The sequence below is a fragment of the Cupriavidus sp. FW305-F7 genome (assembly GCF_058782875.1).
In genome coordinates this window covers 55,413-110,593 of record NZ_JBYSYC010000020.1, presented here as the reverse complement: position 1 = coordinate 110,593, position 55,181 = coordinate 55,413, and the positions used below count along the sequence as shown (strand labels likewise).

At 66.6% G+C, this 55,181-nt stretch carries 52 protein-coding genes and 3 pseudogenes (1 of these 55 only partly in view); 20 read left to right on the top strand and 35 right to left on the bottom strand.

Annotation, left to right across the window (positions count from 1 at the left end):
• The 4 genes from AC3WL8_RS19785 to AC3WL8_RS19770 all read right to left on the bottom strand — a co-directional run.
• A protein-coding gene (locus tag AC3WL8_RS19785) for a CaiB/BaiF CoA transferase family protein (protein ID WP_492378674.1) crosses the window boundary here: on the bottom strand, positions 1–540 show its start. The gene continues 588 nt to the left of window position 1, outside the view; only the first 540 of its 1,128 coding nucleotides appear in the window; its start codon is at positions 538–540; its stop codon lies beyond the left edge, outside the window.
• A 79-nt stretch (positions 541–619) separates the two neighbouring features.
• A complete protein-coding gene (locus AC3WL8_RS19780) occupies positions 620–1,612 on the bottom strand; it encodes a tripartite tricarboxylate transporter substrate binding protein (RefSeq protein ID WP_013952554.1) in 993 nt (330 codons plus the stop codon).
• 63 nt (positions 1,613–1,675) lie between these two features.
• Positions 1,676–2,860 (bottom strand): acyl-CoA dehydrogenase family protein, encoded by a 1,185-nt coding sequence (locus AC3WL8_RS19775; protein ID WP_492378673.1) that lies wholly within the window; start codon positions 2,858–2,860, stop codon positions 1,676–1,678.
• A 23-nt stretch (positions 2,861–2,883) separates the two neighbouring features.
• Positions 2,884–4,437: an AMP-binding protein gene (locus AC3WL8_RS19770; RefSeq protein ID WP_492378672.1), complete on the bottom strand. Its 1,554-nt coding sequence runs from the start codon at positions 4,435–4,437 to the stop codon at positions 2,884–2,886.
• Positions 4,438–4,570: 133 nt separating this feature from the next.
• On the opposite strand from AC3WL8_RS19770, the gene AC3WL8_RS19765 reads away from it, so the two are divergent.
• Complete coding sequence (locus AC3WL8_RS19765; RefSeq protein ID WP_492378671.1) at positions 4,571–5,464, top strand: LysR family transcriptional regulator; 894 nt, start codon at positions 4,571–4,573, stop codon at positions 5,462–5,464.
• Positions 5,465–5,490: 26 nt separating this feature from the next.
• Here the strand turns inward: AC3WL8_RS19765 and AC3WL8_RS19760 are convergent, their stop codons facing one another.
• The 4 genes from AC3WL8_RS19760 to AC3WL8_RS19745 form a co-directional block, all read right to left on the bottom strand.
• Positions 5,491–6,495 (bottom strand): tripartite tricarboxylate transporter substrate binding protein, encoded by a 1,005-nt coding sequence (locus tag AC3WL8_RS19760; protein ID WP_013952558.1) that lies wholly within the window; start codon positions 6,493–6,495, stop codon positions 5,491–5,493.
• Positions 6,496–6,560: 65 nt separating this feature from the next.
• A complete protein-coding gene (locus AC3WL8_RS19755) occupies positions 6,561–7,727 on the bottom strand; it encodes an acyl-CoA dehydrogenase family protein (protein ID WP_013952559.1) in 1,167 nt (388 codons plus the stop codon).
• A gap of 20 nt (positions 7,728–7,747) precedes the next feature.
• On the bottom strand, positions 7,748–8,938 hold the full coding sequence (locus tag AC3WL8_RS19750; RefSeq protein WP_153955689.1) for a CaiB/BaiF CoA transferase family protein: 1,191 nt from the start codon (positions 8,936–8,938) through the stop codon (positions 7,748–7,750).
• Positions 8,939–8,951: 13 nt separating this feature from the next.
• Positions 8,952–9,722, bottom strand: a complete 771-nt coding sequence (locus AC3WL8_RS19745; protein ID WP_153955688.1) for an enoyl-CoA hydratase/isomerase family protein — start codon at positions 9,720–9,722, stop codon at positions 8,952–8,954.
• 108 nt (positions 9,723–9,830) lie between these two features.
• On the opposite strand from AC3WL8_RS19745, the gene AC3WL8_RS19740 reads away from it, so the two are divergent.
• A complete protein-coding gene (locus AC3WL8_RS19740; RefSeq protein ID WP_013952562.1) occupies positions 9,831–10,667 on the top strand; it encodes an IclR family transcriptional regulator in 837 nt (278 codons plus the stop codon).
• 6 nt (positions 10,668–10,673) lie between these two features.
• Here the strand turns inward: AC3WL8_RS19740 and AC3WL8_RS19735 are convergent, their stop codons facing one another.
• From AC3WL8_RS19735 to flhC, 3 genes are all read right to left on the bottom strand, one after another.
• Complete coding sequence (locus tag AC3WL8_RS19735) at positions 10,674–11,552, bottom strand: lipid A biosynthesis lauroyl acyltransferase (protein WP_013952563.1); 879 nt, start codon at positions 11,550–11,552, stop codon at positions 10,674–10,676.
• A 372-nt stretch (positions 11,553–11,924) separates the two neighbouring features.
• Positions 11,925–12,305 (bottom strand): hypothetical protein, encoded by a 381-nt coding sequence (locus tag AC3WL8_RS19730; protein WP_211981080.1) that lies wholly within the window; start codon positions 12,303–12,305, stop codon positions 11,925–11,927.
• A 130-nt stretch (positions 12,306–12,435) separates the two neighbouring features.
• Positions 12,436–13,047, bottom strand: a complete 612-nt coding sequence (gene flhC, locus AC3WL8_RS19725; RefSeq protein ID WP_211981088.1) for a flagellar transcriptional regulator FlhC — start codon at positions 13,045–13,047, stop codon at positions 12,436–12,438.
• Between the two features lie 362 nt (positions 13,048–13,409).
• Here flhC and AC3WL8_RS19720 point away from each other — a divergent pair, with 362 nt between their 5' ends.
• Complete coding sequence (locus AC3WL8_RS19720) at positions 13,410–13,619, top strand: transposase (protein WP_041228585.1); 210 nt, start codon at positions 13,410–13,412, stop codon at positions 13,617–13,619.
• 45 nt (positions 13,620–13,664) lie between these two features.
• Here the strand turns inward: AC3WL8_RS19720 and AC3WL8_RS19715 are convergent, their stop codons facing one another.
• A complete protein-coding gene (locus AC3WL8_RS19715) occupies positions 13,665–14,156 on the bottom strand; it encodes a flavodoxin family protein (protein ID WP_013952567.1) in 492 nt (163 codons plus the stop codon).
• 117 nt (positions 14,157–14,273) lie between these two features.
• Here AC3WL8_RS19715 and AC3WL8_RS19710 point away from each other — a divergent pair, with 117 nt between their 5' ends.
• The 3 genes from AC3WL8_RS19710 (at position 14,274) to AC3WL8_RS19700 (ending at position 17,169) form a co-directional block, all read left to right on the top strand.
• Positions 14,274–14,879, top strand: coding sequence for a TetR/AcrR family transcriptional regulator (locus AC3WL8_RS19710; RefSeq protein WP_492378670.1), 606 nt, complete (start codon positions 14,274–14,276; stop codon positions 14,877–14,879).
• 119 nt (positions 14,880–14,998) lie between these two features.
• Entirely contained in the window at positions 14,999–15,967 is a 969-nt protein-coding gene (locus AC3WL8_RS19705; RefSeq protein ID WP_013952569.1) for a Bug family tripartite tricarboxylate transporter substrate binding protein, read from the top strand.
• A gap of 11 nt (positions 15,968–15,978) precedes the next feature.
• The gene (locus AC3WL8_RS19700; RefSeq protein WP_013952570.1) at positions 15,979–17,169 is read left to right on the top strand and encodes a M24 family metallopeptidase; all 1,191 of its coding nucleotides are present in this window, start codon (positions 15,979–15,981) and stop codon (positions 17,167–17,169) included.
• 16 nt (positions 17,170–17,185) lie between these two features.
• Here the strand turns inward: AC3WL8_RS19700 and AC3WL8_RS19695 are convergent, their stop codons facing one another.
• Genes AC3WL8_RS19695 through AC3WL8_RS19680 form a run of 4 tightly spaced genes read right to left on the bottom strand, consistent with a single transcriptional unit; the run spans position 17,186 to position 21,877 of the window.
• Positions 17,186–18,199, bottom strand: a complete 1,014-nt coding sequence (locus tag AC3WL8_RS19695; protein ID WP_492378669.1) for a Bug family tripartite tricarboxylate transporter substrate binding protein — start codon at positions 18,197–18,199, stop codon at positions 17,186–17,188.
• Positions 18,200–18,258: 59 nt separating this feature from the next.
• A complete protein-coding gene (locus AC3WL8_RS19690) occupies positions 18,259–19,239 on the bottom strand; it encodes a Bug family tripartite tricarboxylate transporter substrate binding protein (protein ID WP_013952572.1) in 981 nt (326 codons plus the stop codon).
• Positions 19,236–20,552 carry a DUF1254 domain-containing protein gene (locus AC3WL8_RS19685; protein ID WP_492378668.1) on the bottom strand — a complete coding sequence of 439 codons (1,317 nt, stop codon included), beginning with the start codon at positions 20,550–20,552 and terminating at the stop codon, positions 19,236–19,238. The genes AC3WL8_RS19690 and AC3WL8_RS19685 overlap by 4 nt, the downstream gene beginning before the upstream one ends.
• An 11-nt stretch (positions 20,553–20,563) precedes the next feature.
• Positions 20,564–21,877 (bottom strand): DUF1254 domain-containing protein, encoded by a 1,314-nt coding sequence (locus AC3WL8_RS19680; RefSeq protein ID WP_492378667.1) that lies wholly within the window; start codon positions 21,875–21,877, stop codon positions 20,564–20,566.
• A 141-nt stretch (positions 21,878–22,018) separates the two neighbouring features.
• Here AC3WL8_RS19680 and AC3WL8_RS19675 point away from each other — a divergent pair, with 141 nt between their 5' ends.
• Positions 22,019–22,756, top strand: coding sequence for a GntR family transcriptional regulator (locus AC3WL8_RS19675; RefSeq protein ID WP_041228832.1), 738 nt, complete (start codon positions 22,019–22,021; stop codon positions 22,754–22,756).
• Positions 22,757–22,869: 113 nt separating this feature from the next.
• Positions 22,870–23,229 (top strand): DUF2880 domain-containing protein, encoded by a 360-nt coding sequence (locus AC3WL8_RS19670; protein WP_013952576.1) that lies wholly within the window; start codon positions 22,870–22,872, stop codon positions 23,227–23,229.
• A gap of 5 nt (positions 23,230–23,234) precedes the next feature.
• On the opposite strand, the gene AC3WL8_RS19665 is transcribed toward AC3WL8_RS19670, so the two are convergent.
• Genes AC3WL8_RS19665 through AC3WL8_RS19655 form a run of 3 tightly spaced genes read right to left on the bottom strand, consistent with a single transcriptional unit; the run spans position 23,235 to position 24,447 of the window.
• Positions 23,235–23,651: a GFA family protein gene (locus AC3WL8_RS19665; protein ID WP_211981094.1), complete on the bottom strand. Its 417-nt coding sequence runs from the start codon at positions 23,649–23,651 to the stop codon at positions 23,235–23,237.
• Positions 23,652–23,665: 14 nt separating this feature from the next.
• A complete protein-coding gene (locus AC3WL8_RS19660) occupies positions 23,666–24,130 on the bottom strand; it encodes an SRPBCC family protein (protein WP_211981096.1) in 465 nt (154 codons plus the stop codon).
• The gene (locus AC3WL8_RS19655; protein ID WP_013952579.1) at positions 24,127–24,447 is read right to left on the bottom strand and encodes an ArsR/SmtB family transcription factor; all 321 of its coding nucleotides are present in this window, start codon (positions 24,445–24,447) and stop codon (positions 24,127–24,129) included. The genes AC3WL8_RS19660 and AC3WL8_RS19655 overlap by 4 nt, the downstream gene beginning before the upstream one ends.
• A gap of 182 nt (positions 24,448–24,629) precedes the next feature.
• Between AC3WL8_RS19655 and AC3WL8_RS19650 the strand changes: the two genes are divergently transcribed.
• Positions 24,630–25,112, top strand: coding sequence for a DUF1579 domain-containing protein (locus tag AC3WL8_RS19650; protein WP_492378666.1), 483 nt, complete (start codon positions 24,630–24,632; stop codon positions 25,110–25,112).
• Here the strand turns inward: AC3WL8_RS19650 and AC3WL8_RS19645 are convergent.
• The 4 genes from AC3WL8_RS19645 to AC3WL8_RS19630 form a co-directional block, all read right to left on the bottom strand.
• Positions 25,109–27,370, bottom strand: a complete 2,262-nt coding sequence (locus AC3WL8_RS19645) for a VTT domain-containing protein (protein WP_492378665.1) — start codon at positions 27,368–27,370, stop codon at positions 25,109–25,111. The two genes, AC3WL8_RS19650 and AC3WL8_RS19645, sit on opposite strands and share 4 nt — an antisense overlap.
• Before the next feature lie 206 nt (positions 27,371–27,576).
• A complete protein-coding gene (locus tag AC3WL8_RS19640) occupies positions 27,577–27,915 on the bottom strand; it encodes a hypothetical protein (protein ID WP_492378664.1) in 339 nt (112 codons plus the stop codon).
• A gap of 149 nt (positions 27,916–28,064) precedes the next feature.
• Entirely contained in the window at positions 28,065–28,262 is a 198-nt protein-coding gene (locus tag AC3WL8_RS19635) for a hypothetical protein (RefSeq protein WP_041228586.1), read from the bottom strand.
• Between the two features lie 194 nt (positions 28,263–28,456).
• Positions 28,457–28,729, bottom strand: a complete 273-nt coding sequence (locus tag AC3WL8_RS19630; protein WP_013952584.1) for a DUF2188 domain-containing protein — start codon at positions 28,727–28,729, stop codon at positions 28,457–28,459.
• Between the two features lie 298 nt (positions 28,730–29,027).
• Between AC3WL8_RS19630 and AC3WL8_RS19625 the strand changes: the two genes are divergently transcribed.
• On the top strand, positions 29,028–29,171 hold the full coding sequence (locus AC3WL8_RS19625) for an entericidin A/B family lipoprotein (protein WP_013952585.1): 144 nt from the start codon (positions 29,028–29,030) through the stop codon (positions 29,169–29,171).
• Between the two features lie 76 nt (positions 29,172–29,247).
• Here the strand turns inward: AC3WL8_RS19625 and AC3WL8_RS19620 are convergent, their stop codons facing one another.
• Entirely contained in the window at positions 29,248–30,252 is a 1,005-nt protein-coding gene (locus tag AC3WL8_RS19620; RefSeq protein ID WP_013952586.1) for an AraC family transcriptional regulator, read from the bottom strand.
• A 146-nt stretch (positions 30,253–30,398) separates the two neighbouring features.
• Here AC3WL8_RS19620 and AC3WL8_RS19615 point away from each other — a divergent pair, with 146 nt between their 5' ends.
• Both AC3WL8_RS19615 and AC3WL8_RS19610 read left to right on the top strand, forming a co-directional pair.
• The gene (locus AC3WL8_RS19615; RefSeq protein ID WP_211981100.1) at positions 30,399–31,577 is read left to right on the top strand and encodes an acyl-CoA dehydrogenase family protein; all 1,179 of its coding nucleotides are present in this window, start codon (positions 30,399–30,401) and stop codon (positions 31,575–31,577) included.
• A complete protein-coding gene (locus AC3WL8_RS19610; protein ID WP_013952588.1) occupies positions 31,574–32,131 on the top strand; it encodes a flavin reductase family protein in 558 nt (185 codons plus the stop codon). The genes AC3WL8_RS19615 and AC3WL8_RS19610 overlap by 4 nt, the downstream gene beginning before the upstream one ends.
• Here AC3WL8_RS19610 and AC3WL8_RS19605 read toward each other — a convergent pair.
• The 5 genes from AC3WL8_RS19605 to AC3WL8_RS19585 form a co-directional block, all read right to left on the bottom strand.
• Entirely contained in the window at positions 32,128–32,994 is an 867-nt protein-coding gene (locus AC3WL8_RS19605) for a DMT family transporter (protein ID WP_013952589.1), read from the bottom strand. The genes AC3WL8_RS19610 and AC3WL8_RS19605 overlap by 4 nt on opposite strands.
• Positions 32,995–33,015: 21 nt before the next feature.
• Positions 33,016–33,924, bottom strand: a complete 909-nt coding sequence (locus AC3WL8_RS19600; protein WP_211981101.1) for a 2-hydroxy-3-oxopropionate reductase — start codon at positions 33,922–33,924, stop codon at positions 33,016–33,018.
• Positions 33,925–33,999: 75 nt separating this feature from the next.
• Positions 34,000–35,103, bottom strand: coding sequence for a malate/lactate/ureidoglycolate dehydrogenase (locus AC3WL8_RS19595; RefSeq protein ID WP_211981102.1), 1,104 nt, complete (start codon positions 35,101–35,103; stop codon positions 34,000–34,002).
• A gap of 113 nt (positions 35,104–35,216) precedes the next feature.
• A complete protein-coding gene (locus tag AC3WL8_RS19590) occupies positions 35,217–35,501 on the bottom strand; it encodes a CppA family protein (protein ID WP_011616901.1) in 285 nt (94 codons plus the stop codon).
• Positions 35,502–35,608: 107 nt separating this feature from the next.
• Positions 35,609–36,361, bottom strand: coding sequence for a DUF1345 domain-containing protein (locus AC3WL8_RS19585; RefSeq protein ID WP_249221266.1), 753 nt, complete (start codon positions 36,359–36,361; stop codon positions 35,609–35,611).
• 56 nt (positions 36,362–36,417) lie between these two features.
• Between AC3WL8_RS19585 and AC3WL8_RS19580 the strand changes: the two genes are divergently transcribed.
• Positions 36,418–37,956 (top strand): FAD-dependent oxidoreductase, encoded by a 1,539-nt coding sequence (locus AC3WL8_RS19580; protein ID WP_211981104.1) that lies wholly within the window; start codon positions 36,418–36,420, stop codon positions 37,954–37,956.
• Positions 37,957–37,964: 8 nt separating this feature from the next.
• Here the strand turns inward: AC3WL8_RS19580 and fdhD are convergent.
• Positions 37,965–38,738: pseudogene (gene fdhD / locus AC3WL8_RS19575) on the bottom strand (formate dehydrogenase accessory sulfurtransferase FdhD).
• A gap of 360 nt (positions 38,739–39,098) precedes the next feature.
• On the opposite strand from fdhD, the pseudogene AC3WL8_RS19570 reads away from it, so the two are divergent.
• Positions 39,099–40,342: pseudogene (locus tag AC3WL8_RS19570) on the top strand (molybdopterin dinucleotide binding domain-containing protein).
• Positions 40,343–40,501: 159 nt separating this feature from the next.
• Complete coding sequence (locus AC3WL8_RS19565; RefSeq protein ID WP_492378663.1) at positions 40,502–41,419, top strand: bestrophin family protein; 918 nt, start codon at positions 40,502–40,504, stop codon at positions 41,417–41,419.
• Between the two features lie 62 nt (positions 41,420–41,481).
• Here the strand turns inward: AC3WL8_RS19565 and AC3WL8_RS19560 are convergent, their stop codons facing one another.
• From AC3WL8_RS19560 to AC3WL8_RS19550, 3 genes and pseudogenes are all read right to left on the bottom strand, one after another.
• Positions 41,482–42,300, bottom strand: a complete 819-nt coding sequence (locus tag AC3WL8_RS19560; RefSeq protein WP_492378662.1) for a family 1 encapsulin nanocompartment shell protein — start codon at positions 42,298–42,300, stop codon at positions 41,482–41,484.
• Positions 42,293–43,342, bottom strand: coding sequence for a Dyp-type peroxidase (locus AC3WL8_RS19555; protein ID WP_013952598.1), 1,050 nt, complete (start codon positions 43,340–43,342; stop codon positions 42,293–42,295). The genes AC3WL8_RS19560 and AC3WL8_RS19555 overlap by 8 nt, the downstream gene beginning before the upstream one ends.
• Before the next feature lie 161 nt (positions 43,343–43,503).
• Positions 43,504–44,661 (bottom strand): annotated as a pseudogene (locus AC3WL8_RS19550) (NAD-dependent formate dehydrogenase).
• A 439-nt stretch (positions 44,662–45,100) separates the two neighbouring features.
• On the opposite strand from AC3WL8_RS19550, the gene selB reads away from it, so the two are divergent.
• The 4 genes from selB to AC3WL8_RS19530 all read left to right on the top strand — a co-directional run bounded on the left by selB (position 45,101) and on the right by AC3WL8_RS19530 (position 50,698).
• Positions 45,101–47,011, top strand: a complete 1,911-nt coding sequence (selB, locus tag AC3WL8_RS19545) for a selenocysteine-specific translation elongation factor (protein ID WP_492378661.1) — start codon at positions 45,101–45,103, stop codon at positions 47,009–47,011.
• A gap of 45 nt (positions 47,012–47,056) precedes the next feature.
• On the top strand, positions 47,057–48,145 hold the full coding sequence (gene apbC / locus AC3WL8_RS19540; protein WP_013952601.1) for an iron-sulfur cluster carrier protein ApbC: 1,089 nt from the start codon (positions 47,057–47,059) through the stop codon (positions 48,143–48,145).
• Positions 48,146–48,200: 55 nt separating this feature from the next.
• Positions 48,201–49,619: a pyruvate kinase gene (gene pyk / locus AC3WL8_RS19535; protein ID WP_492378660.1), complete on the top strand. Its 1,419-nt coding sequence runs from the start codon at positions 48,201–48,203 to the stop codon at positions 49,617–49,619.
• Between the two features lie 491 nt (positions 49,620–50,110).
• Entirely contained in the window at positions 50,111–50,698 is a 588-nt protein-coding gene (locus tag AC3WL8_RS19530; RefSeq protein WP_013952603.1) for a helix-turn-helix transcriptional regulator, read from the top strand.
• A gap of 202 nt (positions 50,699–50,900) precedes the next feature.
• Here AC3WL8_RS19530 and AC3WL8_RS19525 read toward each other — a convergent pair whose 3' ends face one another.
• The gene (locus AC3WL8_RS19525) at positions 50,901–52,142 is read right to left on the bottom strand and encodes an ABC transporter substrate-binding protein (RefSeq protein WP_013952604.1); all 1,242 of its coding nucleotides are present in this window, start codon (positions 52,140–52,142) and stop codon (positions 50,901–50,903) included.
• Between the two features lie 28 nt (positions 52,143–52,170).
• The gene (locus AC3WL8_RS19520; protein ID WP_492378659.1) at positions 52,171–53,226 is read right to left on the bottom strand and encodes a cyclase family protein; all 1,056 of its coding nucleotides are present in this window, start codon (positions 53,224–53,226) and stop codon (positions 52,171–52,173) included.
• A 389-nt stretch (positions 53,227–53,615) separates the two neighbouring features.
• Between AC3WL8_RS19520 and garD the strand changes: the two genes are divergently transcribed.
• Positions 53,616–55,181, top strand: coding sequence for a galactarate dehydratase (gene garD, locus AC3WL8_RS19515; protein ID WP_492378658.1), 1,566 nt, complete (start codon positions 53,616–53,618; stop codon positions 55,179–55,181).

Sequence of the window (55,181 nt, the reverse complement as noted above, 5' to 3'; positions counted from 1 at the left end):
GATCGCCACCGCAAGCGACAGCGCCGCGTAACCGGATGCGGCGTAATCCGACACCCGCACGCGCGGGCGCGAGACCGTATCGTGCACCTGCACCGGCGTCGCCCAATATCCAGCCAGCGCCAGGTAGTTCAGGTCATGCCCGGCGTGGCTGGCATACGGGCCAGTCTGGCCAAAGCCAGAGACCGAACACAGCACGATAGCCGGATTGACCGCCGCCAGCGCTTCATAGCCCAGCCCAAGCCGCGCCATCACGCCGGGGCGGAAGCCTTCCACTACGGCATCGGCATTGCGCACCAGGTCAAGGAAGGCCTCACGGCCTGCATCGGTCTTCAAGTCCAGCGCAATCGAGCGCTTGCCGCGGTTGAACTGCGCAAACACCGTTGGACCAAGCTGCCGCGCGGTGTCGCCGGTGCCGGGCTGCTCCACCTTGATCACATCCGCGCCTAGTTGTCGCAGCAGGCTGCATGCATGCGGACCGGGCAGCAACTGGCTGACGTCGATGATGGTGACGTCCTTGAGGCAGGACCATTCTGGCTTCATACAGGGCCTTGGGGGGAGAAGGGAAGAAGGGGTGCCGCACGCGCGGAAGGTAGCGTGCGGCGCGGGGCGGGCAGGACGCTCAGCCCAGGTCGCCAACCATGCCGATCGACTTCATCAGGTCGCCGTAACGCGCGTTGTCGCTGGCGACCAAGGTGGCGAACTGTGCTGGCGAGGCGCTGCGGCGCAGCTCGCCGGCATTGGCCTTGAGCTGGGCATCGAACACGCCGGCGCTTTGCAGGGCACCGATCGCGGCGTGCAGCTTCTGCGCCAGTTCGGCCGGGAAGTTGGCCGGTGCGAACAGGCCGCTCCAGTTGTCGATGACAAAGCCCGGGGGCAGGGCTTCGGCCATGGTCGGCACGTCCGGGAAAAACGGCGAGCGTGCGGCCGCAGTGACGGCAAGCACCCTGACCTGGTTATTGCGTACGTACTGTGTCGCGGTGCCGAGCACGGGCATGCCGAACTGGGTTTGTCCGGTCAGCATGGCGGTGATGATCTCCGGCGCACCCTTGTAAGGGATGTGCACGGCGTCGCAGCCGGTCTGGTGCAGCATGGTTTCCACCGCAAGATGGGCGATGCTGCCCTTGCCGCCGGAGCCGTAGTTGAACTTGCCCGGCGCCTTCTTCATGGCGGCGATCAGTTCGGCAGCGGTCTTGTAGGGCGACGAAACGGGCACCACCAGCGCGGACGGTCCGCCCGACAGGGCCGTGATCGGCGTGAAATCCTGCGCCGGGTCATACGGCATCTTGCGGTACATGTGCACGTTGATCACGTGCGTATTGGCCAGGATGCCCAGCGTATAGCCATCGGGCGCGGCACGGCGCAGCGCACTGGCGCCGATGATGCCGCCGGCGCCGGGCATGTTCTCGACCACCAGCGGCTGGCCGAGCTTCTTGCCCATCTCCGCCGACAGCGTGCGGGCGACGTTGTCGGGCGTACTGCCGGCGATAAACGGAACGATCAGCCGGATCGGGCGGTTGGGGTAGCTGGATGATGCATTGGCGGCGCGGGCCGGCAGCAGCAGGCTGCCCAGCGCGGCGGCGCCGGCGGTGGCAAGCCAGTTTCGGCGGTTCATGCTTGGTCTCCGTGGTCTTGTCGTATGGTCTTCTCGCCGGCGGCGACCGTGCCGCCGGCACGCTCAGGCCTTCTGCTGCTGCAGCGGTTCCAGGATAGCGCGCGCAATGGTGTTGCGCTGGATCTCGCTGGTGCCGGTGAAGATGCGGAACATGCGCAGTTTGCGGAAGGTCTGCTCCACCGGGTGGCCGCGCGTGACGCCGACATTGCCGTGGATCTGCACGGCCTTGTCCGCCACCTCGAAGCAGCGCTCCGAGACAAAGAGCTTGCACGCCGCGGCCTTCATGCGCAGGTCGGCGCCGGCATCGGCCAGCGCGGCGGTATGCGTGATCATGCTTTCGCAGGCCCACAGCGCGGCGGCCATGTCGGCCAGCATGTGCTGGATCGCCTGGAAGCGCGCGATCGGCCCGCCGAACTGGCGGCGCTGGCCGGCGTATGCCACCGACGACTCATATGCCTTGGTGGCCAGACCCAGCATGCTGGGGCAGTGCAGCAGGCGGTTCACGTTGATGCGCGACATGCCCAGCTTGAAGCCGTTGCCTTCGCCGCCAAAGATATTGGCGCGCGGCACGCGCACGTTCTCGAAGCGGATGTCGCCGTCGATATGCTGGCCCGACATCGGCACGTACTCGTTGCTCACCGTCACGCCCGGCAGGTCCAGGTCGACCAGCACCGCGGTGATGGCCGGCGGCGTGGTGGTGGCGTCGGTCACGCACATGACGATGGCAAAGTCGGCGAATGGCGCACCGCTGATGTAGTGCTTGCCGCCGTTGATGACCAGCTCGTCACCATCGGCCACGGCCGAGGTCCTGATGCTTTGCGCGTCGGAGCCGGAATGCGTTTCCGTCAGTGCGAAGCAGGTCGACTTCTCGCCGCGGATCACGGGCTCGAAGTAGCGCTTGAGCTGGTCGGGCGTGGCGTACTTGAGCATATTGCCCACGCGCGGCGGGCCGCCCAGGTCGCCCAGCACGTGCGCCGCCAGGGTGGAGCCGCTGGCGGCCAGGTCGGCCTTGAGCGCGCATTGCTCCTGGATGTTCAGGCCCTTGCCGCCGAGCGATGTCGGCAGGCAGGCGGCGTAGAAGCCCAGCTCGCTGGAGCGGCGCCAGACCTTGCGCAGGGTCTCGCGCGGCCATGGGTTTTCAGAACCGAGGCCGAGTTCCTGTTCCAGCGGGCGCAGCTCTTCGTCGATAAAGCGGCGGATGCCGGCGCGGGTTTCCAGCAGTACGGGATTGGTCAGGTGATCGAACATGGCGGGCTCCTTCAGCTCAGTTCTCAATTCACGCGGCGCCCGACGCCTTGCCAGTAGCGTTCGCGCACGATCTTGCGGGCCAGCTTGCCGCTGGCGTTCTTGGGCAGCTCGGCGACAAAGTCCACCGAGCGCGGCGACTTGTAGTCGGCTATGCGCTCGCGGCAGTGCGCGATCAGCTGCTGGGCGGTGGCCTCGCGCCCGGGGCGCAGCGTGACCACGGCCTTGACGCTTTCACCCCAGGTGTCGTCCGGCACGCTGATGACGCACGCTTCCAGCACGTCGGGGTGCTGGTACAGCGTGGCTTCCACCTCGGTCGGATAGACGTTGAAGCCGCCGGAGATGATCATGTCTTTCTTGCGGTCGACCAGGTACAGGTAACCGGCCTCGTCCACGCGCGCCATGTCGCCGGTGTGCAGCCAGCCGTCGATGACGGTCTCGCGCGTCAGCGCGGGCTCGTTGAAGTAGCCGTGGAACACGTCTTCGCCGCGGATCACCAGTTCGCCGATCTCGCCCACGGCAACCTCCTTGCCTTGCTCGTCGACCACGCGCACTTCGGTCTCGCCGAGGGCGCGGCCGCAGGAGGCCAGGCGCTCAGGGTGGTTGGCGATGGCGTCAGCATGGTCGGTGGTGGACAGGCGCGTCACGCCGGAGGTCGATTCGCTGGCGCCATAGCCCTGCGACAGGATCGGGCCGATGCGCTCCCAGGCCTCGCGGATGCGTGCCGGCGCCATCGGGGCGGCGCCGTAGGCCAGGGTCTTCAGGCTGGACAGGTCGGCTTGCGCCAGCGTGGGCTCGGCCAGCAGCATGTTGATCATGGCCGGGACCATGAACACGTGGGTGATGCGCAGCCGCGCCACCTCGGCCAGGAAGTGCGCAGGCTCGAATTTCTCGAACAGCACCAGCGTGGCGCCCTGGTACAGGTAGGGCTGCATCAGCATGCCGGAGGCGTGCGTGACCGGCCCGATCAGCGCCAGCCGGTCGCCGGGGCGGGCCGGGCGGTCCATGCCGGACACCATCTTGCGCAGCGCCGCCATGCGGTTGCCGTAGCTCTGCATGGCAGCCTTGATCTTGCCGGTGGAGCCGGACGAGAAATGCAGCACGGCCAGGTCGTCGGGGGCAGGGGTGATGTCCGGCGGCGTGGTGCCGGCGTTGGCCAGCAGCGCTTCATATTCGACATAGCCCGCCGGCGCATCGCCGATGGCGATAAAGGTCTCGATGCTGCCAAAGCCCGCCGTGGTGCGCGCATAGCCGGTGTAGCCGGGGCCGGCGATCAGCACGCGCGGGGTGCAGTTCTCTACCACGTCGCTGGCCTCGGCCGCGGTGAAGCGCGGGTTGAGCGCCGCCTTGACCAGTCCGGCCTTGTACAGCGCGCATTCCAGTTCGACCAGCTCGGGCCGGTTGCGCGACTGCACCGCCACGCGGTCGCCGGGCTGCAGGCACAGTGCCAGCAGCGCATTGGCCAGGCGCGTGGAACGTTCGTCCAGCTGGCGATAGGTCACCTCCCGGTCCTGGTAGAGGATGGCGGGCTGGTCGCCCCAGTAGCGCGCGGCGCGGCGCAGGAAATACGCGAAACCCATGCTGTCTCCGTTGATGCTTGATGATCCTGGCGAGCGCTTTTACGTGTGCTCGTGCGCCGTAGTCTGTAAGATGGCAGGCATCACCACAATGACGCGTTGGCTATAAAGTCATAACCATCAGGAATGTGATGCAATGGAGACGCGAGACATCGAATACATCCTCGCCGTGGCGGCGCACGGCGGCATCGGCCGTGCCGCCGACGCGCTGGGGATCAGCCAGCCGGCGCTGACCAAGGCGGTGCAGCGGGTGGAGACGCAGGCGGGGCTGCCGCTGTTCGAGCGCACCGCCAACGGCATGACCGCCACCTACGCAGGCACGCGCTTCCTGGAGCGGGCGCGGCGCATCCAACTGGAATACGAGGACGGCATCAAGGAGATGCTGGGCATCCGCACCGGCGAGCAGGGCATCCTGCGCGTGGGCTATTCGCCGTCGATCCCGGGCAGCATGATCCTTGGCGCTTGCCGGCAACTGGTGCGCGAGCGTCCCGTGGCACGGCTGCGGCTGCGCCGCAGGCTGGCGCGCGACCTGCTGGACCTGCTGGCGGCGGGGGAACTGGATGTGGCGGTGGCGCCGGCGCCTTCGGCAGCCTCATCGACCGGCCTGGCGGTGCAGCCACTCTTTGACGACCGGCTGGTGGTGGTAGCTGACGAAGGCCATGTCTTGCTGCAGCGGCGCAAGCTGCGGCTGGCGGACCTGGCGGACCAGGAATGGCTGCTGCCCGAAGGGCATATCACACTGCGCCAACAGGTCGACGCGGCGTTCCGCCAGCGCGGCCTGCCGGAGCCGCAGCCGCGCATCGAGATCGACTTTGGCAGCAGTTCGCTGTTTGCGCTGATGCAGGGTACGCAGATGCTGAGCATCGCCAATGAAGGCGGCGATGCCATGCAGCACGGCCTGCGCGTACTGCCGCTGGGCGTGGAGGAGCTGGACCTGCGCCGTAACATCGGCGTGATCTCGCGCGAGGGCGCCTACCTGTCGCCGCTGGCGCAGCGCCTGACGGTGCTGCTGCGCGAGCACAGCCGCTGAGCCGTCAGGCCCCGGGGGGGAAGCGACTACTGCAGCGGGATCTTCGCCACCGCCGCCAGCCGCTTCCAGCGCTGGATCTCGTCCTTCTGGTACTGCAGCATCTCGGCCGGCGACGACAGGATCAGCTTGGTCGACTGGCGCGTGTAGTACTCGCGCACGTCGGGCGCGTTGCCGGCCTGCGCAAACAGGTCCAGCAACCGCTTCACCACCGCCGGCGGGGTCTTTGCCGAGACCGCCGCGGCCACCCAGTTGTAGGCCAGGAAGTCCGGCAGGCCGGCTTCGACGATGGAGGGCACGTCCGGCAGCAGCGGCGAGCGCTGCGGCGCGGTGTAGGCCAGCGCGCGGACCTTACCGCCACGGACCAGTTCGATGGCGCCGGTGGCATCCACCACGGCGAAGTCGACATTGGCCGCCATCACGCCGTTGATGGCATCGCCCGCGCCCTTGTACGGCACGGCAGTGGTCTTGATGCGGGCCAGTTCGTTGAGCCACTCGGAGTAGAGCGTGTAGGAGATCGAGCCCGTGCCGTAGTTGAGCGCGCCGGGGCGCTTGCGGGCATCTTCCAGCAGCTCCGTCAGCGTGCGGTAGGGCGAGCTTGCCGGCACGATGATCACGCATGGCCCGCGCGACAGCAGCGTGATCGGCACGAAATCCGTCAACGGGTCATACGGCAGCTTGCGGAAGGTGGCGGCATTGGTCGACAGCGTGGAATTGCTGCCGATAAAGACGGTGTAGCCGTCGGCCGGCGCGTTCAGCGCGGTCTGCACGCCGATAAAGCCGTTGCCGCCGGGCTTGTTCTCCACCACCACGCCCTGGCCGGTCAGCTCGCCGATCTTCTTGGCGAACATGCGCGCGGTGGTGTCGGTGCCGCTGCCGGAAGGGAAGGGCACGATAAAGCGGATCGGGCGGGCAGGAAAGGCGTCGGCGGACTCTGCGGCGGGCGCCGCCAGCGGCGTAGCGGTGCCGATGGCCGCCAGCGCGGCGGCAGCCAGTCCGAGGAAGCGGCGGCGGGAACGGAAAGCCTGTTGCATGGTGTCTCCTGAGCGTGGAAAGCCCGGCGTGTTCCCGCCGGTGCAAGGGGATAAACGGGGGGGCTTTAGCGGCGCAGCCCGAGCAGGTCGCGGGCGATGACCCAGCGGTGCACCTCGCTGGGCCCTTCGTAGATGCGCATCAAACGGGTCTCGTTGGCCATCTGCTGCAGCGGCAGCTCCTTGGTCATGCCCATCGCACCGAAGGTCTGCATGGCGTGGTCGATCACGTCCCAGGCCATCTCGGTGGCGAATACCTTGATCATCGATACCTGCGTGCGCGCCTCGTCGCCGGCGTCGATGCGGCTGGCGGCTTCGTAGGTCATCAGGCGGCAGGCGTGGATGCGCGTGGCGGCGTCGGCCACCCACCACTGGATCGCCTGGCGCTGCGCCAGCGGCGCGCCGAAGGTCTGGCGCTGCGGCGCGTACTCGCAGATCATGTCCAGTGCCCGCTGCGCCCGGCCGATGCACCACGCGGCCATCTGCACGCGGCGCGTGGACAGCCGCGCCTGCATCGGCGCAAAGCCCTGGCCCTCGGTGCCCAGCAGCTGCGCGGCGGGGATGCGGCAGTCTTCCAACACCACCTCGTAAGTCGATGCGCCGCCGATCATCGGGATGCGGCGCTCCACCTTGAAGCCCGGCGTGCCGCGCTCGACGATAAAGGCCGAGATGCCGCCGCGCGCACCCCTGGCCTTGTCGGTTACGGCCATGACGATGGTCCAGTCGGCGCGTGCTGCGCGGCTGATCCAGATCTTGCGGCCGTTCAGCACCCATTGGTCGCCGTCGCGTTCGGCGCGCGTGGTCATCATGGCGGGGTCGCCGCCGGCGCCGGGTTCGGAAATGGCGATGGCCGACACGGTCTCGCCGCGCGCGTAAGGGGCCAGGTAGCGCTCACGCTGGGCCTCGCTGGCGCTCAGCATCAGCATGCGCAGGTTGGGCGAGTCCGGCGGCAGTTCGTAGGGCGTGATGGTCTTGCCAAGTTCTTCGTTGACGCCCACCATCGCCACCGTGGGCAGGTCGGCGCCGCCCATCTCCGTGGGCGCATCCAGGCCCCACAGGCCCAGTTCGCGCGACATCGCATCAAGCCGCGCGTGCTCTTCCGGCAGCAGCGTCATCTGCCCGCCGGCGGCTTCGCGCGCCAGCACCGCGGGTTCCAGCGGGATCAGCTGGTCGCGCACAAAGCGCGCGACCAGGTCCTTGAGCATCCCGTGTTCTTCGTCCAGTTCAAAGTTCATGCCTGTCTCCTGCTGATTCGTTATCGTTGGCTGACGCCGTGCGCGAGGCCCAGCTCCTGCAGGACTTCGGCGGTGTGTTCGCCCAGCCCCGGCGCATGACGGCGCAGCGACAGCGGCGTGGCCGAGAAGCGCGCGGCGGGGCGCACTTCGCGCAGCGGGCCTTCGGTGGGGTGCTGCGTTTCCTGGAACAGGCCGACGGCGCGCAGGTGCGGATGCTCGACCAGTGCGTCCAGGCCATAGATCGGCGTGGCGGGGATGTCGAGCGACTCGAACAACGCCATCCATTCGTCGGTAGTGCGCGCCGGCGTCAGCTCGGCCAGGTGACCGTACAGCGCGCGGATATTGGCGTTGCGCTGCGCGCGGTCGGCCACTTCGTAGCGCTCGGCCAGGTCGTCGCGGCCCACCGCGCGGAAGAAGGCTTGCCAGTGGCGCTCGGTGTAGGGCAGGGCGCAGATCCAGCCGTCTCGGGTCGGCGCGGGGCGGCGCCCGCCTTGCAGCAGGCGGGCGTAGCCGGCACCGGCCGGCGCGGGCTCGAAGGTCAGGCCGCCCAGGTGCTCGGCCATCACGAACGCGGTCATGGTCTCCAGCATCGGCACCTCCACCGACTGGCCGACGCCATGGCGCTCGCGGTACAGCAGGGCTGCCAGCACGGCGTTGGCCAGGGCCAGCCCGGTGGTCTTGTCGGCGATCAGGCTGGGCACGTACTCGGGGCGATCGCCGGTGGTGGAACCCAGCGCGACCAGCCCGCAGCCGGCCTGGATGATGTCGTCGAAGGCCGGCTTGTCGCAGTGCGGGCCGTCCTGGCCGAAGCCGGTGGCCACGCAGTAGACGATGCGCGGGTTGATGCGCGCCACCTCGGCATAGCCGAAGCCCAGCCGCTCGATCGCGGCTACGCGCATGTTGTGCACCAGCACGTCGGCGCTGGCGATCAGCCCGCGCAGCGCCTCGGCGCCCTCGGGGGTCTTCAGGTCGAGCACGACCGAGCGCTTGTTGCGGTTCAGCGCCAGGTAGATCGAGCTCATGCCGGCATGCTGCGAGACGCCGTTGGCGCGCATCAGGTCGCCTTCAGGCCCTTCGATCTTGATCACGTCGGCGCCAAAGTCGGCCAGCACCTGCGTGGCCAGCGGCCCGAGCACGACCGCAGTGAGGTCCAGCACGCGGATGCCGTCCAGCGGGCCGGCCGGCGTGGCGCGGGTGTCTTGTTCGTTCATCGGGCCCACTCCTTCAACGGCGCTTGAAAGCAGGGGCGCGGCGCGCGGCCATGGCGGCGACACCCTCGCGGAAGTCCTCGCTGCGGAACTGTCCGTGCTGGATTGCCAGTTCGCGCTGGTTGATCTCGGCGATGCGGTCGGCAAGCCCTTCGCGCAGCGTGGCGCGCGTGGTTTCCACGGCCAGCGGGGCGGAGGCGGCGATCTCTTGCGCCAGGGCCATGGCGCGGGCATTGACCTGCGCCTTTTCCACCAGTTCGTCGGCCAGGCCGATCTTGACGGCGTCGGTGCCGGTGATGCGCCGGCCGGTGTAGAAGAGCAGCGCGGCCTGCTGCTCGCCCACCAGGCGCGGCAGCGTCAGGCTCATGCCGAAACCGGGGTGGAAGCCCAGCCGGTTGAAGTTGGCGCTGAAGCGCGCCTCGGCGCAGGTCACGCGGAAGTCCGCCACCAGCGCCAGCCCCATGCCGGCGCCGATGGCGGCGCCTTCCACCGCGGCCACGATCGGCTTGCGGTTGCGGTAGAGCCTCATCGCATGCGCGTAGAAGCCGCCCGGGTCGTTGGCGACCGCGCCCTGGTCGGCGCCGCTGAAGTCGGCGCCGGCGCAGAACGCGCTGACGCCGGACGCCAGCACGATGGCGCGGCAGTTCTCGTCGTCGTCCAGCGCCTGCAGGGTGTCGGCCAGGCGCCGCATGATGTCGGCATCGACAAAATTGTGCGGCGGGCGGGACAGGACGATGCGGGCTACGTGGCCTTCATGGGTGACCTGGATATCGGCGTCGGTTGACATGCGGGGCGCTCCTCTGTGGTGGATCGGCTCGGGGCCGGGATGCACACAGTATTCGCGCCGCGCGGCCGTACCGCTATACTCAAATTTCACTAACTGAAATTACTGACAATGCCGGACGTCGTGCTGCCAGAGCCCTCCACCCGCCGCGTCACGCACCAGACCGGCCGCTTTACCCGCGACACCGCGGGCAGCCAGTCGCTGGAGCGCGGGCTGGTGCTGCTGCGGGCCTTCCGTGTTGGCACCACCAGCCTGACCAATGCTGAGCTGGCGGTACGCACCGGACTGCCGCGCCCCACCGTCAGCCGGCTGACGCGCTCGCTGGTGGATGCCGGCTTCCTGCGCTATGACGTGAACGAACGCGCCTACCGGCTGGCGCCGGTGGTGCTGAGCCTGGCCGATGCCTTCCACCAGTCCAGCCGCGCGCCGGACATTGCATTGCCGCTGATGCGCAAGGTGGCCGAGGCCGGCAAGGTCAACGTGGGGCTGGCCGTGGGCGACCAGCTGGAGATGGTGTACCTGGCGTCGATCCGGCACAGCCGCGACAGCGTGTCGCGCACGCGGCGCGTGGTGCCGGGAACGCGCGTGCCGATGGAGATGACGGCGATCGGGCTGTCATGGCTGGCGGCGCAGCCTGAGGGGGTGAGGGAGGATCTGCTGGCCGGCATCGCCGCGCGCCAGGGCGAGGCCTGGACCGGCATGCGGGCGCAGGTGCTGCGCGGCATTGCGCAGGCGCAGCGGCACGGCTATTGCACGGCGGCCTACCAGCCCGGGCACCTGCTGGCCGTGGGGGCCGCATTCTCCGGGCCGGACCAGCAGCTGTACGGGCTCAATATCAGCTTCCCGTTCAACGAGAGCGAGCGCAGCCGCGACAATGCCCGCTATGCGGCCCAACTGGCGCGGCTGGTGGCGGACATCCAGGAGGCCTGGCGCCGCGCGGCAGGATAATCGGGCTCAGTACACCGACGGCATGCCTGCGGGCCGGTTCTTGAAGCGCCGGTGGATCCAGTAATACTGCTCCGGCATGGTGGCGATCTGGGTTTCGAGGAAGGCGTTCATGCGGCGCGAATCTTCCTCGACGCTGCCCGAGGGGAACCCTTCCAGCGGGTCGAATATGCGCAGCCGGTAGCCGCGGTAGTCGGGCAGCACTTCGGTGGTGAAGGGCACCACGCGCGCGCCGGTCATGCTGGCCAGGCGCGAGGCCGAGGTCAGCGTGCAGGCCGGCACGCCAAAGAACGGCACGAACACCGAATCGTTGATGCCGAAATCCATGTCCGACGCCAGCATCACCGGGCAGCCGGCGCGCAGCGTGCGCACCACCTGCTTGCCGCTGCCGCTGCGCGGGATCATCTCGGCGCCAAAGCGCCCGCGCTGCGTGCGCGAGATTTGTTCCAGCATCGGGCTGGACATCCTGGTGTACAGCGAGGCCACCGGGTGGCGCATCGAATAGAACATGCAGCCGGCCTCGATGCCGACGAAATGGAAGCCCATGAAGATGGTCGGATGCTCCGCGCACGAGGCCAGGTCGATGCGCGAGTCCAGTTCCACCAGCTTGCCCAGGCGTTCGGCGCTGCCGAACCACTGCACGCCGCGCTCCAGGTAGCTGCGCAGGACGTGGCCGAAGTGGTTCCGTGCCAGCTTGTCCCGCGTGTCTGCATCCATGTCTGGGAAGCACAGGGACAGGTTGGTATGGACAATGCGCCGGCGGCGGCTGGGGATGCGATACAGCAGCTTGCCGATCGCATCGCCCAGGCGTGCGGTGACACCGTACGGCAGGGCGGCGACGAGCTTGAAGACTGCGATGGTGAGCGCGGCCTGGAGCCGGTTTTTCATGAAGATCCTAGGGAGCGGCAGCGGCGGCTGGGGCAATGGCCCTGGGCAGGCGGCTGCGCGGCAATAATTCGGGCGGTGTGCCGGCCGGAAAGGGGCGGCGTGAGTGCGCTGTGGGTCGCTGCGCAAGCGGTCTCCGAAGGGCGCACTGTAGCACGATGGCCGCTGCCCGGCGATGACGGTTACTACCAGTAGCAAACAGAGCGAGATTATTGCAGCGCCTGGGAGATTCCGCGGAAATGCCCTGGCAGGGGCAGAACATTTCCGACTGTGCCGGGTGCGATCCGGAGAAAGGAAAATGACACTGAATAATACGCGCAGGCGGCATCGCCACGCCTGCAATAATGGCCGGCGGGATTATCAGCCAGGCATTGCTCAGGGCTTTTTCAACTCGCCCAGATAGTAATTGACCTCGGCAAGCAGGACGCGGTGGAATTCCGCCGGCAGGACATGGTCGTCGGTCAGCGACATCAACTGGTTGATGCGCTGGCGGAAGCGCTGCTCGGCGCTGGCGCGCGCCGCCGGCGGCAGGCCCGTGGTCAGCGAGCACAGCAGCTCGCGCATCACCAGCAGGCGCGCGCCGTACTGGATCATGGCATCGCCTTGTGTCTTGAGGTTTTGCGCCAACTGTTCCGGCATCGTCTTGCCCGGCTCGCCAGGCGCGGCCGGCGCGGGAGCTTCGATGGCGTTGTGTTGGTCATTCTTGTCGGGCGCGGCCGCGCCGGTCTTTTTTCCAAGCATAGTGATCCTGAACATGGGCGAGGCTCCCTGATACAAGCGGGGCCGGCCTGAAACGCCGGCGGCCTGGATGGCAGAAGCACTCATCATGGAAGCCTGCCGTGCACCGGACTGTGCGGCGGCAGACACTGGGACGCCGTGCGCGGCGTCAGCCGGCCAACGCAGCCGGCGCGGTTTTGCGGCACTTGCCTGCGCGCGCCGGCGGCAGGCATAGCCCGCAGACGTACCGGTGGCGCGCATCGTCGGCCTGCACGACATACTCACCCCGGCAGTCCCTGCAACGCGCCAGCCGCAGCATGCCGCGCTCATAGAAGTGCACCAGCGTCCAGGCGCGGGTAAAGCTCAGCTGCGAGGCCTCGCCGGTGGCGCACAGCTGTTCGCGGTACATGCGGTAGCTGGACAAGACCGCGCGGATCCCGTCCAGGCTGCCGCGGCTGGTCATGAAGCGGTAGGCGCCAAGCAGCATCGAGGCATGGGCATTCGGGCGCCAGGAGACAAACCAGTCCGTGGAGAACGGCAGCATGCCCTTGGGCGGCGACACCCCGCACAGCTCCTTGTACAGCCGGATCAGCCGCACGCGTGGCAGCGACACTTCGGATTCCAGCACCTGCAGGCGGGCGCCCAGGCCGATCATCTCGATTGCCAGGCGAATCTGCTCCACATCCTGCAGCGTGCTCTTGCCGGGACGAGGGGGCCTGGCGCGCGGAACCGGGGATGGTGAGCCGGCCACAGCCGTGCCGGCGATATCGTGTGCATCCATGAGTCTCCTCCTGGAGATGTATCGGAATGGGCGCGGGCAAAGTGCCGGTTGCTGATCCGGCTTGCCCGGGCCTGTCACCGATAATCATGACCCGGCGTGTCATCGTGCGCGGCACGGTTTCTCGCGGGTCCGGGGCTCAGGTTTCTCGTAGTCGAGGAGGATTTTTGGATCGATCGGGGAGTTATAACCATAACATGCATCAACAATCATATTTCCGCGATTATTGTGTGTCATGTACGGCGCCTGGATTTGACCGTCCCCACCCTGGTGTAGGAGAAGTGCCCGCACGCTATCGGACTGACGCCGATTTCAATGGCAGGCCGATGGACTACGCTGCAAGAACACCAACGACGGAGCGACCCATGGCTGCGAACTTCCTGATCAGGCAGACGGCGCAAGGCTGGGAACTGACGGTCGAAAGTGCCCGCAAGGGCCTGGTGCACTGCGAGGATCGCGAAATCGCCGTCAACATCGGCATGGCTGCGGCCAGGCGGCGTGGCGTCGCGCTGATCGTGCAGGAGGAAGAGGGCGGCAACGACACCTCGCGCGGCATCTCACCACTGGCTGCCTGAACGGGCCCGCCCCGCCCCATAGCGCGGTACGGCCCCGGCATGCCATCAGAACACCCCAAGCCCCAATCCCGCTGCCAGGCCCTCACCCAACTCCGCGCAACGCGCCAGGTCCCCGGCTTCGATTTGCTTGGGCGCAAGGATGCGCTCAGGCGTCTGCGCATGCGTACAGACGATCAGCCCCGGCGCAATGCAGTTGAGCCGCCAGCCGGTGGCGATGCGGTCGATCTGGCGCAGCGCATTCTCGCCATCGCTGCCGGCGCAGATCATGGTGGCGTAGGGGCGGCCGTTGATGCGGTCCAGCGCGGCGTAATAGCAGCGGTCGAAGAAGTCCTTCATCATCCCTGCCATGGCGGCCAGGTTCTCTGGCGTGGCGAAGAGATAGCCGTCGGCGGCAAGGACATCGTCCGGGCCGGCCTCGGCAGCCGTCTTCAGCACGACCGTGACGCCGGGCTGCTGACGGGCCGCGTCAGCGGCGGCCTCGGCCATCTGCCGGGTGCCTCCGGTCATGGTGTGATAGACGATCAGCAGCGTTTTCATGCTTGCGTGGGGGCGGTGTGCCGTACGCTAAAGACTGTATCACGCAGGCCGGCGACGACAGTTATCGTAGAATCCGGGGCAGCCATCCTGCGCGCCCGGCGCACGTGCCACCCCTCCATGCCGAAAGCCAAAGCCCCCGCCCTTGACCGCTCCGCCAGCGAGCAGGCCATCCAGTTGCTGGATGCCGCCACCGATCATGTTCTTGCCAATGGCCTGGGCGATCTCTCCTTGCGCAGTGTGGCGGACGCGCTCGGCACAAGCCACCGCATGCTGATCTACTACTTCGGCTCCGGGGATGGCTTCTGGCAGGCACTGTTGCATCGCATCCGCCATGCGGAGCAGGCCGCCCGCCAGCGCGTGATGGTGGAAGGCATGGCTCCCGAAGCCGCGATGGAGGCGGTATGGGAGCGCTATTCCGCTCCAGCCTACCTGCCGATCATGCAGCTGATGTTCGAGATCTACGGCAAGGCCATCCGCGACCGCGAGCGCTTCAGCGGCTTTCTGGAAGACGTCGTCGGCAGCTGGACAACCACGCTGGCGGCGCGCCTGCAGCGCGACCTCGGCCTTGGCGCTGCCGAGGCCGGGCTGCGCGCGCGGGTGGAACTTGCCACCATGCGTGGGCTGCTGCTGGACCTGGTCACCACGGGTGACCGCAAGGGCACGACGGCCGCGCTGAAGTACTTCGCCGCCAGGATGGCGGTGCCTCCCCAAACCGGCAAGTAACGGTTTCTTCCGCGGAAATCCGCGTAAACTCCGATTTTTCCCATTCGTGTACCACATGGTACATTGCATCCCACGCCTTCGCGAACGAGGCGAATCGTGACAAACCAACAGGGTGCAATATGGATCGGCGACAACTACTGGCCTGGGTGGCCGGGACTGCGGTGGCGATGGCGCTGCCAGGGATCGGGCAGGCGCAAACCTTCCCTTCGAAGCCCGTGCGGCTGGTGGTGCCGCAGGCCGGCGGCACCGGCAATGATGTGCTGGCGCGCGCGCTCGCGGAAAAGCTCAGCCGTGCCTGGAACCAGCCGGTGGTGGTGGAGAACAAGCCCGGGGCAAACGGGATGCTGGCGATCAGCTATGTGATCGGGCAGCCCGCCGACGGCTACACGCTGTTCTTCGCCGGCGTTTCCAACCTGAGCTTCAATCCCTTCCTGTATCCGAAGCTGCCCTACAACCCGGGCCGGGACCTGACCGGCGTGGCGATGCTCGCCAACTCGCCCTTTGTCTTTGTCGCGGCACCGTCGCTCAAGGCCGATACGTTCCAGGATTTCGTGCGGATGGCCAAGGCTCGCCCCGGCGAGATCAGCTTCGCGTCGGGCGGCATCGGCAACTCCACCCACCTGGCGATGGAACTGGTCGCACAACGCACCGAAGTCCGGCTGCAGCACGTGCCGTTCAACGGCGGCGGTGGCTCGACCAGCCTGATGAACGGGCAGACCCCGGTGATGATGAATGTGCTCGCGGGCGTGCAGCCTTACATCGCCGGCAAGAAGCTGGTACCGCTGGCGGTCACCGGCGACAAGCGGCAGCCGGCCTTGCCCGCGGTGCCCACCTTCAAGGAGCTTGGCTATGACGTGCAGGTACCCGGGTGGTACGCGATCGTGGCCCGCTCAGGCACGCCTGCAGGCGTTATCCGCAAGGTCAATGCCGACATCAACCAGATCCTGGACGACCCGCAATTCCAGGAGAAGCTTGCCTTCCAGTTCCTGGATGCAATCAAGGGGCCGCCGTCCGAGGTGGAGCGCCATATGAAGCGCGACGCCGATACCTGGGGCCCGATCATCCGCAACCTTGACATTTCTCTCTGAGGACCGCTGCCATGGCACATCTCACCAAGGCCGTACACGACTATCGCCTGGCGGCGATGCACAGGCTGATGGACAAGCTGCGCGTCGATGCGCTGGTGTTCGGCACGCCAGACTTCTTCCAGTACGCCACCAACTTCCAGCTCGATGTCTGGCCGTGGGAGCGCCCGGTGTTCGTGGTGGTGCCGCGCAATGGCGACACCTTCGCGGTCATGAACGAGCTGTCGACCAACCATATGCGCTTTGCGACCGAGAAGGGCACGGTCTGGCTTGCCGATATCACCTACTATTCCGAGCATCCCCGTGTCTCGAACCGCCTGCCGCTGCCCGCGCAGCTGCCGGAAGTGGTTGCTGCGCTGCTGGGGGCCAGGGGGCTCGGCATGTCGCGGATTGCGGTCGACGTCCAGCATCCGATCCTGGCGGGTGCGCAGCGCTACCTGCCTGAACTCACGCTGCGGCCCGCCATGGCGGAGATGCGCAGCCTGCGCTGGGTCAAGCATGCGGAGGAGCTGCAGGTCATGCGCGAGCTCGGTGCGCTGACGGACTGGGTGCAGGATCGCTACCGCGAGAACTTCCGGCCAGGGCGGCTGGTGCAGGAGCTCGACCACGCCATGGCGGCGCTGATGTCAGAGGAGGCGGCGCGGCGCTTTCCGGGCGAGGATTTCGATATCCTCAAATGCTGGACGCTGACCGGGCCGGCTTCGGCATCGCCGCATGGCGATGGCGCCGGATGCGGCGCACGGATCTGCGCTGGCGACACCATCGTCAACCTGGTGCTGCCGCGCCTGAACGGGCTTTATGTCGAGAACGAGCGCACCTGGTTTTGCGGGCGCCCTGGCGGCGAGCAGGCGCGGCTCTACCAGGTTGCGGCAAAGGCCACCGACGCTGCCGTTGCGGCGGCGGTGGTGGGCAAGCGCGTCTGCGACATGGATGCGGCCGCGCAGGCTGTGATCGAGCAGGCCGGCTGCGGGGACTACGTGTTCCATCGCACTGGCCACGCGGTCGGGCTGATGCTGCACGAATACCCGGAGGACATGGCGTTCAATACCCGTCCGCTGCTTGCGGGAGAGGTGTATTCGGCGGAGCCGGGTCTCTATGTCTATGGTCTCGGCGGCTTCCGGCTGGACGATACCGTGGTGGTTGGCGACCAGCCGGAAGTCATCATCAAGACGCCGAAGACGCTGGAATTCGCCACCGTGGACTAGGCGCCAGCCGCGTAGCTCAGTCGAGCGTCACTCCCGTATCCGCCGTCAGTTTCAGAACCACTGGCAAGTAGGCCTTGTATGCGGCCTCCGCCTGCGCCGGCGTATTGCCGAGCGGTTCCGCGCCCATGTCCACGATGCGCCGCTGCATGTCGGCGCTGGCGACCAGGCTGGCGGTCTCGCGGCCCAGGCGGTCGATGATGCCCTGCGGCGTCTTCGCGGGCGCCATCAGCGTGATCGGGCCGGTCAGCCGGAACGGGTCGTCGGCGTAGCCGGCCTCGGCGAAGGTCGGCACGTCTGGCAGGCCCTGTGCGCGGCGCGTGCCGGTGACCGCGAGGGGCCGCAGCTTGCCGGTGGCGAAGTGCTGCTTGAGTGCGGTCACGGAGCCCACCGTCACGTTGACCTGGCCGGCCAGCAGGTCGGTCACCATCGGCCCTTCGCCGCGGTAGGGCACGTGCAGCATGTCCGCCTGGTATTGCCTGGCGAGGTAAGTCTGGATGGTATGTGGCTGCGTGCCCGGGCCCCACGACCCCATGCGCAGCTTGCCGGGCGACGCCTTGGCATAGGCCAGCAGTTCGGCAACGGTCTTGGCCGGCACGCTGCTGTTGACCGCCAGCACGGTGCGCGCGGTGGCGATGTCGGAGATCGGGCGCAGTTCAGTGCGCGGATCGTAGGGCAGCTTCTTGTACAGCGCCAGGTTGGACGTGATCGGGCCGGGAATGGTCATCAGCAGCGTATAGCCGTCAGGCGCCGACTTGGCGACATAGTCGGTGCCAATGATGCCGCCGGCGCCGCCCTTGTTCTCCACCACCACCGTCTTGCCGAGCTGGCGCGACAGGCCATCGCCGATGGTGCGCGCCAGCGTGTCGGTCAGCCCGCCCGGCGGGTAGGCAACGATCAGGTGGATGGACTTGGCCGGGTAGGCGCCCTGTGCGCCGGCCGGCGTGGGCGTGGCGGCCAGGGCCAGCAAGGTGAGCAGGGGCAGGGCGGCTTGCAGCAGCGGGCCGCGCAGCAGGGGGGCAGCGGTCATCATGATGGCGTTGTTTCCTTGGGATGGATGGTCACGTGTTGCCCTACGTCGAAGGGGATGTCTCACTCCAGCTTGATGCCGCGCGCCTTGATCAGCTTGCCCCATTTGCCGATTTCCTGGTCGATGAAGGCGGAAAACGCGCTGCCCGGCTCTGGCTGCGGCTCAAGCCCCAGCCCCAGCAGCTTCTTGCGGATCTCGGCATCGGCCAGCACGGCCGATGCCTCGCGGTTCAAGCGCTCGGAGACGGCGGGCGGCGTGCCGGCCGGCGCGACCAGGCCGAACCAGCCGTAGCCGACCATGCCCGGGTAACCCTGCTCGGCAAAGGTGGGCGCATCCGGATAGACCGGCGAACGCTGTTCCGAGGCCACTGCCAGCACACGCAGCTTGCCGGCCTTGATAAAGGGCAGCGCCGAGGTGATGGCGGTCAGGGTGGCGTCCGCGCGGCCGGCCAGCAGTTCGGTATAGGCGGTGGCGTCGCCGCGGTAGTGGACATTCAGCAGCTTGAACTTGCCGACCTGCCCGAACAGTTCGGCGGTCAGGTGCGGGCCCGAGCCTGCGCCCGGGGAGGCCAGCGTCACGCCATCCGGCTTGTCCCGGGCCATGCGCACGAAGTCGGACACGGTGCGAGCCGGCGAGCTGGCATTGACGATCAGGAAGACCGGCCCCAGCACTCGCGGCCCCACTGGCACGAAGTCCTTGTGGACGTCGTAGCGCTGAGCGATGCCTGCCGCGGTATTGATGGCGAAGGGCGCGGCGGCCCACAGCAGCGTGTAGCCGTCCGGCGCGGCATGGGCCACCTGCTCGGTGGCCAGGCGCGTGCCGGCGCCAGGCTTGTTCTCCACCACCACCTGTTGGCCAAGCTTGTGGCCAAGTGCCTCGGCAAGAATGCGGGCAGAGATGTCATTGGAGCCGCCAGCGCCATATGGCGACACCAGCTTGACCGGCCGCGACGGATACGTTTGCGCCTGCGCGGGGCTGGCCAGGCACAGCATCGCCAGGCCGGCCGTCAGCACGGCCCGGGCGAAGATTGAGGTCCGATTCATGATGCTTCCTTCATGCGGCGGATGGGTGGATAGCGGAAGGTGCGTTCCAGGTGCGTGATACCGGGCACGTAGAGACGCAACGCTACATAGAACGGCTCCGCGGGTGCCGGCAGCCAGTTACCGGCCAGGGCGTTCTCCGAAGGGGGCTGCGCGCCCAGCACGATGCGCAGGCTGCCATCGGGCGCCGAGCGCAGGGCCGGCGAGCGGTCGCCCAGCGAGTAGCGCTGCAGGGGGTTCTCGACCAGCATGCAGTCCGATTTGCGGTACATGGTCAGCGACCAGAATGCGCCCGCCTGGGGTAGTCCTTGCGGGGGAAACACCAGTTCATACTGGTGCGTGCCGTCCAGCGGCAAGCCGTCGCCATCGCAATCGGCCATCAGGTACATGGCTTCCTCAACGCCTAGCGCACCAATGTAGTTGCGCGCCACTTCGGCGCGTAGAGCGTAGTGGGTGCCGAACGAGGTGCGGATTTCCACCGGCAGGAACCAGCCGCCGCCCAGCGCGGAGGCCCTGGGCGCGGCCAGTTCCGCGTCGACCTGCGTCAGCGCGGTGGCCAGTGCCGCGCGCTGTGCCACGGTCAGCGGCGCATTGCTGCCGATGCCGGCCGGGGCAAAGGCGCGGACCAGTTCGGCTTCGGCGGCGGGTGGCGGGTTCTCGCGCAGCATGCGGGTGACGACGGCGGCGTAGCGGTCGGGATCGGCTGGCCGCCCGCCGGCTTGCATGCCAGCATCGAATACGGTTGCTGCGCTGGTGCCGTCTGGCCGGCGCAGGCGGATGCCGTCCTGCAGGGCATGTGCACCCGGCAAATCGGCTTCGCCATCGGCCAGGACGCGGCCGATGATCCAGACCGCGTCGGTGGGACAGGGCAGCGGCGTTGCGCCGGCCGGCACCTCGCCGCGCCAGGCTGGCCCATGCAGCAGCCACGTGCCGCCTTGAGTGCCGGTGGTGCGGGTGCCGATATAGCCGAACGGGTTGGTATAGGCGTCTAGCAGGCCGAGCACGTAGTAGCGGCCGTGGCAGTCGGGCACATCGAGCAGCAGCGGACCGCCGGACAGGTCGAGCCACGCATTGGTGTAGAGCGTGTCGTTGTTCGGCGTGACGACCTGCCGGTGCTGCGGGCCGAGCAGCGCGCGCACATGCGTGACGGTGTTGATCCAGCGCAGTGTGGAATCGGGCCCGTCGCCGGCAAAGACCCCGGCGCCATCGCGGCGCGGGCAGGTGGCGGCGCGCATGCGCGCCATCTCGTACAGCGGCAGCGTGTAGCGCACCGCGTCGCACGCCAGTGTGCCGAGCTGGTTGTCGTGGGGCTCCATGGCGTGCTCCATCAGGCAACGCGCCGCAAGGGCGGGATCACGTAGTCGCCGGCCATGAAGCCATCGGTCGGTTGGTAGAGCCGCAGGATCAGGTAGAACGGGCCGTCCGGTGCCGGCAGCCAGTTGTCCTGCGCCTGCGTGGGGCGCTGGTGCGAGATGGTCAGGGTGAGGCCACCGTCGGCATCGTATTGCAGCCCGGGGCTGCGGTCGCCCAGTGCGTAGCGCCCGATGGCGTTGTCGGTGAAGAAGCGGTCGGCGCCGTAGAGCGAGACCGACCAGAACGCCTGCGCCGGCGGCAGGTGTCCCGCGGGGAAGTGCAGGGCGTAGGCGTGGCGGCCGTGCAGCAGTTCGCTGTCGGCGTCGTAGTCGGCAGCGGCATAGACGGCCTCGTCGGCGCGCAGTGCGCCCAGGCCCTTCATCGCGGTAACCGCGCGCTGCATCCAGTCGTCGCCATAGCGGCCCAGCAGCAGGCTGTAGGTCCAGCTCTTGCGCGCATGGCTGCGGGTGTTGGCCTCGATCAGGGCCATGCCTTCGTGCCAGGCGCGGACCAGGCCCTGTTGCACCGCAGGCCGCAGCGCGCCCACATCGACGGCGTCGCCGGCGCGGATGCCGCATTTGCGCAGCAACGACAGCAGGCCCGCGGCAGAAGGCTCGGCAGGATACTCGCGCAGGGCGTTGAAGATGTTGGCGAAGAAGTCCAGCGCAGGCTCGCCGCCATCCTGCCAGTCGCGCACGCAGGCGGGCTGCATCCTGGTGCCGCCGGACAGGCGGAAGCCGTTCTGGAAGGCGCTCGCCGCCGGCAGGTCGTCGGCACCGGTCACCAGCACGCGGCCCAGCAGCCAGACCAGTGAGGTGGGGCAGCGCACCACGTGGTCGCCTTCGGCGTGCTGCCCGGGGCCGGCCAGAACGATGTCGGCGCCGGCCGCGGGCACATTGCGCGGGCCCAGGTTCTCGAAGTTGTTGGTCCAGGCGTCCAGCAGCTCCACCACGTAATAGCGGCTGGCGTCCGCCAGTGCGGGCACGTGCAGCGTGACCGGGCCGTCGGCCAGGTTGACCCAGGCGCAGAAGTAGAGCAGGTCGTTGGCCGGGGTGACGATGTCGCGGTCCTTGTGCGTCCACTGGTGCGTGCTGGCCGACAGCACGTTGACGGGGGCACGGCCGTAGCCCGTGGCCTGGGCTACGTAGGTCTGCAGCCGGCAGGTGCGCAGGCTTTCAAACAGCGGATAGGTGGCAAGCACCAGCGGCAGCGCCGCCGCGGCGGTGAGGGCTTCCTGGGGCGTGTCGATGGGTGCGCCGGCAAGGAAGGGCGCAGCGGGTTGGTTCATGGCGTTGTCTCCGTATGCGTGCGCCATGACTTTTTGGGCGGCGCCGCGAATCTTGTCATTGACGTGTCGGAGCATGTTGTCATGACATGTTATGATGAGTCAATGTTGTTATGATAAGTGGATGCCCGCATCGGACATGACGTGAACACCACCAATCTCGTGACAACAAGCTCCCTGCCTCGCTTCAAGCAGATCGAAGGCGCGCTGCGCCAGCGCATCGTCAACAATGAATGGACTCCGGGCATCAAGCTGCCGTCCGAGGCTGAGCTGATGGCTGAATTCGGCGTCAGCCGCATCACCGTGCGCCAGTCGCTGGCATCGCTGCTTGCCGAAGGGCTGATCGAGACGGTGCACGGCAAGGGCAGCTTTGTCAGCCGTCCGGCGGGGCAGGCGGACCTGGGGCCGTTGACTGGCTTTTTCGATTACATGCGTGCGCGCGGGCACGAAGCGCACGGCAAGCTGCTGTCGACGCGGCTGATTGCGGCGCCGGCCATCGCCACCGATGCGCTGCGCCTGCCACCGGGAACAAAGCTGCTGTGCGTGACCATGCTCAAGTCAGTGGCAGGCACCCCGGTGGCGGTGGGCATGACGATGGCGCCCGAACCCCTGATGCGCGCGATCCTGGAGCACGACCTTGAACGTCACGATGCACTGATGATCGTGGAAGCCCGCCTGGGTTATCGCCTCAAGTACCTGCACACGGAGAGCGCGGCAATCCCTGCCAATGCCGAAACCGCGCGCCGCCTCAAGGTGGCGCCCGGCGAGCCGCTGCTGCGCATCCGGTTCACGCCGCACGACATCGACGACAAGCCGCTGGCTTTCTCCGAGTTCATGTTTCGTGGCGACAAGTTCACCTACAAGGCTTGCGTGCGGCGCTAGCGCTGCCTGGCAGTGGCGCCAGGGGAACTTTTGTGCCGATGCCGTGGCCTGAACGGCATCGGCGCCGGCGTTAGAATGTGGCGTCCAGTTCTGCCACAGCCCAGGAGTTCAAGATGCTTTCGCCGCTTTTTCCGCGTTCCCTGTCCACCGCGCTGGTGATGGCGTTGTCGGTCACGTGCGCGTCGGCGGCGCTGGCTGCGGGGCAGGACGGCGCACCAAAGCCGCGCGGCAAGGACGAGGCCCCGGAGGCCCCGGTTGCCTGCATGAAGGCGGTCAAGGCAGCGCTGCCCAATCCCGCCAGCTTCAAGTGGATCGGCGGCAAGACCCGCAAGGTGGCCGAAGACGCCTACAGCGTGGTGGCCGACGTCGAATACCTGGCGCAGGACGGCGCCGTGCGCAAGGCCAAGGTCCAGTGCGACGTGCTGCGCGCCCCGGGCAACCAGTTCGTGGTGCCCAAGGTCAGGCTGCCGTAATAGGGCTAGCCGGCCGGCATCCGCTCGAATGCCTGCAGTGAAGGATCGATGGCGTCCCACGCCGGCGCGCGGGCGCTGTAGGTGAGGACCTGCGGCACGAAGCGGTCCGGGTCGTCCAGGCTGCCCGCGTGGACCGCGATCAGCTCCGGCATCGCGGCAAAGCGCAGGAAGACCGGCGTGCCGCAGACCGGGCAAAAGGCGTGGACCTTCACGTTGCCGCTGTCGCCCGCGACCTCCCAGTGCGTGGCTTCACCAGCGATGGTCATCTCGGCGCGCGCGGGAAAGGTCAGGTAGGAGCCGTGCCCGGTGCCGCTGCGCCGCTGGCAGTCGCGGCACTGGCAGTGGTTCTGGAAGACGGGCGCGTGCCTGGTTGCGTAGCGGATCGCGCCGCACGCGCATCCGCCGGTGTAGGGCTGGGTCATGAGCAACTCCCGGTTCAGGCTGCCTTCGGCTTGGCGAAGACGTCGATGGCCTGCCCTGTTTCCAGCAGGGACTTCAGGCTGGAAAGAACGATCGGCCAGCCCTGCCTGATGGCCTTGTCCATCCCGCTGTCGGCCTCGAGTTCGTCATGGGTGACGGTCAGCCGCACCATCTCCTCGTACGCCTCGATGTCGAAGCTCACGCGGCTGTAGCTGGCCGGATCGGCGGCCTGCGAGGGGCTCGCCCACGTGATGACCAGGCGCGTCGGCGGCGCGGCCTCGACTACCTTGCCGACCACCTGAACCGTGCGCTGCTCGTTGGCGCGCACGTGCTCCCAGGCCGATCCGGGCTTCCAGTCGGAGACGTTCTCGTGGCCCCAGTAGCGTCGCGCGATCTCCGGTTTCGTGATGGCCTCGAACACTTTATCCGGCGTCGAGCGGATGTAGGTCACATAAACGAAGCTGGTCTTCTCCTGGCTCATTGCTGATCTCCTTCGAGTTCGTTCTTCAGGTCGTGCAGCAGGCTGAGCCGCTGACGTTCGAATTTCCGCACCCAGCGCTCGTAGACCTCGTGCAGCGGCACCGGGTTGATGAAATGCAGCTTCTCCCGGCCACGCCGGACCGTGCTCACCAGGTTGGCCGCCTCGAGGATCCCGAGGTGCTGGGTGGCTGATTGCCGCGCCATGTTCAGGTGCTCGCAGAGTTCGCCCAGCGTCTGCCCGTTCCGCTCGTACAGCAGGTCGAGCAGCTTTCTGCGTGTCGGGTCGCCCAGCGCCTTGAAAACCTTGTCAGCGTCCATCCCATCCGTTGTGTTTGTGCATGAGGGGAGTATATGCAGGTAAATGCCTGCATGTCAATCAGCGCGTCAGGCCAACGCAGCACAGCCAATTGCAGGCAAAAGTGGACACTGTCCATTTCATTTGCTAGGCTATGTGTACGGCATCCACAAGCATCTGTGGCTGCAACCCAAGGGGACCGCGAATGAAGACCGAAGCGCAGAAGGAGCACCGCTGGCTGCAACGGCTGGTGGGCAACTGGATCGCCGAAGGCGACGCATCGATGGGACCGGACCAGCCGGTGCAGAAGTGGGAGATCCCCGAGCGCGTGAGCAGCGTCGGCGACGTCTGGGTCCAGTGCGTGACGCAGGGTGACATGCCCGGCTGCGGCCCGTCCACCACGGTCATGACGCTCGGCTACGACCCCGCCCGCAAGCATTTCGTGGGGACCTTCATCGGCTCGATGATGACCCACCTGTGGTTCTATGAAGGCGAGCTCGACGGCGGCGGCCAGCAACTGACGCTGCGTGCCGAGGGGCCGGATTGTTCCGGCAATGGCCGCATCGCCCAGTACCGCGACGTGATCACCTTCACCGACGACGACCACCGCACGCTGACGTCCTACATGCTGGGCGAGAACGGCGAGTGGGCCCAGTTCATGAACGCCAGCTATCGCCGCCAGCGTTAGGCCTGGCGGCGCAGTGCCGCCAGCCGTGCCAGCCGCCCGCGGGGGCCGGGCGGATCGTCTTGCGGGCGCGCGGCGCCGCCCTCGGCACGGCGCCGGCGCCGGCGGCGCAGCACCAGCAGCAGCGACGCCGGCACCAGCAGCACCAGCGCCAGCAAGGCGAAGGTGAACAGGCCCGGATCGCGCGCCGCGGCGGCGACGCGGTTCACCAGGCAGGCAGCCACCACAATGCTGGGCAGCATGCCCAGCGCGGTGCCGAGCAGGCAGTCGCGCAGGCTGATGCGCGATGCACCGATCACCAGGTTGACCAGCGCGAACGGTGCAATCGGCACCAGCCGCAGCACCACCATCGCCACCACCCCGTGCTTGCCCAGCTGGTGGCTGACCCGGTTCAGCCGCCTGCCGCCAAAGCGGCGCACGGCATTGCGCCCCAGCAAGCGGCCGGCCAGGTAGCCCGCGCCGGTGCTCAGAACGGTGCCGCACAGCGCCAGCGCGGCGCCATAGAGCGGGCCGAATATGACCACGGTCACCAGGATCAGCAGCGTCACCGGCAGCATCGTCACCGCGCCGGCCAGGTAGACGCCAATCATCGCCAGCGGTGCCAGCGGCATCTCGTCCAGTTGCTCGACCACACTGAGCAGCGCGCGGAAGTCCGCCCATTCGCGCAGCGGCGTATGGCGCCACGCAAACGCCAGCCCCGCCAGCAGCAGCGCCAGCGCCACCATCATCCCGACGCGCCCGAGCACGCGCGGGCGTGCCTCATGGCTGACGAACTCGGCCAGGACCTGGTCGCTGTCGATCGGCTCGATCGGGTCCAGCAGGCTGGCCGCCGGCGAGGCGGCATCGACATCGTCCGGCAACGGCGGCTCGTAGGCTTCCAGCGAGCGCCCGTCCGCGCGCTGCAGGTTGCGGATGGCCGCAAGCACGCTGCGGGTGGCGGCGACCTCGGCCTGGAAGGCTTCGGGTGCCACATCCAGGTGCTCGCCCAGCAGCCGTGCGCGCATGGCGGCAATGGCCGCCTGCACGCGCGGGTCGCCGCCCGACATCACCACGATATTGCACTCGGTATCCAGCCCCAGCGAGCGGTTGCTGAGGTTGGATGAGCCGATGGTGATGAGGTCGTCGTCGATCACCGTGACCTTGCTATGCACGTTGACGCATTCGGGCATCAGGCCCGGAATCGACGGGCAGTACAGGCAGAAGCGTTCCTGCGTGTCGGCTGCGCGCAGGCGGCGGTACAGGCGCGCGCGCAGCACGCCCATGCTGTGCGCTTCTAGCCAGCCGCTCTCGTTGCGTCTCGACACCAGCACGATATCAGGGCCGTCCTCGTGCCCCAGCCGTGCCTCCAGCGCCTTGGCGATCTCGTGCGAACTGAAGTACTGGTTCTCCATGTAGATGCTGTGCCGGGCGGAGGCGATAGCATCGCGCAGCAGCATGCGGATCTCGCTGACACCGGGCTCGTCCTCGCACATGGGCATGGTGCGGGCGATGGCGACGCGCACGTCGGTCAGCTCCGGCGCCAGGCCTGGCGGCCACGGGTCTGACGAGGTGGCCGCAACCGGGCGCGGCTGGCTGCCGCTGGCGCGCAGCCAGCGCGCCGCGCACAGGGTGCCCAGCGCCGCCGCGGCGGGGCCGTCGAGCGCGCACTGCACGTCATGGAAGGGCGGGTAGGGCTTGCCTTCGGCCACGCGCAGCGGCGCGCCGGGGGCATGGCAGCTGTCGTCCCAGCGGCGTAGCGTCAGGTCCAGCCCGCCGACAAAGGCGAGCTTGTTGTCGATGACGACCACCTTCTGGTGGTGCGAGGCGCCGGGGGGATGGTTGCCGTCAAGCCGGAACGACAGGTGCCGGTGCGCCTGCCAGTGCGCGCTGGCGGACGGCAGCCACTCGCGCTCCATCGCCATCACCATGGCGTAGTCCCAGCTCAGGATGTAGATGCGCAGTTCGGGGCGCTGGTCCGCCAGCGCGCACAGGAAGTCTCGCAGGCCCGCCGGCAGGCCGTCCTGCGCGCCCTGCGGCACCAATTCCATGCGGCTGTCGATATCCCAGCCCAGGATGAAGATGGTGTGCTCGGCTCGCGGCAGCGCTTCGCGCAGCGCGCGGAAGTAGGCGTCGGCGTCGACCAGCATGGCAAAGCGCTGGCAGGACTCGACGCGCCAGCAATTGCGCCCCGGCTCCGGCGTAAAGCCGAGCGGGGCCTGGCAATCATGCGGAGGGCCAGTGGCGGGGGGCGCGGTGGTGCCGGGCGGGTTGTGTTGCCTCATGTCGCACGCTTCGGGGAGGTTTAGCCAGAAGCGTCGCGCAAGTTCCGTACCGGCGCGGCACGTGGGCTGCCCCAGGCGTGCAGGCGGCGCCCCAGGGGGTAAAGGCAAGCCTTGGCCGGTTCAGGCGCGTGTGCGCTTTACCTGCCTTTGTAAGAACGGCATGCCGACGAGGGCGAGTCGGAAGACCCCGCTATGCGGCGAAGACGCTACGACGGATGGCTGCGCCGCAGCGTGGTAGGGCGGGCAATGCCCCAGACATCCAGCAGCGGCTCGAAATGCGGCTTGCTTTCGCGCGGTGCCGGCGCCACGCGCCGCGGCGGCGGCAAGGGCCGGCCGGTCAGCACTAGCGGGGTATCTGCCTCGGCCGCGGATTCAGGCTCTCCGGCGTAGGCGACCACGCCCATCTGGCGGGCGGACTTCAGCGCACGCGTCAGTTCCGCGGCGTTCAGGCGGCTGGCGGCGGCAAGCTGGTGCCGGGGCATGGGCCCCTTGGCACGCAGGCTGGAAATCAACGCCATCACGCATTCCCGGGTGGTTCGATTCATTTCGCTGCGTCAGGAAAAGGGTTGCAGCGGTGGGCTCGCCAATCGAGCCTGCCGCGTACGGTACCCATTCTTTCGCAGGGGTCATATCCTTGCCAACCGGATATGACACTTGTTCACATTTCCGAGCGCAGAGAGGAATCTTCCCTAATCTAATGCCGCGTTTCCGGGTCGCCGGCCGGAAATCTGCGATCCGCGCCGTCGCGCAGGGTCAGCATCGTGCCATGCCGGCGCCACTTGCGCGCGTGCCTGGCATGGATGTCTTCGGCAAGCTCGTGCAGTTCGGCAACCCTGGCGTCGATCGGGTCGGGATAGATGTCCAGCGGGCGGTACCTGAGGAACAGGCGCATGGGGGTCTCGGTTGATTCTGGATAATGGAGTGCCTTGATTCCAGTATCGGTGACGGACCCATAGCTTTCACGAACGGAGGCGTAACACATTGATTTCACTCAATGTGTTTCCTGCAATGGACTGTTGTGCCCGCATTGGCCGCGGGCTCGGGGAGGTAGGGGGTGGGGCCGGCCGCTGGCGGTGGCCGGGGGGCTCAGTAGCCGATGCGGGCGGTGCCGCGTGCGTCCCGGCAATAGATCTTGCGCTCGCGCACCAGGCCGTCGCGGCCGTGGATGCACAACGGCAGGCCATCCTCGCGCGCGCGCATCCAGCCGGCCGCAATCGCGGCTTCCTGGGTCGGGAAATGCAGCGCGGTGTCGTCGCCACCGTTCTCCAGGCCCTCAATGGTGAGAGCCCATGCGCCGTCGCCGGCGTATTCGGTGTTGTCGGTTGCGGCGGGAAGCACGTGGATGCTGCGTGACGTCATGGTGTTCTCCGGAAGGCTTGGACTGGCTGTTGATTTTTAAGCGATGGCGCTGCCGCGGGGTATCCGTCGCTGTCCTACAAGCACAAGCACAAGCACAAGCACAAGCACAAGCGCGTACGCGGTGACGGCCGGTCGCGCCGTCGGCTGACATCCCGGTAGGACGAAAGCCGACTTTGCGCGCTGCGGTGCGTTGCTACGATCCAATTGCCGGTCGGGCAAGCGGCTGCCCGGTCAAGTCATTCCGATCCACTCCATCCTGGCGGCGCATGCCGCATCCACACGAAGCAAGGAGATCGTCATGAGAAAGCTATTCGCATTGTTTGCCCTCGCTGGCGTGCTGCTGGTCACGGGTTGCAACACCATTTCCGGTGCGGGCAAGGACATCGAACGTGGCGGCGAGAAGGTGCAGGGCGCGGCGGAAAATACCAAGCAGAAGATGTAAGTCCCGCTGCCCGCCGCCCGGGCATTGCTACGGCCCGCGCCTGGTGACGCGGGCCGTTGTCTTTGCCACGGCGAATTCAATGTGCGGCCGCCGCCGGAGCCTGCCCCGCGTCGATGTAGTTGCGGCGCCAGCTGGCGGGCGGCAGGCCGAACTCGCGCTTGAACGCGCGGCTGAACGCGGCCTCCGAGTCGTAGCCGACCGCGCCCGCGACCTCGCTGATGGAACGGTTGCCGCTGCGCAGTTCGGCCGCCGCGGAGCGCAGCCGCCAGTGCGCCAGGTACTGCATCGGTGGCTGCCCCAGCAGGTCGGTAAAGCGCTGCGCCAGCGCCGAGCGCGACAGCCCCACGTTGCCAGCCAGTTCATCGACCGTCCACGGATAGGCGGGCCGTGCATGCATGCGCGACAGCGCCCGCCCCACATAGCGGTCGCGCAGCGCGGCGAGCCAGCCGCTTTCATTGTCAGGCAGAGTGTCGATGCAGCGCCGCACTGCCTGCACGAACAGCAGCTCAGACAGCTTGGCCAGCACCGTGGCGGTGCCCGCACGCGGTTCCGCCGCTTCCGAGGTGGCAAAGGCCAGCGCCGATGCCAGCCATGCCGATTCCAGCCCGCTGCCCAGCCCCACCTTGAACAGCCGCGGCAGCGACGTCAGCAAGGGATTGCCCATGGTGTCGTCGAACCCCAGGAAGCCGCACACCATGCGCGTGGTTTCGCCGCCGCCGCCGTAGGACACGCGCATGACCTCGCCCGGGCTGTTGCGCAGCATGTCGTACACCAGCGGAGCGGATGGCAGTGGCTGCAGGCGCAGGTCGCTGCCCAGTACGTGCGGCTCGCCCTGCGGCACCACCAGCAGTTCGCCGGTATCGACGCGCACGCCCGGGCCGGTGCCGTCGACCAGGCGCGCCCAGCAGACGCCTTCGGTAATCAGGTGGTAGGAGACGACGCGGTCGGCGCGGGGCAGGAAGGCGGCGCGCAATTCAGCATCCGCTTCACTGATCAGGCACCACGGCGACTTGAACTCGCCGTTCAGGAACACGGCGCCGCTTAGCTGCACGGCGCGCAAGAGGTCGGACAAGGCATCCATGGTCACATTCCTCCAGATCCGGTGTTTCGCGCAAGAAAGCCGGACGCCCGATCATACGGGCAAGGGGACCGGGCTCCGATACTAGCACCGTGCCTGGCGCCATACAACGCCGCAGCGCACGTATCAGACCAGCCGGAGACAACACCATGGAAACCCTTTCCGCAGCGGATGCCAGCGCAGGCGCACAGGCCGACTGGCTCGGCCTGGCCGCGACCCTAGGCCGCACCTTCGACGCGCGCGCGCCAGAGATCGATGCCAGCGGGCAGTTCGTCAGCGCCAACTACGACGACCTGCGCGCGCACCGCTTCTTTGCTGCGGCCGTGCCGCAGGAACTGGGCGGCGCCGGGCTCTCGCACCAGGAGCTGGGCGCGGTGCTGCGCGAGCTGGGCAAGTCCTGCGGATCGACCGCGCTGGCTTTTGCCATGCACACCCACCCGGTGGCCACGGCCGCATGGCGCTGGCGCAATCAGCAAGCGCCGGTGGAGGGGCTGCTCAAGCGCGTGGCGGGCGAGCAGCTGGTGTTGCTGGGCAGCGGCGGATCGGACTGGCTGCAAGGCAGCGGCAAGGCTACGCGCGTGGATGGCGGCTTTCGCGTGGATGCGCGCAAGATCTTCGCCAGCGGCGCGCCGGCGGCGGACCTGTTCATGACCTGCGCCGTCCATGACGATCCGGAGACCGGGCCCACGGTGCTGCATTTCGCGCTGCCGATGAAGTCGCCGGGCGTACGCGTGCTGTCGAACTGGCACACGCTCGGCATGCGCGGCACCGGCTCGCATGATGTGCTGCTGGAAGGCGTGCTGGTGCCGGATACCGCCATTGCCGCGCGCCGCCCGCAAGGCGTGTGGCATCCGATGATGCATACGGTGGCGATGATCGCGCTGCCGCTGATCTATGCGGTCTACGTCGGCGTGGCCGAGGCCGCGCGCGATATCGCGCTGCAGCTGGCGCGCCAGCGGCGCCTGAGCGCGCATGCAGTGGAAGCCGCCGGGCGCCTGTGCAATGAGGCCGATGCCGCGCAGCTGGCGCTGGATGCGATGTTCGCGGCGGCATCGGGGCAGGCGCCGGGCTTGGTCACCACCAACCGCATCATGTGCGCCCGCACGCTGGCCGCGCGCGCGGTGCTGGCGACGGTCGAGGCGGCGATGGACCTGGCCGGCGGCGCGGGCTTCTATCGCGACGCCGGACTGGAGCGGCGCTTTCGCGATGCGCAGGGCGCGCGCTTCCATCCGCTGCAGGCCGGTGCGCAGCAGGAGTACGCAGGGCGCATGGCACTGGGGCTGGATATCGACGCGCCGCCCGGCGAGGTGCGGCCTGCCGCGCAATGATGCCCGCCCTGGCGCCGCTACCGTATGCCACGCAAGCATGCAACGACAGCGGCCAGGACGACGCGGCCCGCGCCATCAGCCACGATGGCGCGGCGCGGCGAGCCTTGCGCGATGCGCTGGGGCAGTTTGCCACCGGCGTTACCATCGTTACGGCCGCGGACGCCGACGGCCAGCCGGTCGGCGTCACGATCAATGCCTTTACCTCGGTGTCGCTCGCACCGCCGTTGCTGCTGTGGTGCCTGGCGCGCAGTTCCGGCAGCCTGGCGGTGCTGCGCGCGGCGCCGTGCCACGCGATCAATGTGCTGGGCAGTGGCCAGCTGGCCTTGTGCCAGCGCTTTGCCGCGCGCAGTGGTGACCGCTTTGCAGGCGTCGATTGCCGCCCCGGGCCGTGCGGCACGGTGCTGATCGACGGCACGCTGGCGCATTTCATCTGCCGGCACCGCTCGGTGCGCGTGGTCGGCGACCACGTGATCTTTGTCGTGGAGGTGGTGGCCTATGGCTCGACGCCAGGTGCGCCGCTGGTGTTCCATGCGGGCGGGTTTGCCGGCAGCTAGGCGCGCTTGCCTGCAATCACCAGCGCAATGCCGCCCAGCACCGCGGCCGCGCTCAATGCCAGCCGCAGGCTCAAGGCTTCACCGAGCAGCGCGATGCCGCCCGCCGCCGTAATGACCGGCACGCTCAGTTGCACGGTGGCGGCGGTGGCGGCCTTCAGCCGCGGCACCACGGCATACCAGATGACATAGCCCAGCCCGGATGTGATGGCACCGGACAACAGCGCATAGCCCAGTCCCGCGCTGTCCAGTGAACGCTGCGCCTGCATCACCGCACCCAGCGCCAGCGCCATCGGCACCGCGCGCAGGAAATTGCCCGCGGTGGTAGAGGCCGGATCCGCGGCGCGCCTGCCGCGCAGCGAATAAACGCCCCACGCGATGCCGGCCGCGATCATCAGCAGCGAGGACAGCAGCGGCGGCGCGGCCAGCCCTGGCAGCAACAGCCACACCAGCCCGGCCAGCGCCAGTGCCAGGCCGAACCATTGCTGCGCGCGCATGGGCTCGCCGGCATAGAGGCCATAGCCGGTCATGGTGGCCTGCACCGCCCCGAACAGCAGCAGTGCGCCGGTCCCCGCGGTGAGACGCACATAGGCGAAGGAAAAGGCCGCGGCATAGCAGAACAGCGCAAGCGCGGAGATCCAGTTGCCTTCCACCGGCGGCAGCCGCTGCGCCACGACCGTGCGCACCAACTGGTGCCGCGCCGCGACGATGACCCACAGCACCAGCGCCGCCGCGGCGACGCGGGCCAGCGTAAAGCTGGCCGCGTCGATGGTGGTGCCTTTCAGCGCGAGCCGGCACAGCAGTGAATTGCCGGCAAAGGCGAGCATCGCCAGTGCGGTCAGCACCACGGTGTTCGCGCGCGACATGCGGCGGGGCGGCGGCGTGGTTCAGGCTGCGGGCGGCTCGTCGCCGATGGCGAACGAGGATAGGTGCTCGATCGCCCTGACCAGCCCGGAATGATCCCAGCCAGCGCCGCCCAGCCCGCTGCAGACATTGAACAGCTGCTGGCACGACGCCGTGCTGGGCAGGCCCACGCCGAGCTGGCGCGCGGTGGACAGCGCCAGGTCCAGGTCCTTCTGGTGGAGCGCGATGCGAAAGCCCGGGTCGAAGGTGCGCTTGATCATGCGTTCGCCATGCACTTCCAGGATGCGCGAGCTGGCAAAGCCGCCCATCAGCGCCTCGCGCACGCGCGCGGGATCGGCGCCGGCGCGGGCGGCCAGCACCAGCGCTTCGCTGACCGCCTCGATGGTCAGCGCCACGATTACCTGGTTGGCCACCTTGGCCACCTGGCCGTCGCCGGCCTCGCCCACGCGCGTGATGTTCTTGCCCATCAGTTGCAGGATCGGCAGCACGCGGTCGAATACTTCCTGCTTGCCGCCGGCCATGATCGACAGCGTGCCCGCCTTGGCCCCGACCTCGCCGCCGGAGACCGGCGCATCAACATAGTCGGCACCGAGCGCCTCGATGCAGCGCGCGAACTCGCGCGTGGCGATCGGCGAGATCGAGCTCATGTCGATCACGGTGACGCCGCCTGCCGTGTCGGCAAGGCCGTCAGCGACCCCCTTCTCGCCAAACAGCACCCGCTCCACGTCGGGCGTGTCAGGCAGCATCAGGATGATGGTCTCCGACTGCTTTGCCACCTCCTCGGCGCTGGCGCAGGCTTTCACGCCGGCATCCTGCAGGTCCTGCGGCACGCCGCTGCGGGTATGGGCGGACACGGTATGCCCGCCCTCGACAAGGTGCTGCACCATGGGCTTGCCCATCACGCCAAGTCCGATAAAGCCGATCTTGCTCATGTCAGTGTCCGGTAGTGGTCAGGCGCCAGGCCGGCCGTGCGTCGCGCACGACGCCGGGTTCATCTCTGATGATAGTCAGTCGCAAGCCAGCGCAGACAGCGGCCCCGGCGCAGGCTGCGCGCTGGCGCGCGCGGCCGCCACCCGCGCGGCGGCATCGTCCAGCTGGGCCAGCGTGCCGGCGTCAACCGGGACATGGGTGGCGCGGGCGGCGCGCCAGGCCCGTTCGGGCTCGCCCGGCAGGCGGATGCCATCCTGCCCGGGCTGCAGTCGCGATGCCTTCATCCACTCGGCGAACGCCGCTACCTCATGCCCGAACGACGTGCTGGTGCCCAGGCGCGCGGGATCGAACACGATCGCCAGCATGTTGTTCCAGACCGCATGCTCATGCCGCAGCGTTTCGGGGCGGATGGTGTGGCCGCCGGTGACCGCGGCGCCCAGCAGCTCGCACATCACGGCCAGCACATGGCCCTTGTGCTCGCCAAAGGGCCGCAGCGCGCCTTGCGGCGCGCCGTCGGCGGGGTACATCACGGCAGGATCGGCGGTGGGCTCGCCGTGCGCGTCCAGCAGGCAGCCGGGCGCCACCGGCACGCCCTTGTTGTGGGCCACGCGCACCTTGCCCAGCGCGATCGCGCTGGTGGCGAAGTCCAGCACCAGCGGCGGCTCGCCCGCCACAGGCACGCCGATGGTGAACGGGTTGGTGCCGTAGCGCGCATCGTAGCCGCCGTGCGGCGCCACGATGGGCTTGGACAGCACGTTGACGAAGTGGATCGAGATCATGCCGGCGGCAGTGGCCTGCTCGGCCCAGTGGCCCACGCGCCCCAGGTGGTGCGACTGGCGCAGGCCCATCACGCAGACGCCATGCTCGCGCGCGCGGCCGATAGCCATGTCCATGGCCTGCGCCGTCACTGCCTGGCCCATGCCGCGGTTGCCGTCCAGGCTCAGCATGCTGCCGGCATCGTGCAGCACGCTGACCTGCTGGTTCAGCTGCAGCTCGTCGGCCTGCCAGGCCAGCACATAGCGCGGGATCATGCCGACGCCGTGCGAGTCATGCCCGCTCAGGTTGGCGCCGACCAGGTGGTCGGCCGTCAGGCGCGCCTCTTGTGCGCTGCTGCCCGCGGCAAGCCAGAGATCGGCCACCCACTGGTGCAGGGCGGCGGTAGGGATGCGATGTTCGCTCATATCGGCCTTGGCTAGGGATGAAAAAAGCCCCGTGCCGTGTGACGGCAACGGGGCTTCATGATACGGCCAGCGAGAGCTCGGCGGCGCCGGCGTGGCCGGTGATCGGCTACTGCTTACTGGCGCAGCGCAGCTTCGGCAGGTGACTGGCCAAGGATTTCGCGGATACGGGCCAGGTAGGTATCGCCCACCGCGCGGTGCATGCGCGCTGCCTCGGCCGCGAACTGGCGCCGGCTGGGTGGGCGGATGCCCAGGCTGCGGCAGATCGTTGACAGGTAAGGCTTGCGCTGGCCGCCCAGGCGCAGTGCCGCGGTCTGCAGCGCGGCATCGCCGATGCGCCCGCGCAGCCAGGCCAGCACCTGGCGGTCATAATCGTTTTGCACACGGATCAGGTGTTCCATGGACGGGACTCCTACTGTTCATCCATACAGGTACTGTAAATATATACAGTATCCGGCGGGATGCAAGGAATTTGTCCACGAACACTTTGGCCGCGTGGTCAAGTCGCCTACAAGCCACCCAGGGCGTTCACGGTGAACGCCAAAATCCCCATGTTGAACAGAAACGCGGCCACGCAGTGGCCCAGGACCACCCTGCGCATGTGGGCGCCGGCGATAGTCACGTCAGACGTCTGGAAAGTCATGCCCAGCGTGAAGCTGAAATAGAGGAAGTCCCAATAGCTGGGGTCCTTAACGCCCGGCACCTGCAGCCCGCCCTGGTCGCCGGTGGCGGTCTGGAGATAGTAGAGATGCGCATAGTGCAGCGTGAAAACGGTGTTGGCAAAAAGCCAGGACAGGATGAGCGTGGCGACGATCAGCGCGATGTCGGCCCAGTGCGGTGTCTCGGGGCGCGCGATCAGCGTGCCGATCGCGACCAGGATCACCATCGAGAGCAGCACGGTGATCGCGAGCAGCGCGGTGCGGTTGGCATCGTTGTACTCCGCTGTACGCCGCATGGCCGCAGCATCGGCGCGCAACAGCGGCAGCGCGGCGCCAAGGAAGACAAGGGCCGCGAGATCGAAGCCGATCAGCAGCGCAATACGTGGCTCTGCGCCGAGCGCACCCGCGGCGAAGGTCGCAACAATCAATATGGCGCCGCACAGCAGAAAGCGTGCGGGTGCAATGCGCTTGCCGATAGCGAAGCGGGAGGGTCTGTTCATGGGGCAGTTATCCGGATGACCCTTCGTCAGGAAAGGAGGCTGGTCACCCGTGAATAATATCCGTGCCGTGGCGCAGTTTGTAACGCTGCATGCGCCTTTCATTTGACGGTATCGAGGTCGATAATGGCCCTGTGCCATGACCGGCAAGGAGAGACGCCATGACCAAAAGCTCTTCCTCCAAGGATGAATGCGATCTCGCCCAGGGCGTGCCGCTGGCTGACCTTGCTGATGGCGGCATGGTGACAGGCCAGATTGGCGGCGAACCGGTCTTGCTTGTGCGACGGGCTGATGAACTGTTTGCCATCGGTGCGACCTGTACCCACTATGGGGCGCCTCTGGCGGACGGCCTGCTGGTCGGCGACACGATCCGATGTCCATGGCATCACGCCTGCTTCAGTCTTCGTACCGGCGCGGTCCTGGGGCCGCCCGCCCAGGACGATCTGAAATGCTGGCGCGTGGAACAGCAAGACGGAAAGGCCTTCGTCCGCGAAGCGCTGCCGGCGGTGCAGCCACCGCGACTTGCCGCCGCCCAACTCCCTGAATCCGTGGTAATCATCGGCGGCGGCGCAGCCGGGACTGCCGCGGTCGAAACCCTGCGCCGGGAAGGCTATAGCGGCCCCGTCACGCTGTTGAGCGCCGATCGTTCATTGCCGTACGACCGGCCGAATCTATCGAAAGACTACCTCGCCGGGACGGCAAACGCGGACTGGCTGCCAATGCGGCCACCGACGTTCTACGCGGATCACGACATCGATGTGCGCGCCGACAACCGTGTCGTCAAGCTCAGCCCCGCGCAAAAATCCGTCACGCTCTCGGATGGCAGCAACGTGAGCTACGGCGCGCTTCTGCTTGCCGTCGGTGCCGTGCCGATACGGCTCGACGTTCCTGGCGCATCCTTGCCGCACGTGGGCGTGCTCCGTACGCTGGCCGACTGCGACGCATTGATCGCGCGTCTCGGCACGGCATGCCGATGCGTCGTGGTGGGCGCAAGCTTTATCGGGATGGAAGTCGCGGCAGCGCTGCGAACGCGAGGCCTGGAAGTGCATGTTGTCGCGCCCGAAGCGCATCCGATGGAGCGGGTCCTGGGTGCGGCGCTCGGCGGCATGATCAAGGCGCTTCATGAATCGCACGGGGTAACGTTCCATCTCGGGGCCACGGTGGCGGAGATTCAGCCGGATCGGGTGAAATTGTCGACCGGCACGGAGCTGGCCGCCGATCTGGTCGTGACCGGGATTGGCGTTCGCCCCGACGTGGCCTTGGCGCAGGACGCCGGCCTCGCGCTGGACAAGGGCGTGGCGGTCGATGAATTTCTCCAGACGAGCGAACCTGGCATCTATGCCGCGGGCGATATTGCGCGCTGGCCTGACCCGGGAACGGGCCAGCGTATCCGCGTCGAACACTGGGTGGTCGCCGAGCGCCAGGGCGTGGTGGCAGCGCGGAATATCCTGGGACAGCGCAAACGCTTTGCGGCCGTGCCATTCTTCTGGACCCAGCACTATGATGTGGCCATCAACTACGTAGGCCATGCGGAGCAATGGGATCGCCTGGATGTCGACGGCGATCCCGCCGCGCATGACTGTACGGTGACCTATTGGAGCAAGGACAAGCGGCTTGCGGTCGCCACGGTCGGGCGCGACCTGGCGAGCCTTCGGGCGGAGGCCGCATTCGAGCAGGAGGCGACAGGATCCGGGGCGTGATCGGCAACCTAGGCAATACGCAGGCGTTCGGGATGTGAGTAGACGACCAGGCTGCCACTGCGCACAAAACCGGCCAGCGTCACCACCGTGGATTCCGCCATCCGCACGGCCAGTGCCGTTGGGCCGGGCACCGCAGCAAGAATCCCGGCGCCGATCGATGCCGTCTTGAACACCATCTCGTAGCTGGCCCGGCTGGTGACAATCACCGCGCCGCTCTTGGTATCCTCAGTGCCGCTTGCCAGTGCGCCCGCCAGCTTGTCGAGCGCATTGTGGCGCCCCACGTCCTCGCGCACCAGGACCAGCGTGCCATCCGCGCGCAGCCATCCCGCTGCGTGGGTCGCTCCGGTATCGCGCAGCAGCGTCTGGCGGTTGTGCAAGGCGGCGAACGCCGCGTCGAAGACAGACGGGTCGAAGATGGCCGTGCTCTGCACCGGCTACGGCAGGCGCATGACGTCTTCAAGCGACTCGGTGCCGCACAGGCCGCAGCCGGTACGCCCCGCCAGCGCGCGACGCCGGGTCTTCAGCCTGGCGAAGGCGGCGGAGGCGATCTCTATCTTGACTGTCACGCCGTTCCCGCCGGCTTCCACGTCGATACCGTAGAACTCGCAGGCGTTGTCGACAATGCCTTCGCTAAGGCTGAAGCCGATCGCGAAGTCATCGAAATCGGCGGGCGTGGCCAGCATGACCGCATGCGAGATGCCGTTGTATTCGAGCGCGACTGGCGTTTCTTCGGCAAGGCGGTCGTCCTCGGACCTCATGGTGCCATGACGTACCTCTTCCATGCCGGCGCTACTGCCTTCCACTGGCGAATCCCGCCTCATCGCCTCTCCGCAATGTGTTTTCCGTGCAGTCGTGGTCATGGATGGCGCTATCAACTTCGAGGCCAAGTCCATTGTCGCGATCGCTGCAGCGCAGCCTACGACTAACCAGAATAGCCGGGTTCAGCAGCCTGCGCCGTCATGAATCGAATAGACCATTTGCTGCGAGCATTTGTGAGCTGTCAAACATGCATTGGGGAGGGCAGCGCTATTTGTAACCGCTACTTGCCGAGCGGTAGGCCGAGTCAATTTTTATGAAAAGCTCGCCTTGCGGCACGGGCGGCTTTCGCCCCCAGGGGACCGGTTCACGTTCATGGAGCAGACATGGCTACTCGACGGGAAGTGCCTGGCATCAGGCCGTATGACGGACCCGCTGGTGGTTGGGGTGCGCTTCGCGCAACGACTCAAGCCATACGGCTGCAAATGGATAGCGTCAAGGCGCGGATCACGCTGCTCCGGACCAATCAGCCCGATGGCTTCGATTGTCCGGGCTGCGCGTGGCCGGACAAGGGATTTTGAGCTGGAGGATATGGGGCGGCTTACCCATCCGCGGGTCTACGATCGTGCCACTGACACATTCCGGGCGGTCGATTGGGGCGCGGCATTCGCCCGAATCGGTGAAATCCTGCGTGGGCTGTCGCCCGACCAGGTCGAGTTCTATACGTCGGGCAGGGCATCGAACGAGGCAGCTTTTCTGTTCCAGCTGTTCGCACGGGAATATGGCACGAACAATTTCCCCGATTGCTCGAACATGTGTCACGAGCCCACCAGCGTCGCCTTGCCACAATCGATCGGAATCGGCAAAGGCACGGTGTCGGTGGAAGACTTCGACAGTTGCGAGCTCATCATCTCCATCGGCCACAATCCCGGGACGAATCACCCCAGAATGATGGGAACGCTTCATGAAGCCGCACGGCGCAACGTCCCCGTCGTCGTGTTCAATCCGCTGCGCGAGCGCGCGCTCGAACGGTTCGCGGATCCCCAACTTTGCGGTAGCGCTGCCCGATTCCGGACAGTCCTTTCCCGCGATGGGGAAGCTCGAGACCGTGCCCGGCTTCGAGAACTTCAACGCACGCATCCGGACGCCGGGTGGCTTCCGCCTGCCGCTTCCGCCGACCGAGCGCAAGTGGCCGACGCCGACTGGGAAAGCGATGTTCTCCGTGTATGGCGGGGTGAAAGAGGACGCCGACGTCCTCGGCGGAGAAAATGTCCTGCGCCTGATGACGATCCGCAGCCACGACCAGCACAACACCACGATCTATGCGCTGGATGATCGCTATCGAGGCGTATTCGGGCGGCGCGATGTGCTGTTCATGCATGAAGACGACATGGCGGCACGCGGACTGGAGCATGGTGACCGGGTCGACATCGAGACCATCGTAACCGGCAGGCAACTGCGCTTGAAGAAGATCACTGCGATCGCTTATGCAAACATCGCACGGGGTTCCGTGGCGGCGTATTACCCGGAGGCGAATGTGCTGGTGCCACTGGACTACATTGACAAGGAAAGCGGAACGCCATCGTACAAGTCCATTCCCGCACGGGTGTTGCGTGTGGAGGTGACGTAACCCGGGGCGAGCTTCTGGCGACCTGGCGAAGCGCGGCACGAGATTTGGCGTGGGAGGAGGGCGTTGTCCGGCGACACGATACATGCATGACCTGACCCAGCAAGTCACTGAACTCGTATGCAGTCTGTTCTGAGATAAAGCTTCCCCACAAGAAAAATCATGATCGTACGGCCAAAGAGAAACTGGTTCAGCATGCTGTTCGTATGGAGCGGGTCAGTCTTGCAGACCATCATTCCGCAGCTGCTCTTCCTGGCTCTTGTCAGCGGCATCGCTGTCCTGACCCAAGGGCGGATACTGGGCGAAAAGATCCCGCTCAATACCGCCCCTTTCACGCTCTTTGGCGTGGCGCTGACCATCTTTCTTGCGTTCCGGAACAATGCCAGCTACGAACGCTTCAAAGAAGCACGCTACCTTTGGGGGCACGTGCTCATCGCCTCACGCTCGCTCACCTCGCAGATACTGTGTTATCTCCCCGAGGACCGCAGTGAGGATCGGATCCAGCTGGTCAATCATCTGATTGCGTTTGCCTATTCGCTAAAGCATGAGCTTCGCAAGACGGACCCGACCCAGGATCTGGCTCGGCTTGTCGGGCGCGACGCGATGGAGGCCTTGCGTTCCAAGCACTATCGGCCGACGGCAATCCTCAATGAGGTACGCCATAGACTCTCGCGCCTGCAATTTCGTGCCGTGATCTCGGAGAACAAGCTCTGGATGCTTGATGCCCAGATCAACGAACTGGCGACGACAGTCGGCGGGTGCGAGCGCATTGCATCCACCCCGATCCCGTTTTCCTACGGGGTCCTGCTGCATCGCACCGTGTACGCCTATTGCATCATGCTGCCATTTGGCCTGGTGGATTCGACCGAGCTGTTCACGCCAATCATCTGCGTCTTTGTTGCTTACACGCTGATCGCGCTGGAAGCAATCGCCGACGAAGTGTCCGAGCCGTTCAGCGAGGCGCCCAACGCTCTGGCACTCGATGCCATCGCACGCAATATCGAGCGCTCGCTGCTGGAGCTGTCCAATCGGGAGATTCCCGAGGAGAAATTACCGGACCGTCAGTATCAACTGACGTAGGGGGCGGCGCTGCAGTCAGTCCGGCGCGCCGAAACGGACCGCGCCGGCTCAATCGACAAGCATTATTTTCCGGGTGCTTGCCCTGTCAGTTCAAGCGGAACCGATGCCTCGCTCGTCAGCATCAGGAACGTCAGCGTTTCACGCAGGTACAGCCGTACCACCTGCTCCGTATGGCTGCTATAGCCGATCGAGAGTTCCTCGCCAAGGTGCAAGGCGTAGTCACCGCCGCGGGTCGACAGTACACTGCCGCCGCTGATCGCCGGCGCCCAGATGATCTCGCCGCTGACGATCCGCTTGATGTGGTCAATGACCGGGTAGCCCTGGTCGCGCCCGCCCGCGAGCGCGGTGTATGCGTCGGCGCCAAGGAGCACGGAGTAGGGGCCGTCGACGCCCGCCAGCTTCAACGCCTCGAGCGCATCGCTGATCACCTGCGGATATTGGTTGACGTCGGCCGGCAGCGTGAACTTCGGATTCGACGAGCCTTGGCGGATGCCAACGACGCCCGCCTGCCGATAGCCGTCGAAGATGGCCCGATCCTCCGCAAAGGCAAGCTGTTTGGCCGCTTCCTTGGCTGGCTGCCAGTCGGAGTCGCGCGCGCCGCGCTCGACGCTGTCGATCGCTTCGCGCTGGAGTTCAAACGGCACGGTTAGCTGGACCAGGGCCCTGACCTCGCGCAGCTTCGCGCCGACGCCCTGCAGCGGCGCCTCGAGGTCCAGCAGGTGCCCGGTACCCACGCCGGCCAGTTCGGGGCCGCCGGGGCCGATCACGTCTGTCACGCGCCGTCCGGCGACGGAACGCTTGAAGGTGCGCGCCACTTCCTCTTCAATTTGAGACCATGCGGCGCTGGTGATTGGGGCGAGTTCGCGGTGCAGGTTATTCATATTCACGGTTCCCTTTGAGCGATCCGATATTCAATGAGCCTTCCCGGTGCGGTGCGGCCGACGGTGAGGGCGCCGGTTGGCTATCACTGACAGCAGGGGCTTCGCGGTCCGCAAGCCCTTCAAGCAGGTCGGCCGACGGCACAAAGAACAGGCTGCCGGTGACTGCCTTGCTGAAGTCGAGCAGCCGGTCGTAATTGCCGGGCGGCAATCCGACGAACATGTTCTCGAGCATCTTCTCGATCGGCGCGGGCGAACGGGCGTAGCCGATGAAGTAGGTGCCGAACTCGCCCGCTCCCGGGCGCCCGAATGGCATGTTGTCACGCAAGATCTTCACCTCTTGCCCGTTCTCGACCAGCGTTGTCAGCGAACTGTGCGATGACGAGGGTTTGATCTCTTCGTCCAGTTCGATGTCGGACAGCTTCTTGCGTCCGATGATCAGTTCCTGTGTCTCCACGGGAAGGGCATTCCACCCCGTCATATTGTGCAGATATTTCTGCACGATGACGTAGCTGCCGCCGGCAAACTCGGCATCCTCGTCGCCGATCACCGTGAAATCGACCGCCTCGCGTCCGGCCGGATTCTCCGTGCCATCGACAAAGCCGATCATCGCCCGCATGTCGAAGTTGCGAAAGCCGTGCACCTCGTCGACGACCTGGATCGCATCGCCAAGCTTGCCGAGCAGTTGCGTGGCAAGCTCGAAGCACAGGTCCATCGAATCGGCACGGATGTGCAACAGCAGGTCACCCGGCGTGGCGATGGCGACGCGATCGCCGGTGCCGAACTCCCGGAACGGATGCAGCGCCGCGGGACGGGGCTTGCCGAACAGCCTGTCCCAAGCGTCGGAGCCGAAGCCGCAGACACAGGACAGGTTGCCTGACGGCACGCGATGGCCGACCGCGCGCACGATGGCGGCAACGTCGGCACACCATGCGCGCACGGTGTCGGCGTGGTCATCGCCGTCGGTGAGCGTCGCAACGATGAATATGGCGCTGCGGGTGACTGTGCCGGAAACTGCTTGCGGTTCGGGGGAATTTGTAGGCATCGGGCGCTTCTTGTTGGTGAAACCGATACGGTTTTCGGGCTGACGGAAGAGAATTCAACGCATAAGCCTACACGAATTGTGTGGTGCCTCTGGCCTTTCATTTCCTCCTGACCAGGCAGTATCAATCGCCGTTGCAAATTGCGCAACGCCGGCGCTGGCGCTCACGTCAATTTGTAGGATCTGGCCCCTGTGCCCGCAAGTCCGCCACCGTCAACGATGAGATATTCCTCGCGAATGGGGGTGCCATCGAAATAGCTTTCCAGGATTTCCAGCGTGCCAGCGGTATAGCGGGCCTGCGCGGAGAGCGAGGTCCCGGAGATATGGGGGGTCATGCCGTTGAAAGGCATGGTTCGCCAGGGATGATCCGGGGGCGCTGGTTCGGGGAACCACACGTCACCGCCATAGGCGGCAATGTGGCCGGACTTGACCGCACGCACAACCGCGTCGCGGTCAACCAGTTCTGCGCGCGCCGTATTGATGAGGTAGGCGCCGCGCTTCATCCTGGCGAGCATCCTGTCATCAAAAAAATGCATGTTTGAGGGATAAAGGGGTATCTGCAGGCTGACAAAGTCCATGGCGCTCACGAGCGATTCGGCATCGGGGTGGAAAGTCAGGCCCAGTTCCTGCTCGATCTCCGGGCTGAGTCGGTGCCGCTGGGTGTAATGCAACTGCAGGCCAAAAGGCTTGAGCCTGCGCAGCACCGCGAGACCGATCCGGCCGGCGCCGATCGTGCCGAATTGCATGCCTTCCATGTCATAGCTGCGTGACACGCAGTCGGCAATATTCCACCCGCCACGCAAGGCGATCTCATGGGATGGCAGGTAGTTGCGGACCAGCGCCAGCATCGTCAGTATGACGTGCTCCGCCACGCTGATGCTGTTTGATCCCGTCACTTCGGCGACGGTGATGTGGCACGGGCGGCCGCCTCAAGATCGACATGATCGGAGCCGATGCCCGCAGTCAGCGCACATCAGCTTCCTTGCCCTGGCGATTCGCTCCCTGGTCAGGTAAGCCGGCCAGAATGGCTGCGAAATGACCACTTCAGCATCGGGAAGATGCTTCTCAAACGCAGAGTCAGCCCCATCCTTGTCGCTGGTCACGATGAGTTCGTGGCCCAGCCCCTCCAGATAGCCGCGAAGACCCAGCTCGCCGGAGACCGACCCCACAAGTTCGCCGGGCTTGAATCCGAGCGCTGCCTTCGAGGTCGGGGCAGTCTGGCCGTTGTCATAGGTCGTGATCACCGGAATGTCATCGCGGACATAGTGCGGCGGATATCCGGAGACCGGATCCGGATAAAGGACACATAGGACTTTCGCCATGAGAGTTCGATTCCTTTCCTGCTTTGCAGCGACATGGTCGGCCAGCCGATCCAGACTGCTGAGCAAGGCCCATGCCTGCGACAGCTTCGCTGGGTAGTCGGGAGCTTCCGGCGTACTGCAAGCGCTGCGGGGCCTGTGCGATGGACAAAATGTCCATGCTGAGCCAGGTCTCTCGGGTCAATCTGTCCATCCCGTTGTCACTTAAGGCATCGCTTATAGGCGCGCAAAGAATCGCTGAATTTACCTTAGGTGGCCAGGCAATTATCTTGTCTCCAACGATGCAGGAACACTAAGCGCAGCGGCGTCGATGCACGCTTGAGCAAGCCCATCGGCCATTCGGATAAGGATAGGAGACCATGCATGTTCACGACGAGGATATTCCCGCGGCAGTCCCTGATGGTCTCCGGCGCGTCAGGCTGCCGGTCTACCTGACGCAGCCATGATCGTCGGCACGGCAGGACATATCCATCACGGCAAGACCAGCCTGGTCAGGGCGCTGTCGGGCATGGATGCCGACCGCCTGAAGGAGAAGAAGGCGCGCGAGGTCTCGATCGAGCCTGGCTACGCGTACGTGCCGCTCGAGAACGGCGACGTGCTCGGCCTGGTCGATGTCCCGGGCCACCAAAAGCTGATTCACACCATGGCCGCGGGCGCATGCGGTATTGACTTCGCGCTGCTCGTGGTCGCCGCCGATGCCGGCGTGATGCCGCAAACGCGCGAGCACCTTGCCATTGTGCAACTGCTCGGCATCCGGCGCGGCGTGATTGCGCTGACCAAGGTCGATCGCGTGGATGACGCGCGGCTGCGGCAGGTGCGCGCGGAGATTGCGTCGTTCCGGCGCGGCAGCATGCTGGAGGATGCACCGGTTTTTGAAACCTGCGCAACGCGCGCCGACGATCCGGGTGTGAACGCGTTGAAGCGGCACCTGCACGCGGCCGCGGCTGCGTCGCGCACCAGGCGCGACGACGGGCTGTTCCGCCTTGCGGTTGACCGGGTCTTCACGCTTGCCGGGCAAGGAACGATCGTGACCGGAACCGTGGTGTCCGGGCGCATCCATGTCGGCGACAGGGTGTTGCTCGCACCGAAGAACGAGTCTGTGCGCGTGAGCAGCATCCATGCGCAGAATCGTGCTGCTGCTGCCGGGCGGGCGGGGCAGCGCTGCGCGCTGAACCTGGCCGGCATCGGCAAGGGCGCGATCGAACGCGGTGACTGGGTGGTCGATGTGCGCCTGGCACGGGCGTCGGAGCGCATCGATGTGATGCTGACACTGTTGCCAGACGCCCCTGCGCTGGAGCACTGGGCGCCCATGCATATTCACCTGGGCACGCAGCACCAGGTGGCACGTGTCGCGCTGCTCGATGGCCCGACGCTTGCGCCCGGGCAGCGCGCGCGCGTGCAGCTTGTGTTCGAGCGGCCGGTGTGCGCGCTGCCTGGCGATCCCTTTGTCGTGCGGAACGCGCAGGCTAGCCGCACCATCGGCGGCGGAGATGTACTCGACCCGTTCGCGCCCGCGCGCAAGCGCCGTTCCCCGGCGCGGCTGGCGTGGCTCGACGCAATGCAGGCCATGCTTGACACTGGCTCGGTCGGGGCATTGCTTGAGCAGGCACCAAACGGGCTGTCGCGCGCGCTGCTGGAGCGGCTGAGCGGCATGCCGGCGGCGGCCATCGAACTGCCGCGGGACACGCGCGTGATTGAACTTCCGGGCGACGATGCCTTGCTGGTGTCCAGCGCGGCGTGGCGGGCGCTGGCGGGCCGATTGACCACTGCCCTCCGGCAATTCCACCAACGCTCGCCGGATGTGCTTGGCCCGGAGGTGGCGCGTTTGCGCAGGATCGCCGCGCCGCTCGCGCAAGACGCGTTGTGGAGTGCGGTCGTCGATGACGCCTGCGCGCGCGGTGACATCATCAGGAACGGGCCCTGGCTGCACCTGCCCGAGCACACCGTGACGCTCGACGATGCGGATCGCTCGCTTGCTGCGACATTGCAGCAGGACATGAAAGCGGGGCGCTTCGATCCGCCATGGGTGCGCGAGCTGGCGAGCGCGCATGGCGTGCCGGAGGACAGGGTGCGGCAACTGATGCGCAAGCTCGCACGTCATGGCGAGACGTTTCAGGTCGTGCACGACCTCTTCTACGATCCGGAGGCGATTCGCGAGCTGGCCTTGCTCGCCGCTGTTGACGCCAGCAAGAACGCCGGCACGGTCGTCGCCGGGGCATTTCGCAATGCCACCGGACTCGGACGAAAACGTGCGGTTCAGGTCCTGGAATTCTTTGACCGTGTTGGCTATACGCGCTTCGACCGTGGCCGGCATCTGGTGCGCACGGACAGTCGTTGGCTGGAGTTGCTCTGACAGGCGACGACTGCCTCCCTACATTCACCAGCAGCGGAGTATGTCTTGAGCGTCAGCACTGAGCAGGTCACCGAAGCCCTGCGCACCGTCATCGATCCCAATACGGGCAAGGACCTGGTGTCCACCCGATCGGCCAGGAATATCCGTGTCGACGGCGGCGATGTCTCGCTGGAAGTCGAACTCGGCTACCCCGCGAAGAGCCAGTTTGATCCGATCCGCAAGCTGGTGGTTGCTGCAGTGCGGCAAGTGCCGGGCGTGAGCAATGTCAGCGTGGCCGTCACCATGAAGATCGTCGCGCACGCGGTTCAGCGCGGGGTCAAGCTGCTACCGGGCGTGAAGAATGTGATCGCGGTGGCGTCGGGCAAGGGCGGTGTGGGCAAGTCCACCACGGCCGTGAACCTGGCGCTGGCGCTGGCGGCAGAAGGCGCGCGCGTCGGCATGCTCGACGCAGACATCTACGGCCCGAGCCTGCCGATGATGCTGGGCATCGACGGCCGCCCGGAATCCGCCGACGGCCAGACCATGGAGCCGCTGGAAGGCCACGGCCTGCAGGCCAACTCGATCGGCTTCCTGATCGAGCAGGACAACCCCATGGTATGGCGCGGCCCGATGGTGACCTCGGCGCTGGAGCAGTTGCTGCGCCAGACCAACTGGCACGACCTGGACTACCTGATCGTCGACATGCCCCCGGGCACCGGCGACGTCCAGCTGACGCTGTCGCAGAAGGTGCCGGTCACCGGCGCGGTGATCGTCACCACGCCGCAGGACATCGCGCTGCTGGACGCCAAGAAGGGCCTGAAGATGTTCGAGAAGGTGGGCATTCCCATCCTGGGCATCGTCGAGAACATGGCGGTCTACTGCTGCCCGAACTGCGGCCATGTCGAGCATATCTTCGGGCACGGCGGCGGCGAGAAGATGTGCGCTGACTACGGCGTGGACTTGCTCGGCAGCCTGCCGCTGAACTTGCAGATCCGCGAGCAGGCCGACTCCGGCCGTCCGACCGTGGTGGCCGAGCCCGACAGCCCGGTGGCCGAGATGTACCGCGCCATCGCGCGCAAGGTGGCGATCAAGGTCGCCGACAAGGCGCGCGACATGACCAGCAAGTTCCCAAGCATCGTCGTGCAGAACACCTGACCAGGGTGAACGATTTACGCGCGGCTCCCGTCGCGCGCTGACATGGAGCAATGGCATGAGACGCCTTCGCAACGCCAAGATCGTGGCCACGCTCGGTCCCGCGAGTAGCACCCCCGACCTCATTGACGCGCTGTTCGAGGCCGGCGCCGATGTCTTCCGGCTCAACTTCAGCCACGGCACCCACGACGACCACCGGCAACGATTCGAAGCCATCCGCGCCGTAGAGCGCGAACGGGGCCGCCCGATCGGCGTTCTGCTCGACCTGCAGGGTCCGAAGCTGCGCATCGGCACCTTCGCCGACGGCCCGGTGCAACTCGCCGCCGGTGCTGGCTTCCGGCTGGACCTGGACAGTGCGGCGCCCGGCTCGGCCAGCCGGGTCTGCCTGCCGCACCCGGAGATCTTCGCCGCCCTGAGCGAGGGCGTGGAGCTGCCGCTGGACGACGGCAAGATCCGGTTGCGCGTCGGGCAGTGCGGCGCCGACTTCGCCGAGACCACGGTCGTCAACGGCGGCACGCTCTCGGACCGGAAGGGGGTGAACGTGCCGGACGCGGTGCTGCCGCTGTCGGCCATGACCGAGAAGGACCGGCGCGACCTAGGCTTCGGACTGGCGCTGGGTGCGGACTGGATCGCGCTGTCCTTCGTGCAGCGGCCGGAGGACATCCGGGAGATCAAGGCAATCGTCAACGGCCGCGCCGGCATCGTGGCCAAGCTGGAGAAGCCTGCCGCCATCCAGAGCCTGGACCTGATTGTCGCCGAGGCCGATGCCATCATGGTGGCGCGCGGCGACCTGGGCGTGGAGATGCCCGCCGAGCAGGTGCCGTCGCTGCAGAAGCAGATCGTCCGCGCGTGCCGCAAGGCCGGCAAGCCGGTCATCGTTGCCACGCAAATGCTTGAATCGATGATTGCCGCCCCCGTGCCTACCCGTGCGGAAGCGTCAGACGTGGCGACGGCGATCTACGACGGTGCCGACGCAGTCATGCTGTCGGCCGAGTCGGCTTCCGGCCGGTATCCGGTGGAGGCGGTGCGAATGATGAACAGCATTATCTCCCGCACGGAATCCGACCCGCTGTACCGCGACGCCATCGAGGCATCCCACACCCCGCCGCGCGCGGACGCGGCTGATGCCATCGGTTACGCGGTGCGGCATATCGTGGGCTTGCTCAGGGTGCCGGCGACGGTCGCCTATACCAGCTCGGGCTACTCGGCGCTGCGCATGGCGCGCGAGCGGCCGCAGGTGCCCATCCTCGGCATGACACCCCGCATGGCGACGGCGAGGCGGCTGACGCTCACCTGGGGCGTGCATGCGGTGCTCTGCCACGAGGTGCTGGATGTGCCGGAGATGACCGATCTGGCCAGCCGCACTGTGCTGGCGGAGGGGTTCGGGGAAGCCGGACAGTCCATCGTCATCTCCGCCGGACTGCCGTTCCTGGTGGCGGGAACCACCAACCTGCTGCGGATTGCGCAGATCCAATGAGGGGGTAGGGACGCCGCCGAACAGGTACGTCCCGGGGCATTGCCGCAGCGTTGCACGGTCCCCGCTGACAGAGGCCACTGCCACCTCCGTCAGCGGGCCGGGCCGCTCCCCTCCTGACCTCGACTCCCCCCTCGAAGGGGGTAGGCGATGCTGAGGCTTGGCTCATTTGCCCCGACTCTCGTTGACTACGGCTTTGGAAGCCCCCGGCGGGGCCTGCCGAAGACCGGGCAAATGATGGCCATGATGGTATCGAAACCGTGCAAAAGTCATATCCTGCTAATCAGCAGGGTGCCTTTGACGGCGCGCAGGCATGAGTGGCGCCGTTAAAGGCCTTCCGGCTGGCGAACCTCGCCCGGTTTTATCGACGCCAACACTGTACATGCGCTGGCGCGTGGTCTAGTCTTCACGTTGACCCGCGTTCGGGTGAAATCCGGGCGAAGGGGCCAATCAAGGCGCCAGTAAAAGCGCCAGTATCGGGGGTCTGGACTGCCATGAGTATCGAGATCGGAAAAGACATCACTGCGTTTGCCGACCAACTGCTGGACGCCGTATTCCTGGTCGACACGGGCGGCCGCATCCAGTATGTCAGCGCAGCCTGCGAGGGCATTTTTGGCTATACGCCGAAGGATATGGCGGGCGAGTTCATCATCGATCTGGTCATGCCCGCCGACCGGGACCGGACCATTGTTGAGGCCAAGCAGGTCATGTCGGGAAAGAAGCGGATCGGTTTTGAAAACCGCTATCGCCACAAGGACGGCAGTGCCGTCCATATCATGTGGTCCGCCGGATGGCTCCAGTCGGAACGGTTGCGCGTCGGGGTTGCCCGCGATGTCACTGCGCTGAAGAAGGAGAGCATTCTTGACCTTGGGCTGGCGCTTTCTTCCGTCCCGTTGGCGCCCCACGAGCAGAAAGTTTTGCGGCTGCTGTTGACCGACGCATCGGAAAAGCAGATTGCCCAGCGCCTCGGTCTGGCGGTTTCCACGACCCATTCCTATGTGACCGGCATCTTCCGGAAATTCGGCGTCAGGGGCCGGGCCGGGTTGATGAGCCTGTGGCTGGAAAACCTGACCAGGGATTAGCGGTAGCGGAAAACCGAACGCTGGATGGTTTCCAACGGCACAAATCCTAGTCTGTATTTGTCAGATTCAAACTAGGATTTGTGCTTGTCGGAAATCGGCGCGGGGTTCGGACACCACGTTGCATGCCGCCGCTAGCCGGCACATAGTCCATCTTCATTCGCGTACTTCGGGCCCCAATCCGATATCTCCACCGGCGCCGCCATCAGCGCCTGAGCAACGGGCACTGCGACTTCGACATCGGCATGAACGCCTGCTCGCCCGGCACCGTGGCCAGCACCTTGTAGTAGTCCCATGGGTACTTGGATTCGGCCGGCGTCTTGACCTCGAACAGATACATGTCGTGGACCATGCGGCCGTCTTCTCGGATGCGGCCGTTCTTGGCAAAGAAGTCGTTGATCGGCATCGACTTCATCTTCTTCATCACCGCCGCAGTCTCGTCGGTGCCCGCTGCCTGCACGGCCTTCAGGTAGTGTGTCACCGATGAATATGCACCTGCCTGGCTCATGTTGGGCATCTTCCTGAGCTTGTCGAAATAGCGGCGCGACCACGCACGCGTGGCTTCATTCATGTCCCAGTAGAAGGCCTCGGTCAATACCAGACCGGAGGCCGTCTTCAGGCCGATGGCGTGGATGTCGTTGATATAGAGCAGCAGGCCCGCCATGCGCTGCGTGTTGTTGCGGGTCAGGCCGAATTCAGAGGCGGCCTTGATTGCGTTGACGGTATCGCCGCCGGCATTGGCCAGGCCCACCACCTGTGCCTTGCTGGCCTGCGCCTGCAGCAGATAAGAGGCGAAGTCGCTGGTGGCCAGCGGGTGGCGCGCGGCGCCAAGCACCTTGCCGCCGGTCTCGTTGATGACCGCGGTGGCCGAGTCCTGCAGCGTGTGGCCGAAGGCGTAGTCCGCCGTCAGGAAGAACCAGGACTTGCCGCCGCGCTCCACCATTGCGCGCGCGGTGGTGTTGGCCAGCGCGTAGGTGTCGTAGGCGTAGTGCACTGACACCGGCGTGCACAGGTCATTGGTGATGCGCTCGGTGCCGGGGCCGGAGAACACCACGATGCGGTTCTTCTGTCTTGCAACCTCAAGCACCGCCAGCGCCGGCGCCGACGCGGCCACGTCGAGGATGGCGTCGACATTGGCGGTATCGAACCACTCGCGCGCCTTGTTGGCGGCGATGTCGGCCTTGTTCTGGTGATCGACCACCACCAGCTCGATCTTCTTGCCCAGCACCTTGCCGCCGAAATCGTCGATGGCCATCTGCGCGGCGGTGGCGCTGCCGCGGCCGGTGACGTCGGCATACAGGCCGCTCATGTCGAGCAGCATGCCGATCTTGACGACGTCGTCAGAGACGGCGGCCCTGGGCTGGGCCTGGGCGGTGCCGCAGGTAAGCGCCGCGGCGAAGGCGAGGGCGCTGGCGGCAATACGGCGGATCGCGTGGCGATGGTTCATGGTGTCTCCCTGATTTAATGTTGTTGGCTTATACCGTGGCGATCGGCGTCACCGGCGACCCAACTGCTCCGGGCAGGCGCAGCGGCGGGGCGGTGAGCTGGAAGCGCGTACGGCCGTTGGCGCGCAGCCAGTCCGCCAGTTCACGCAGGTACCACAGCTCGCCCAGCGGCAGGCCCAGCTTGAACAGGCAGTGGTGGTGCAACGGCAGCAGCGGGTGGTGCTTGTCGCCATCGGGCGCGGGGCGGGCGGGGTAGCGTTCGACCGCGTAGTTGTCGGCGATCAGCGCGGCGATGCCGGCATCGGTGATCCAGTTCAGCAGGCGTTCGTCGCGGCCATCCAGCGCGCAGCAGCTGTGGTGCAGCACGGCTTCATCGGGGTTGCGCTGCATCGACAGCACCACCTCAGCAAAGCCGGTGCGCAGGAGCAGCATGTCGCCGCGTTCGACTTCCACCTTGCCGGCATCCAGCGCGTGCATCAGGTCGTCGTAGCCGACATTGCGGAAGTCCATGCCGAAGGTGTGGGCCAGGTCCACCAGCGCGCCCCGGCCCTGCATGCCCTTGACCGCGAAGTTCTCGATGCCCAGCGCCTGCGCGGCACTGTGGTCGTGGCCGCAAGGGTGCGCGGCGAAGTTGTCGTCCTCGGCATAGTCCACCGGGCCGACGATATGCTCGTTGGCGCGGTAGCCGTTGTAGTAGACGCGCTCCGGGCGGCCGTCGCCGTCGGCATCGAACAGCGCGCCCACGTGTGCCAGCGCATCCCATTGCGTGCTGTATTGCAGGCACAGCAGCACCTGGTCGTCGCTGATGACGTCGGTGGCGGTGGGATCGAACTTGGCCAGCGGGAAGTTCAAATAGGGGATGTCGTCGCGGAAGGTAGGCCGCAGCACCGGCGGATGCCGGCGCGGGTTGAGCTTGTTGCCGCCGGGGTAGTCCAGCGGCAGCGACAGGCAGAAGCTGATGCCGGCCTGCACCTCGCGCGCGCCTTTCACGACCTGCTCCGGGCCGATCAGGTTGATGCGGCCGAGCTGGTCGTCGGGGCCGAAGTCACCCCAGTTGGAACCTTGCGGACGTTGCTTCCAGCGCATGAGTCATGCCTCCTGTCGTGTGCGTGGCCGACGGAGCGGCCGGTGTATGGGGTATCAGTGCGGCGTGGCTGCGCGATGTGCGTGGCCACGCGGAAGATCTCCTGTCCGGTTCTCGTGGCATGAAACCGGTTGCATCCTTATAGGCCATATCGCGGGGGATGGTCATTTTGCGGTGCAGCAGGATTTCGGCGAGTTGGCCTCCTTCTTAGTGGCGGACAATGCTGGTTCATGATGTGTTGTCGTACAACATGACAGGGAAGTGGCTTATATCCGTCCTGAAAAAACGAGAGATAGGGAATTCCCGGGGTCATAGGCAGCCATAAGCAGATAGAATGTTGTCAGACAACGTAACACTAAAGGTGCGCGACGCGCGCCAGGCTGGAGATGACATGGCAGTGACCCCGACGGCAGGTGAGCAGGCGGCTCGCCCGCTGTACATCACGATGCACGCGAACGACAACGTTGCCATCGTGGCCAACGACGGCGGCCTGCCGGCGGGAACGGAATTCCCCTGCGGCCTGGTGCTGGCCGAGGGCGTGCCGCAGGGCCACAAGGTGGCGCTGACTGATCTGCGCGAGGGCGACGCGGTGATCCGCTACAACGTGGTGATCGGCTACGCGCTGAAAGACCTGCCACGCGGCAGCTGGGTCAATGAGCGGGTGATCCGCGTGCCGGCCGCGCCGGAACTGCACGACCTGCCGGTCGGCACGCGCGTGGCGCCGCTGCCGCCGCTGGAAGGCTATACCTTCGAGGGCTACCGCAATGCGGACGGCTCGGTCGGCACGCGCAATATCCTGGGCATTACCACCACGGTGCAGTGCGTGGAGGGCGTGGTGGAGTTTGCCGTGCGGCGCATCAAGGAAGAACTGCTGCCGAAGTATCCCAATGTCGACGATGTGGTGGGCCTTGAACACACCTACGGCTGCGGCGTGGCGATCGACGCGCCCGATGCCGGCATCCCGATCCGCACCATCCGCAATATCGCGCTGAACCCCAATTTCGGCGGCGAGGTGATGATCGTCAGCCTGGGTTGCGAGAAGCTGCAGCCGGCGCGCCTGATCGGCGCCGGCACCATCCCGATCCAGAAGGAGGGCGAGCCCGACGTGGTCTGCCTGCAGGACGAGCAGCATGTGGGCTTTGCCTCGATGATCGATTCGATCATGGCCACGGCAGAGAAGAACCTGGCGCGCCTGAACGCACGCCGGCGCGAGACCTGTTCGGCGTCTGACCTGGTGGTCGGCGTGCAGTGCGGCGGCAGCGATGCCTTCTCCGGCGTCACCGCCAATCCCGCGGTGGGCTTTGCCACCGACCTGCTGGTGCGCGCCGGGGCCACGGTGATGTTCTCCGAAGTGACCGAGGTGCGCGACGGCATCGACCAGCTCACCGCGCGCGCGGCCACGCCCGAGGTGGCCGAGGCGCTGGTGCAGCAGATGGCCTGGTACGACCGCTATCTGGAGCAGGGCAAGGTCGACCGCAGCGCCAACACCACGCCGGGCAACAAGAAGGGCGGCCTGTCGAATATCGTGGAAAAAGCGATGGGCTCGATCGTCAAGTCCGGCACCGGCCCGATCCATGGCGTCACCGGCCCCGGCGAGAAGGTCACGCAAAAGGGGCTGATCTATGCCGCCACGCCCGCGGGCGATTTTGTCTGCGGCACGCTGCAGCTGGCCGCCGGCATGAACCTGCACGTGTTCACCACCGGGCGCGGCACGCCGTACGGGCTGGCCGAGGTGCCGGTGATCAAGGTGTCCACCCGCAACGACCTGGCACGGCGCTGGCATGACCTGATGGATGTCAACGCCGGCCGCATTGCGACCGGCGAGGCCACCATCGAGGAAGTGGGCTGGGAGCTGTTCCACACGCTGCTGGCGGTGGCCAGCGGCAAGAGGTCATGGGCCGAGCACTGGAAGATCCGCAATGCGCTGGTGCTGTTCAATCCGGCGCCGGTGACCTGA

Bases quoted from the DNA above. Each gene is read 5' to 3' on its own strand.
- AC3WL8_RS19780 (WP_013952554.1), bottom strand. From the start codon at position 1,612: ATGAACCGCCGAAACTGGCTTGCCACCGCCGGCGCCGCCGCGCTGGGC.
- AC3WL8_RS19775 (WP_492378673.1), bottom strand. From the start codon at position 2,860: ATGTTCGATCACCTGACCAATCCCGTACTGCTGGAAACCCGCGCCGGC.
- AC3WL8_RS19770 (WP_492378672.1), bottom strand. From the start codon at position 4,437: ATGGGTTTCGCGTATTTCCTGCGCCGCGCCGCGCGCTACTGGGGCGAC.
- AC3WL8_RS19765 (WP_492378671.1), top strand. From the start codon at position 4,571: ATGGAGACGCGAGACATCGAATACATCCTCGCCGTGGCGGCGCACGGC.
- AC3WL8_RS19760 (WP_013952558.1), bottom strand. From the start codon at position 6,495: ATGCAACAGGCTTTCCGTTCCCGCCGCCGCTTCCTCGGACTGGCTGCC.
- AC3WL8_RS19755 (WP_013952559.1), bottom strand. From the start codon at position 7,727: ATGAACTTTGAACTGGACGAAGAACACGGGATGCTCAAGGACCTGGTC.
- AC3WL8_RS19750 (WP_153955689.1), bottom strand. From the start codon at position 8,938: ATGAACGAACAAGACACCCGCGCCACGCCGGCCGGCCCGCTGGACGGC.
- AC3WL8_RS19745 (WP_153955688.1), bottom strand. From the start codon at position 9,722: ATGTCAACCGACGCCGATATCCAGGTCACCCATGAAGGCCACGTAGCC.
- AC3WL8_RS19740 (WP_013952562.1), top strand. From the start codon at position 9,831: ATGCCGGACGTCGTGCTGCCAGAGCCCTCCACCCGCCGCGTCACGCAC.
- AC3WL8_RS19735 (WP_013952563.1), bottom strand. From the start codon at position 11,552: ATGAAAAACCGGCTCCAGGCCGCGCTCACCATCGCAGTCTTCAAGCTC.
- AC3WL8_RS19730 (WP_211981080.1), bottom strand. From the start codon at position 12,305: ATGTTCAGGATCACTATGCTTGGAAAAAAGACCGGCGCGGCCGCGCCC.
- flhC (WP_211981088.1), bottom strand. From the start codon at position 13,047: ATGGATGCACACGATATCGCCGGCACGGCTGTGGCCGGCTCACCATCC.
- AC3WL8_RS19720 (WP_041228585.1), top strand. From the start codon at position 13,410: ATGGCTGCGAACTTCCTGATCAGGCAGACGGCGCAAGGCTGGGAACTG.
- AC3WL8_RS19715 (WP_013952567.1), bottom strand. From the start codon at position 14,156: ATGAAAACGCTGCTGATCGTCTATCACACCATGACCGGAGGCACCCGG.
- AC3WL8_RS19710 (WP_492378670.1), top strand. From the start codon at position 14,274: ATGCCGAAAGCCAAAGCCCCCGCCCTTGACCGCTCCGCCAGCGAGCAG.
- AC3WL8_RS19705 (WP_013952569.1), top strand. From the start codon at position 14,999: ATGGATCGGCGACAACTACTGGCCTGGGTGGCCGGGACTGCGGTGGCG.
- AC3WL8_RS19700 (WP_013952570.1), top strand. From the start codon at position 15,979: ATGGCACATCTCACCAAGGCCGTACACGACTATCGCCTGGCGGCGATG.
- AC3WL8_RS19695 (WP_492378669.1), bottom strand. From the start codon at position 18,199: ATGATGACCGCTGCCCCCCTGCTGCGCGGCCCGCTGCTGCAAGCCGCC.
- AC3WL8_RS19690 (WP_013952572.1), bottom strand. From the start codon at position 19,239: ATGAATCGGACCTCAATCTTCGCCCGGGCCGTGCTGACGGCCGGCCTG.
- AC3WL8_RS19685 (WP_492378668.1), bottom strand. From the start codon at position 20,552: ATGGAGCCCCACGACAACCAGCTCGGCACACTGGCGTGCGACGCGGTG.
- AC3WL8_RS19680 (WP_492378667.1), bottom strand. From the start codon at position 21,877: ATGAACCAACCCGCTGCGCCCTTCCTTGCCGGCGCACCCATCGACACG.
- AC3WL8_RS19670 (WP_013952576.1), top strand. From the start codon at position 22,870: ATGCTTTCGCCGCTTTTTCCGCGTTCCCTGTCCACCGCGCTGGTGATG.
- AC3WL8_RS19665 (WP_211981094.1), bottom strand. From the start codon at position 23,651: ATGACCCAGCCCTACACCGGCGGATGCGCGTGCGGCGCGATCCGCTAC.
- AC3WL8_RS19660 (WP_211981096.1), bottom strand. From the start codon at position 24,130: ATGAGCCAGGAGAAGACCAGCTTCGTTTATGTGACCTACATCCGCTCG.
- AC3WL8_RS19655 (WP_013952579.1), bottom strand. From the start codon at position 24,447: ATGGACGCTGACAAGGTTTTCAAGGCGCTGGGCGACCCGACACGCAGA.
- AC3WL8_RS19650 (WP_492378666.1), top strand. From the start codon at position 24,630: ATGAAGACCGAAGCGCAGAAGGAGCACCGCTGGCTGCAACGGCTGGTG.
- AC3WL8_RS19645 (WP_492378665.1), bottom strand. From the start codon at position 27,370: ATGAGGCAACACAACCCGCCCGGCACCACCGCGCCCCCCGCCACTGGC.
- AC3WL8_RS19640 (WP_492378664.1), bottom strand. From the start codon at position 27,915: ATGAATCGAACCACCCGGGAATGCGTGATGGCGTTGATTTCCAGCCTG.
- AC3WL8_RS19635 (WP_041228586.1), bottom strand. From the start codon at position 28,262: ATGCGCCTGTTCCTCAGGTACCGCCCGCTGGACATCTATCCCGACCCG.
- AC3WL8_RS19630 (WP_013952584.1), bottom strand. From the start codon at position 28,729: ATGACGTCACGCAGCATCCACGTGCTTCCCGCCGCAACCGACAACACC.
- AC3WL8_RS19625 (WP_013952585.1), top strand. From the start codon at position 29,028: ATGAGAAAGCTATTCGCATTGTTTGCCCTCGCTGGCGTGCTGCTGGTC.
- AC3WL8_RS19620 (WP_013952586.1), bottom strand. From the start codon at position 30,252: ATGGATGCCTTGTCCGACCTCTTGCGCGCCGTGCAGCTAAGCGGCGCC.
- AC3WL8_RS19615 (WP_211981100.1), top strand. From the start codon at position 30,399: ATGGAAACCCTTTCCGCAGCGGATGCCAGCGCAGGCGCACAGGCCGAC.
- AC3WL8_RS19610 (WP_013952588.1), top strand. From the start codon at position 31,574: ATGATGCCCGCCCTGGCGCCGCTACCGTATGCCACGCAAGCATGCAAC.
- AC3WL8_RS19605 (WP_013952589.1), bottom strand. From the start codon at position 32,994: ATGTCGCGCGCGAACACCGTGGTGCTGACCGCACTGGCGATGCTCGCC.
- AC3WL8_RS19600 (WP_211981101.1), bottom strand. From the start codon at position 33,924: ATGAGCAAGATCGGCTTTATCGGACTTGGCGTGATGGGCAAGCCCATG.
- AC3WL8_RS19595 (WP_211981102.1), bottom strand. From the start codon at position 35,103: ATGAGCGAACATCGCATCCCTACCGCCGCCCTGCACCAGTGGGTGGCC.
- AC3WL8_RS19590 (WP_011616901.1), bottom strand. From the start codon at position 35,501: ATGGAACACCTGATCCGTGTGCAAAACGATTATGACCGCCAGGTGCTG.
- AC3WL8_RS19585 (WP_249221266.1), bottom strand. From the start codon at position 36,361: ATGAAAGGCGCATGCAGCGTTACAAACTGCGCCACGGCACGGATATTA.
- AC3WL8_RS19580 (WP_211981104.1), top strand. From the start codon at position 36,418: ATGACCAAAAGCTCTTCCTCCAAGGATGAATGCGATCTCGCCCAGGGC.
- AC3WL8_RS19565 (WP_492378663.1), top strand. From the start codon at position 40,502: ATGATCGTACGGCCAAAGAGAAACTGGTTCAGCATGCTGTTCGTATGG.
- AC3WL8_RS19560 (WP_492378662.1), bottom strand. From the start codon at position 42,300: ATGAATAACCTGCACCGCGAACTCGCCCCAATCACCAGCGCCGCATGG.
- AC3WL8_RS19555 (WP_013952598.1), bottom strand. From the start codon at position 43,342: ATGCCTACAAATTCCCCCGAACCGCAAGCAGTTTCCGGCACAGTCACC.
- selB (WP_492378661.1), top strand. From the start codon at position 45,101: ATGATCGTCGGCACGGCAGGACATATCCATCACGGCAAGACCAGCCTG.
- pyk (WP_492378660.1), top strand. From the start codon at position 48,201: ATGAGACGCCTTCGCAACGCCAAGATCGTGGCCACGCTCGGTCCCGCG.
- AC3WL8_RS19530 (WP_013952603.1), top strand. From the start codon at position 50,111: ATGAGTATCGAGATCGGAAAAGACATCACTGCGTTTGCCGACCAACTG.
- AC3WL8_RS19525 (WP_013952604.1), bottom strand. From the start codon at position 52,142: ATGAACCATCGCCACGCGATCCGCCGTATTGCCGCCAGCGCCCTCGCC.
- AC3WL8_RS19520 (WP_492378659.1), bottom strand. From the start codon at position 53,226: ATGCGCTGGAAGCAACGTCCGCAAGGTTCCAACTGGGGTGACTTCGGC.
- garD (WP_492378658.1), top strand. From the start codon at position 53,616: ATGGCAGTGACCCCGACGGCAGGTGAGCAGGCGGCTCGCCCGCTGTAC.